This is a genomic window from Streptomyces sp. NBC_00289 (assembly GCF_041435115.1).
In the GTDB taxonomy this organism is placed as follows: Bacteria; Actinomycetota; Actinomycetes; order Streptomycetales; family Streptomycetaceae; genus Streptomyces.
Window position 1 is genome coordinate 1 of record NZ_CP108049.1, and the last position, 55,228, is coordinate 55,228.

General features: G+C 70.2%; 64 protein-coding genes (1 of these 64 cut by a window edge). 48 read left to right on the plus strand and 16 right to left on the minus strand.

Going from position 1 to position 55,228, the window contains the following annotated elements:
• Window positions 1–1,233: 1,233 nt before the first annotated feature.
• From OG985_RS50025 to OG985_RS50035, 3 genes are all read left to right on the plus strand, one after another.
• The gene (locus OG985_RS50025; RefSeq protein WP_371674800.1) at window positions 1,234–1,893 is read left to right on the plus strand and encodes a hypothetical protein; all 660 of its coding nucleotides are present in this window, start codon (window positions 1,234–1,236) and stop codon (window positions 1,891–1,893) included.
• The gene (locus tag OG985_RS50030; RefSeq protein WP_331720224.1) at window positions 1,890–2,366 is read left to right on the plus strand and encodes a hypothetical protein; all 477 of its coding nucleotides are present in this window, start codon (window positions 1,890–1,892) and stop codon (window positions 2,364–2,366) included. The genes OG985_RS50025 and OG985_RS50030 overlap by 4 nt, the downstream gene beginning before the upstream one ends.
• A 196-nt stretch (window positions 2,367–2,562) precedes the next feature.
• Window positions 2,563–2,994 (plus strand): hypothetical protein, encoded by a 432-nt coding sequence (locus tag OG985_RS50035; RefSeq protein WP_331720225.1) that lies wholly within the window; start codon window positions 2,563–2,565, stop codon window positions 2,992–2,994.
• A 997-nt stretch (window positions 2,995–3,991) separates the two neighbouring features.
• On the opposite strand, the gene OG985_RS50040 is transcribed toward OG985_RS50035, so the two are convergent.
• Complete coding sequence (locus OG985_RS50040) at window positions 3,992–4,537, minus strand: hypothetical protein (RefSeq protein ID WP_331720226.1); 546 nt, start codon at window positions 4,535–4,537, stop codon at window positions 3,992–3,994.
• A 222-nt stretch (window positions 4,538–4,759) separates the two neighbouring features.
• On the opposite strand from OG985_RS50040, the gene OG985_RS50045 reads away from it, so the two are divergent.
• Genes OG985_RS50045 through OG985_RS50055 form a run of 3 tightly spaced genes read left to right on the plus strand, consistent with a single transcriptional unit; the run spans window position 4,760 to window position 8,929 of the window.
• Window positions 4,760–5,848: a tyrosine-type recombinase/integrase gene (locus OG985_RS50045; protein ID WP_371674802.1), complete on the plus strand. Its 1,089-nt coding sequence runs from the start codon at window positions 4,760–4,762 to the stop codon at window positions 5,846–5,848.
• A complete protein-coding gene (locus OG985_RS50050; RefSeq protein WP_330315744.1) occupies window positions 5,845–8,355 on the plus strand; it encodes a tyrosine-type recombinase/integrase in 2,511 nt (836 codons plus the stop codon). The genes OG985_RS50045 and OG985_RS50050 overlap by 4 nt, the downstream gene beginning before the upstream one ends.
• Window positions 8,345–8,929, plus strand: a complete 585-nt coding sequence (locus OG985_RS50055; protein ID WP_330315743.1) for a DUF6262 family protein — start codon at window positions 8,345–8,347, stop codon at window positions 8,927–8,929. Before OG985_RS50050 ends, OG985_RS50055 begins: the two co-directional genes overlap by 11 nt.
• A 22-nt stretch (window positions 8,930–8,951) precedes the next feature.
• Here OG985_RS50055 and OG985_RS50060 read toward each other — a convergent pair whose 3' ends face one another.
• The 5 genes from OG985_RS50060 to OG985_RS50080 form a co-directional block, all read right to left on the minus strand.
• Window positions 8,952–9,476 (minus strand): AAA family ATPase, encoded by a 525-nt coding sequence (locus OG985_RS50060; protein WP_331720228.1) that lies wholly within the window; start codon window positions 9,474–9,476, stop codon window positions 8,952–8,954.
• 45 nt (window positions 9,477–9,521) lie between these two features.
• Window positions 9,522–9,821, minus strand: a complete 300-nt coding sequence (locus OG985_RS50065) for a hypothetical protein (protein ID WP_331720229.1) — start codon at window positions 9,819–9,821, stop codon at window positions 9,522–9,524.
• Complete coding sequence (locus OG985_RS50070) at window positions 9,821–10,054, minus strand: hypothetical protein (protein ID WP_327349080.1); 234 nt, start codon at window positions 10,052–10,054, stop codon at window positions 9,821–9,823. The genes OG985_RS50065 and OG985_RS50070 overlap by 1 nt, the downstream gene beginning before the upstream one ends.
• A gap of 730 nt (window positions 10,055–10,784) precedes the next feature.
• Window positions 10,785–11,546 carry a hypothetical protein gene (locus OG985_RS50075; RefSeq protein ID WP_331720230.1) on the minus strand — a complete coding sequence of 254 codons (762 nt, stop codon included), beginning with the start codon at window positions 11,544–11,546 and terminating at the stop codon, window positions 10,785–10,787.
• A gap of 102 nt (window positions 11,547–11,648) precedes the next feature.
• Window positions 11,649–12,242 carry a terminal protein gene (locus tag OG985_RS50080; RefSeq protein ID WP_331720231.1) on the minus strand — a complete coding sequence of 198 codons (594 nt, stop codon included), beginning with the start codon at window positions 12,240–12,242 and terminating at the stop codon, window positions 11,649–11,651.
• A gap of 130 nt (window positions 12,243–12,372) precedes the next feature.
• On the opposite strand from OG985_RS50080, the gene OG985_RS50085 reads away from it, so the two are divergent.
• The 4 genes from OG985_RS50085 (at window position 12,373) to OG985_RS50100 (ending at window position 14,684) form a co-directional block, all read left to right on the plus strand.
• Window positions 12,373–12,681 carry a DUF6300 family protein gene (locus tag OG985_RS50085; RefSeq protein WP_331720232.1) on the plus strand — a complete coding sequence of 103 codons (309 nt, stop codon included), beginning with the start codon at window positions 12,373–12,375 and terminating at the stop codon, window positions 12,679–12,681.
• Window positions 12,682–12,768: 87 nt separating this feature from the next.
• On the plus strand, window positions 12,769–13,128 hold the full coding sequence (locus OG985_RS50090; protein ID WP_331720233.1) for a nucleic acid-binding protein: 360 nt from the start codon (window positions 12,769–12,771) through the stop codon (window positions 13,126–13,128).
• A 2-nt stretch (window positions 13,129–13,130) separates the two neighbouring features.
• A complete protein-coding gene (locus OG985_RS50095; protein WP_331720234.1) occupies window positions 13,131–13,652 on the plus strand; it encodes a DUF6233 domain-containing protein in 522 nt (173 codons plus the stop codon).
• A gap of 879 nt (window positions 13,653–14,531) precedes the next feature.
• On the plus strand, window positions 14,532–14,684 hold the full coding sequence (locus OG985_RS50100; protein ID WP_331720235.1) for a hypothetical protein: 153 nt from the start codon (window positions 14,532–14,534) through the stop codon (window positions 14,682–14,684).
• Between the two features lie 85 nt (window positions 14,685–14,769).
• Here the strand turns inward: OG985_RS50100 and OG985_RS50105 are convergent, their stop codons facing one another.
• Both OG985_RS50105 and OG985_RS50110 read right to left on the minus strand, forming a co-directional pair.
• Window positions 14,770–15,327: an XRE family transcriptional regulator gene (locus OG985_RS50105; RefSeq protein WP_331720236.1), complete on the minus strand. Its 558-nt coding sequence runs from the start codon at window positions 15,325–15,327 to the stop codon at window positions 14,770–14,772.
• 12 nt (window positions 15,328–15,339) lie between these two features.
• Window positions 15,340–17,658 carry a helix-turn-helix transcriptional regulator gene (locus tag OG985_RS50110; protein ID WP_331720237.1) on the minus strand — a complete coding sequence of 773 codons (2,319 nt, stop codon included), beginning with the start codon at window positions 17,656–17,658 and terminating at the stop codon, window positions 15,340–15,342.
• Between the two features lie 143 nt (window positions 17,659–17,801).
• Between OG985_RS50110 and OG985_RS50115 the strand changes: the two genes are divergently transcribed.
• Window positions 17,802–18,107 (plus strand): hypothetical protein, encoded by a 306-nt coding sequence (locus tag OG985_RS50115; protein ID WP_371674803.1) that lies wholly within the window; start codon window positions 17,802–17,804, stop codon window positions 18,105–18,107.
• Window positions 18,108–18,138: 31 nt separating this feature from the next.
• On the opposite strand, the gene OG985_RS50120 is transcribed toward OG985_RS50115, so the two are convergent.
• From OG985_RS50120 to OG985_RS50150, 7 genes are all read right to left on the minus strand, one after another.
• Window positions 18,139–19,308, minus strand: a complete 1,170-nt coding sequence (locus OG985_RS50120) for a protein kinase (protein WP_371674804.1) — start codon at window positions 19,306–19,308, stop codon at window positions 18,139–18,141.
• A 109-nt stretch (window positions 19,309–19,417) separates the two neighbouring features.
• Entirely contained in the window at window positions 19,418–20,248 is an 831-nt protein-coding gene (locus tag OG985_RS50125; protein ID WP_331720240.1) for a DUF721 domain-containing protein, read from the minus strand.
• A complete protein-coding gene (locus OG985_RS50130) occupies window positions 20,245–22,512 on the minus strand; it encodes a hypothetical protein (RefSeq protein ID WP_371674805.1) in 2,268 nt (755 codons plus the stop codon). The genes OG985_RS50125 and OG985_RS50130 overlap by 4 nt, the downstream gene beginning before the upstream one ends.
• Window positions 22,513–23,467: 955 nt before the next feature.
• Window positions 23,468–24,697, minus strand: a complete 1,230-nt coding sequence (locus OG985_RS50135) for an XRE family transcriptional regulator (RefSeq protein WP_331720242.1) — start codon at window positions 24,695–24,697, stop codon at window positions 23,468–23,470.
• 365 nt (window positions 24,698–25,062) lie between these two features.
• Window positions 25,063–25,395, minus strand: coding sequence for a hypothetical protein (locus OG985_RS50140; RefSeq protein WP_331720243.1), 333 nt, complete (start codon window positions 25,393–25,395; stop codon window positions 25,063–25,065).
• A gap of 79 nt (window positions 25,396–25,474) precedes the next feature.
• Entirely contained in the window at window positions 25,475–26,035 is a 561-nt protein-coding gene (locus OG985_RS50145; protein WP_331720244.1) for a UTRA domain-containing protein, read from the minus strand.
• 84 nt (window positions 26,036–26,119) lie between these two features.
• Window positions 26,120–26,932 carry a GntR family transcriptional regulator gene (locus OG985_RS50150; RefSeq protein WP_371674807.1) on the minus strand — a complete coding sequence of 271 codons (813 nt, stop codon included), beginning with the start codon at window positions 26,930–26,932 and terminating at the stop codon, window positions 26,120–26,122.
• A 510-nt stretch (window positions 26,933–27,442) separates the two neighbouring features.
• On the opposite strand from OG985_RS50150, the gene OG985_RS50155 reads away from it, so the two are divergent.
• From OG985_RS50155 to OG985_RS50335, 37 genes are all read left to right on the plus strand, one after another.
• Window positions 27,443–28,054 carry a hypothetical protein gene (locus tag OG985_RS50155; protein WP_331720246.1) on the plus strand — a complete coding sequence of 204 codons (612 nt, stop codon included), beginning with the start codon at window positions 27,443–27,445 and terminating at the stop codon, window positions 28,052–28,054.
• 160 nt (window positions 28,055–28,214) lie between these two features.
• Window positions 28,215–28,397: a hypothetical protein gene (locus OG985_RS50160; protein ID WP_371674808.1), complete on the plus strand. Its 183-nt coding sequence runs from the start codon at window positions 28,215–28,217 to the stop codon at window positions 28,395–28,397.
• A gap of 82 nt (window positions 28,398–28,479) precedes the next feature.
• Window positions 28,480–28,668: a hypothetical protein gene (locus OG985_RS50165; RefSeq protein ID WP_331720248.1), complete on the plus strand. Its 189-nt coding sequence runs from the start codon at window positions 28,480–28,482 to the stop codon at window positions 28,666–28,668.
• A 169-nt stretch (window positions 28,669–28,837) separates the two neighbouring features.
• Window positions 28,838–29,161, plus strand: a complete 324-nt coding sequence (locus OG985_RS50170; RefSeq protein WP_319069328.1) for a WhiB family transcriptional regulator — start codon at window positions 28,838–28,840, stop codon at window positions 29,159–29,161.
• Between the two features lie 180 nt (window positions 29,162–29,341).
• The gene (locus OG985_RS50175; protein WP_331720310.1) at window positions 29,342–29,533 is read left to right on the plus strand and encodes a DUF5999 family protein; all 192 of its coding nucleotides are present in this window, start codon (window positions 29,342–29,344) and stop codon (window positions 29,531–29,533) included.
• Between the two features lie 317 nt (window positions 29,534–29,850).
• On the plus strand, window positions 29,851–31,572 hold the full coding sequence (locus OG985_RS50180) for a DUF2637 domain-containing protein (RefSeq protein WP_331720249.1): 1,722 nt from the start codon (window positions 29,851–29,853) through the stop codon (window positions 31,570–31,572).
• Window positions 31,573–31,713: 141 nt separating this feature from the next.
• Window positions 31,714–32,184 carry a hypothetical protein gene (locus tag OG985_RS50185; RefSeq protein ID WP_331720250.1) on the plus strand — a complete coding sequence of 157 codons (471 nt, stop codon included), beginning with the start codon at window positions 31,714–31,716 and terminating at the stop codon, window positions 32,182–32,184.
• On the plus strand, window positions 32,184–32,387 hold the full coding sequence (locus tag OG985_RS50190) for a hypothetical protein (protein ID WP_331720251.1): 204 nt from the start codon (window positions 32,184–32,186) through the stop codon (window positions 32,385–32,387). The genes OG985_RS50185 and OG985_RS50190 overlap by 1 nt, the downstream gene beginning before the upstream one ends.
• Before the next feature lie 121 nt (window positions 32,388–32,508).
• On the plus strand, window positions 32,509–34,488 hold the full coding sequence (locus tag OG985_RS50195) for a hypothetical protein (protein WP_331720252.1): 1,980 nt from the start codon (window positions 32,509–32,511) through the stop codon (window positions 34,486–34,488).
• 2 nt (window positions 34,489–34,490) lie between these two features.
• Window positions 34,491–35,027, plus strand: a complete 537-nt coding sequence (locus tag OG985_RS50200; protein ID WP_331720253.1) for a hypothetical protein — start codon at window positions 34,491–34,493, stop codon at window positions 35,025–35,027.
• A 77-nt stretch (window positions 35,028–35,104) separates the two neighbouring features.
• The gene (locus OG985_RS50205; protein WP_331720254.1) at window positions 35,105–35,965 is read left to right on the plus strand and encodes a hypothetical protein; all 861 of its coding nucleotides are present in this window, start codon (window positions 35,105–35,107) and stop codon (window positions 35,963–35,965) included.
• Complete coding sequence (locus tag OG985_RS50210; RefSeq protein WP_331720255.1) at window positions 35,962–37,395, plus strand: DNA/RNA helicase domain-containing protein; 1,434 nt, start codon at window positions 35,962–35,964, stop codon at window positions 37,393–37,395. The genes OG985_RS50205 and OG985_RS50210 overlap by 4 nt, the downstream gene beginning before the upstream one ends.
• Window positions 37,396–37,520: 125 nt before the next feature.
• On the plus strand, window positions 37,521–37,712 hold the full coding sequence (locus OG985_RS50215) for a hypothetical protein (protein WP_331720256.1): 192 nt from the start codon (window positions 37,521–37,523) through the stop codon (window positions 37,710–37,712).
• An 83-nt stretch (window positions 37,713–37,795) separates the two neighbouring features.
• On the plus strand, window positions 37,796–38,293 hold the full coding sequence (locus OG985_RS50220) for a hypothetical protein (RefSeq protein ID WP_371674809.1): 498 nt from the start codon (window positions 37,796–37,798) through the stop codon (window positions 38,291–38,293).
• 233 nt (window positions 38,294–38,526) lie between these two features.
• A complete protein-coding gene (locus tag OG985_RS50225) occupies window positions 38,527–39,285 on the plus strand; it encodes a hypothetical protein (protein ID WP_331720258.1) in 759 nt (252 codons plus the stop codon).
• Window positions 39,286–39,404: 119 nt separating this feature from the next.
• A complete protein-coding gene (locus tag OG985_RS50230; RefSeq protein WP_331720259.1) occupies window positions 39,405–39,617 on the plus strand; it encodes a hypothetical protein in 213 nt (70 codons plus the stop codon).
• A 26-nt stretch (window positions 39,618–39,643) separates the two neighbouring features.
• On the plus strand, window positions 39,644–40,288 hold the full coding sequence (locus OG985_RS50235) for a hypothetical protein (RefSeq protein WP_331720260.1): 645 nt from the start codon (window positions 39,644–39,646) through the stop codon (window positions 40,286–40,288).
• 263 nt (window positions 40,289–40,551) lie between these two features.
• Window positions 40,552–41,028, plus strand: a complete 477-nt coding sequence (locus OG985_RS50240) for an RRQRL motif-containing zinc-binding protein (RefSeq protein WP_331720261.1) — start codon at window positions 40,552–40,554, stop codon at window positions 41,026–41,028.
• A 120-nt stretch (window positions 41,029–41,148) separates the two neighbouring features.
• Window positions 41,149–41,901, plus strand: a complete 753-nt coding sequence (locus OG985_RS50245) for a hypothetical protein (RefSeq protein ID WP_331720262.1) — start codon at window positions 41,149–41,151, stop codon at window positions 41,899–41,901.
• A gap of 81 nt (window positions 41,902–41,982) precedes the next feature.
• Window positions 41,983–42,522 (plus strand): hypothetical protein, encoded by a 540-nt coding sequence (locus tag OG985_RS50250; RefSeq protein WP_331720263.1) that lies wholly within the window; start codon window positions 41,983–41,985, stop codon window positions 42,520–42,522.
• Window positions 42,523–42,525: 3 nt separating this feature from the next.
• Window positions 42,526–42,810 carry a hypothetical protein gene (locus OG985_RS50255; protein WP_371674810.1) on the plus strand — a complete coding sequence of 95 codons (285 nt, stop codon included), beginning with the start codon at window positions 42,526–42,528 and terminating at the stop codon, window positions 42,808–42,810.
• Between the two features lie 84 nt (window positions 42,811–42,894).
• The gene (locus OG985_RS50260) at window positions 42,895–43,359 is read left to right on the plus strand and encodes a Pycsar system effector family protein (protein ID WP_331720264.1); all 465 of its coding nucleotides are present in this window, start codon (window positions 42,895–42,897) and stop codon (window positions 43,357–43,359) included.
• Window positions 43,360–43,370: 11 nt separating this feature from the next.
• Window positions 43,371–43,712, plus strand: coding sequence for a hypothetical protein (locus tag OG985_RS50265; protein WP_331720311.1), 342 nt, complete (start codon window positions 43,371–43,373; stop codon window positions 43,710–43,712).
• Complete coding sequence (locus tag OG985_RS50270) at window positions 43,709–44,668, plus strand: ATP-binding protein (protein ID WP_331720265.1); 960 nt, start codon at window positions 43,709–43,711, stop codon at window positions 44,666–44,668. The genes OG985_RS50265 and OG985_RS50270 overlap by 4 nt, the downstream gene beginning before the upstream one ends.
• A gap of 48 nt (window positions 44,669–44,716) precedes the next feature.
• The gene (locus OG985_RS50275) at window positions 44,717–45,037 is read left to right on the plus strand and encodes a hypothetical protein (protein ID WP_331720266.1); all 321 of its coding nucleotides are present in this window, start codon (window positions 44,717–44,719) and stop codon (window positions 45,035–45,037) included.
• A 101-nt stretch (window positions 45,038–45,138) separates the two neighbouring features.
• The gene (locus OG985_RS50280) at window positions 45,139–45,441 is read left to right on the plus strand and encodes a hypothetical protein (protein WP_331720267.1); all 303 of its coding nucleotides are present in this window, start codon (window positions 45,139–45,141) and stop codon (window positions 45,439–45,441) included.
• Window positions 45,442–45,604: 163 nt separating this feature from the next.
• On the plus strand, window positions 45,605–46,225 hold the full coding sequence (locus OG985_RS50285; RefSeq protein ID WP_371674811.1) for a GGDEF domain-containing protein: 621 nt from the start codon (window positions 45,605–45,607) through the stop codon (window positions 46,223–46,225).
• Window positions 46,222–46,869 (plus strand): hypothetical protein, encoded by a 648-nt coding sequence (locus OG985_RS50290; protein WP_331720269.1) that lies wholly within the window; start codon window positions 46,222–46,224, stop codon window positions 46,867–46,869. The genes OG985_RS50285 and OG985_RS50290 overlap by 4 nt, the downstream gene beginning before the upstream one ends.
• Window positions 46,866–47,945, plus strand: coding sequence for a sigma-70 family RNA polymerase sigma factor (locus tag OG985_RS50295; RefSeq protein ID WP_331720270.1), 1,080 nt, complete (start codon window positions 46,866–46,868; stop codon window positions 47,943–47,945). The genes OG985_RS50290 and OG985_RS50295 overlap by 4 nt, the downstream gene beginning before the upstream one ends.
• On the plus strand, window positions 47,942–48,688 hold the full coding sequence (locus OG985_RS50300; protein WP_331720271.1) for a hypothetical protein: 747 nt from the start codon (window positions 47,942–47,944) through the stop codon (window positions 48,686–48,688). The genes OG985_RS50295 and OG985_RS50300 overlap by 4 nt, the downstream gene beginning before the upstream one ends.
• A 115-nt stretch (window positions 48,689–48,803) precedes the next feature.
• A complete protein-coding gene (gene dnaN / locus OG985_RS50305) occupies window positions 48,804–49,946 on the plus strand; it encodes a DNA polymerase III subunit beta (protein WP_331720272.1) in 1,143 nt (380 codons plus the stop codon).
• A 95-nt stretch (window positions 49,947–50,041) separates the two neighbouring features.
• Complete coding sequence (locus OG985_RS50310) at window positions 50,042–50,935, plus strand: hypothetical protein (protein ID WP_331720273.1); 894 nt, start codon at window positions 50,042–50,044, stop codon at window positions 50,933–50,935.
• Window positions 50,936–50,996: 61 nt separating this feature from the next.
• On the plus strand, window positions 50,997–51,779 hold the full coding sequence (locus tag OG985_RS50315) for an HIT domain-containing protein (protein ID WP_331720274.1): 783 nt from the start codon (window positions 50,997–50,999) through the stop codon (window positions 51,777–51,779).
• Window positions 51,776–52,465 carry a hypothetical protein gene (locus OG985_RS50320; protein WP_331720275.1) on the plus strand — a complete coding sequence of 230 codons (690 nt, stop codon included), beginning with the start codon at window positions 51,776–51,778 and terminating at the stop codon, window positions 52,463–52,465. Before OG985_RS50315 ends, OG985_RS50320 begins: the two co-directional genes overlap by 4 nt.
• Window positions 52,462–52,995 (plus strand): hypothetical protein, encoded by a 534-nt coding sequence (locus OG985_RS50325; RefSeq protein WP_331720276.1) that lies wholly within the window; start codon window positions 52,462–52,464, stop codon window positions 52,993–52,995. Before OG985_RS50320 ends, OG985_RS50325 begins: the two co-directional genes overlap by 4 nt.
• A gap of 284 nt (window positions 52,996–53,279) precedes the next feature.
• Window positions 53,280–54,137, plus strand: coding sequence for a ParA family protein (locus tag OG985_RS50330; RefSeq protein ID WP_371674812.1), 858 nt, complete (start codon window positions 53,280–53,282; stop codon window positions 54,135–54,137).
• Entirely contained in the window at window positions 54,134–55,051 is a 918-nt protein-coding gene (locus tag OG985_RS50335; RefSeq protein WP_331720278.1) for a hypothetical protein, read from the plus strand. The genes OG985_RS50330 and OG985_RS50335 overlap by 4 nt, the downstream gene beginning before the upstream one ends.
• Before the next feature lie 124 nt (window positions 55,052–55,175).
• Here OG985_RS50335 and OG985_RS50340 read toward each other — a convergent pair whose 3' ends face one another.
• Window positions 55,176–55,228 carry the 3' portion of a hypothetical protein gene (locus tag OG985_RS50340; RefSeq protein WP_331720279.1) on the minus strand. It continues 169 nt past the right edge of the window, so 53 of the gene's 222 nt are visible here — the last part of the coding sequence; its start codon lies beyond the right edge, outside the window — the gene reads right to left on this strand; the stop codon is at window positions 55,176–55,178.

Sequence of the window (55,228 nt, forward strand, 5' to 3'; positions counted from 1 at the left end):
TACCACATCGCTGCGCGATGTGCAAGGGAGGCGGTCGCTGCGCTCCCGCTGCCCACGCGATGCGCGTGGGCGGATCCCTTCGCTGCGCTCCGGGATCCGGTGGGGCCGGCCGCTGCGCGGCGCGGCGCGGCGCGCGGTGCGCGCTCGCCCGTTGAGGGTGTGTCAGGTGCGGCTAGTCGGGTGTGCGGTTGGGGAGTTGGGGAGTCCTGCGGACTCCTGGGCGGGTCCGCTGTGCTCCCCCGCCTGACGGTCCTTCCGGCTGCGCCTCCAGAACCTTGGGGCCCGCTGGCGCGGGCGGGCTGGCTACGAGGGGTGGGGGGTCGCTCGTTCGTGTGGGTTCCAGTGTAGCGCGTGCATCAGGTTGATGCAGCATGTACCGTTGGCGGAAACACGGGACACCCCCCAACCACCCGGGCGGGGCGCACCTTTTGCTGAATGGTCAGCGCCGGAATTCCGTTCACCCACTCACGCGAGGAACAACGAATTGGGGAGCTGCGGACCCGAGCCACAGAACTGGACCTCAGATATCGGAAAGGCCGAATTCCTGGGTGCGGAGGTACCGGAGCCGAACGGCCCCCGGGGCCGGGCGGCGGAACCGCCCACCGGCACCGGCCGCGCTTCCTTGCTTGTGAACGTCACGGTCGGCACCACCCGAGACTCAGAGCCGCTGCTGCTGTCCACTGCCCGCACCGAGCCGCAGAGCCGCACGCGAAGCGAGCTCAGCCACGGAGGCCGGCTCCCCCGATCCCGCTGGTCGGCTGCGGCGTCAGGCCCACCGCTGCCAGCTGCTTGCTTCCTAAGCACCGGCGGCGTGTCGGTGATTGATCAGAGCCGCAAGATCAGGTATCACGCGCGCACACGCTCTAGAGGGGGAGCGAGATTCCGCATCGCCCCAGGTCAGGGCGTTTTGGTGCCGTTCCGGGTATCACCCCGGGGTGATAAATCGAGGGGCCAGTTATCGCCCCGGGGTTATAAAACCACGTCGGTTTGTGCACCAGGGGGACAATCTGCGAACGGGTGGCGCGGTGACGGTCGGGCAGGTTGTGCACTGGGGGGACATTCGAGGTGGGTCGGTCGTCGCGGTCGCCTGCGGGTCGGCAGGGGGGAGAAATCACCCCCGGGTGATAACGACACGCCGAAAGTGCAGCTGGGGGACACGAAAGTGCACCAGGGGGACAATCGCGTATGCTGCCGTTGCCTGGCCCTACCGATCTTGAGGAGCGGACCCCCGCGATGACTGCACAGCCCCAGCAGCAGCCGCGCCGGAGGCCGGCCGCGCCCGGAGCCCCGCCGCCTCCGCCGCCCAGTGCGTTCCGGGCACCTGGGGCGCTTCGGCGCACCAACGTGGTCAACCTGCCGGACGGCTACCGGGCCAGTGTCGAGCCGCCCGTCACCAGCGATGGCTTCCTGGGCGAGGACTTCGTCATGGACAGCCAGGAGTTCCTGTGCTGGCTGTCGGACTACTACCGCGACGACATCGTGACGCTGCGGCTGATCATCCGGATGATGGGGATCCAGAAGCCCGGCGGGACTGTCGAGGCGACCCAGAGCAAGCTGGCCGGGCTGCTGAAGGTCAAGCAGTCGCAGATTTCACGGTCGCTCAAGGACACCGGGAACCTCGGAGTCACCGCCAAGGTCAAGGCCGGGCTCTACCAGTTGCACCCGCGGCTGTCGTTGCGCGGCGGCAAGGTGCCGGTGGAGCCGAAGCCGGGTATGCGGGCGCAGGGGACACTGAAGGTGGACCAGCTGTCGCTGCTGGACGCCATCGAGGACAATCCGGATCTGCCCGAGGTGTTCAGGGAACTGCGGCAGCTCCCGAAGCCGGCGGAGAAGCCGCTCCGGGAAGACAAGGCGCGCGCCCAGGCCCGCGCTGAGGAGGATGGGACGTCATGACGATCGCTGTGGAGCCCGCGGCCCCCGAGTACGTCTGGACGGCCAACAACGCCCTCGTGTTCGCTCCGCGCGGCATGCCGCCGGCCTCCTACCCGGTGCTGCTCCACCTCCTGGGCCGCCAGGAGCCCGGCGGGCGCTGCCTGGTCACCCATGGCACCCTCGCCGCCGAGATCGGCATCACCCGCCCCAAAGTGACCCGCGCGCTCCAGCACCTCGGCTTCGCACGGATGGTCTGGAAGGAAGGCAACGGCGCCTACCGCCTCAGCCCGCTGATCGCCGGATTCCGTACGCCCGCCGAACAGCTCCAGGCCATCGGCGCGATGGACGACGACGACCGCTTCGACCACCCCGACTTCCAAGAGCGCTACGAGCAGCAGATCGAGGCGTACGAGGAAGAGAAGCAAGCGAAGGCAGCCGAGAGGCAAAGGCGGCTGGAGCCTCCGATCGACCTGGCCGCCCGCCGGCGAACCTGACCTTCTGCCTCACTGAAGCGGCGTTGCACCTCACCGGTGCGGCGCCGCTTCTCGCGTGTGGGGCAGGTACGGCCGGAGCGATACATCGTTCCCCTCCAGGGGAAAGCCGCAGGCAGGACGGCCCGTACGAGCGTTCCCGGACGGTGGTGCCGCGCGTCGCCCGCCCGAGCGTCGGCCGACGCGGTACGAGTGGGGCGTGACCCACAACTTCGGCCTCCACTTCACCCAGGAGCTGGGCAACCACTTCGGCTTCCCCACCGACAGCTGGCCCGCGAGCGCGGAGCAGGTGACCCCGTTCTTCGCGATCGTCGTCAACGCACTGGGCATGGACGACGCGGCGCGGTGGTTCGAGGCGGCCCGCAAGGCGCACCAGCGTGTGGAGACCGCGGAGCGGGACCGGGCCCATCATTTCGGCTTCGCTCACCACCTGGACTTCGAGACCGAGGCCCACCGGAAGGTCACCCTCCCCGTCGTGGCGGCCTTCGAGGCGACGAAGGGGCTGTACGAGATCACCCGCCGGGACTCCAGCGTCGACGTCGACGTGTTCTTCGACTGCGCGCTGAGGGCGTGCTCGCGCGGCAGCGGCCGGCCCGACAGCACGCCGGTGGCAGCAGGCGCGAACGTGTAGCTGCCCCGGACGCAGCGGCCGACCGCTGCAGTCGAGCGAGGGTGCAGCCCCGGAGGAAGGGCGCGGTGATGCGGGGACTCCGGGCCGGTGCCGGACGGCGGGCAGCGGGCCGGGTGGTAGCACCAGGTAAACCGGTTTGTTCTGGAGCAGCAGAACAACCGACGGCTGCTCGGGGTGCGCACGCTGCATGCAGCAGCTGTGCATAGATCTCGCCGGAACATCGCAGATCTGCGATCTTATGCAGCCGCCGGGACGGGTCCGCAGCACTGCCGCTGGCCTTGGAGCAGCGGGCGCCGGCTGCATGCAGCGAGGCCGTGCAGCGAGCAGCTGCTACTCGGTTTGGCGGGCCTGCTGCACGTGCAGCACCCGTGTGCCGTCCGGGTCGTGCGAATACTGCGCCACACACCCGAACCCGAGCAGCAACCGGCGTTGCACCCTTCACCACCAGGAGCAGCAGCCGGTTGCGCAACGGGCGCTGCACAGTGCAGGCCGGAAAGGGTGCAACGGACTGCAACGTGCAGTCCGTTGCAGCAACGGCGGACTTCACCGGGAGCGCCGGCGCCCTACGAGGACGGGGCCGATCGACACCGGCGTTGCACCCCAATAGTGGTTAGTACAGATAGCGGTCCGGTGCAGGTAGTAGATCCCTCCCCCCTGAGAGCAGAGCTCGCTCCGGGGCAACCAGGAACCGCAGCGGGACGACGATGGCGGCGAGACGGTCGCGGAGCCATCCCCGAGGGGATCAGCGGCACCTTCGGTCCCTGGAGGCGCTGTACGGCACCGTGAGCGCCTCGGGCGGCCCTGATCGCCGCTCGGGAGCCCCGAGGGCGTCAAAACGCCGCAGGCGGCCGTACCGGGCCGGGAAGGATCATGTGCGCCGAACGCTGGCGGGCCGTCGTCACAGGTGAGGGCAGATGATCGGGTCCCGTTTCTGCGAGCTCTGCTCTCAGGGGGGAAGGATCTACAACCCGCACATAGGTACTACCTGTACTAACCACTATTGGGGTGCAAGACCGCCGTCGTGCCGCAGGCGCATGGCGAGCGTCTCGCAGTACGTGAGTGATGTTGTCGCCACCCCGAGGTCGCCCCGGGCGGCGGCTTTCCGAGCCACGTCCGTCATCACCAGCATGCTCTGGAGCGGGCTCTCCTCGCCGACGGCCGAAGCCTCTTCGACCCGGGCGACCAGCACGCGGTCGGCCTGGTCCAGGACGTCGGACCACACACCGCCGTACGCGGCTGGGTCGACGCCGGTCAGGGGCGTCAGCCACAGGTCGGCGTGCGACTGGAGGAGCTGTTCGCCGGAGCGGTAGTCGAGAACGGTTCCGCACGGCATCGTGCCGTTGTCGGCGTGGTCCGCGGCGCCGGGCCACCCGTCCAGGTCCACGACGTGCACGGGGCAGAGGTACGCGAGCCAGGCCGCGCCCGGACCGGAGTCCTGCGCCGGGCCTTCGCGGAGCACGGTGGCCTTGAAGGGGCACTCCACCACCGTGCGCAGCCCGCCGAGATCGCGGTGGCCGGAGAGCTCCTGGACGATGGACGGCACTGTGGCTCCTTCGCTGGTCAGATTTCGATGTACGCGACGACCACGACGGTTATCTGCGGTCCTGATCTGGCGCTTGTTGTGTGAGGCACATGGGCTCACCGGTTCGTGTGACTGTGGGATATCTGCTGGTTGTGAGGCACGTGCTGACGGTCAGTCATGGGTGTCATGAAGTTCCGTGCTGCATGTGCAGAGTCCCCCGTGGACGGGCGTCTGTTGTGGGTTGTGGTCGATGAGTCGTACGGGCTCCACCACGAGGCATGCCTGTTCGCGGCTTCGTTGCGGGACATGGGCCGGTCGTTCAACACCGAGAAGGCGTACAGCATCCGGGCCGCGCTGCTGTTGACCTGGTGCTCCGCGCGAGGGCTGGACTGGAAGCAGATCACGCTCCTGGACCTGGCCCGGTTCCTGCGGTGGCTGGCGGACGAGCCGCTGCCGCCACGCAGTCCGCGGGTCACGGCCCCGCCGCGGTTCCGGCTGGAGAAGTCGGCGAACCAGGTGATGACCGGCGTCTTCGAGTTCCTGCGGTTCTGCTCGCGCAACGAGTGGGTGGATGCGGAGCTGGTGGCCCGGCTGACGGAGACGAAGTACCTGAACTGGCTGCCGCCGGGCAAAGACGCGGGCGAGGACGGCCAGTTCCGCACCGTGAGAGCAAAGATCCTCAAGCTGCCCGAGCCTGTCGAAGAGGCCGTGGAGTATCTGTCCCCGGAGGAGGCCGACCAGCTGTTCCAGGTCGCCACCCGGGCCCGCGACCGGTTCCTCGTCGCCTTGCTCGGCTGCACGGGAGAGCGGATCAGCGAGGCCTTGGGACTGCGGCGCCAGGACATGCACCTGCTCAGCGACTCGCGGATGCTCGGCTGCCGGGTCGAAGGCCCGCACATCCACGTCCGGCGGCGGGCGAACAACGCCAACGGAGCCCTGGCCAAGTCCCGCATCGCCCGGGTCATCCCGGTCACCGAGGACATCGCCGGACTCTATGCGGACTACCAGCTCGAACGGGACGAGGTTCCTGAGGCGACCGGCTGCGACATGGTCTTCGTGAACCTCTTCCATGCCCCGCTGGGGCGGCCGATGCGCTACGGCACGGCGAAGGAGCTCTTCGACCGGCTGGCAAAGAAGACCCAGCTCACCGCGCGTCCGCACATGCTGCGGCACGGGGCGGCCACGGCCTGGGTCCGCGCCGGCGTCGACGAGGACGTGGTCCAGGACCTGATGGGGCACGTCTCCAGGTCCTCGCTGACGCCCTACCTGCACGCCAGTGAGGCGGACAAGCGGGCGGCGGTCGAGCTGGTGGCGGCAGGGAGGCGGTCGTGACCAGTCCCGCCCCGATCACAGCGGAGCCGCTCTCCGACGTCGTTCCGCTCGACCTGACAGCCTGGACGAACTGGCTGCGAGACCAGGTTGATCCCCTCTGGCGGCCAGGTGAATGGTCCCAGCAGGCTTGGTTCTTCGACGGCGACGTGGACAACCCGCGCACCTCGGCCTCGAAGTGCATCACCGCCTCGTGCTCGACCGTGATGCCCTCGCGGGGGCTGCTCTGCCGGCACTGCCTGGAAGCCCACAAGGCCAGCACACTGAGCCGGGAGGAGTTCGCCGCCACCTACGAACGGCCCCGCCGGATCCGCACCCAATGGGGGTCCGAGCGCGAGCCATGCGTCCTGGAACGTCCCTCCGGCAGATGCGAGCGGCCTGCCTACAGCGGCGGGCTCTGCCGCACCCACTACTCGCGTTGGCGACGACGCCCGGATCAGCAGGCCACGGTCGAGGATTGGCTGGCCACCACCACCGCGGAGCCGCTGGAAGCAAAGCCGACCTGCATCGTCCGGGGCTGCTTCAACCAGCGGGTGATCTCCGGACTCTGCACTCCGCACCTCCAGCAGTGGGACCGCGAGAAGCGGGTGGGCGCTACCCGCGACCCCGAGCGATGGGCCAGCCAGACCGCCAGCCGCCTGCTCACCAACCAGTTCACCCTGCGGGGCCTGGCCGAACCTGTCCGCTGGGAGTTCCTCTACGGCCTGCAGCAACGGGATGCCCGCGGCGGCGTCATCGAGCCGATGGCCACCCGCCAGCTGACCCGCCGGCTCGAGGGGGTCCCGAGCCTGCTGACCGTGGACGTCGAGTCCTTCGTCGAGGGGATCACCAACCACCACAACCTCGTGGCCTTGATCCGGGAGACCGTCCGGGGACTACGACGGGCCTCACTGTCGTTCCGGGGCCTGACGCCTACCGACGCCGACACCTGGGACCTGGGCTGGATGAACCTGCGGTCCACGGCACTGGGCGGGCGCCGCCACCGGCCGGGACAGGTCGACGCCTCTGCCATCCGTCAGCCGTGGCTCCGGGAAGTGATCAAGACATGGGCCACCGCCGTCAGCCTGGAAAGCGGCAGATTCAAGCGGGTGTTCGCCGCTTGCGTCGTCGCCTCCGACGCCTTGCACGCCCGGCCCGGCGGGGGCCAGGACTACACGAACCTGCGGTTCGCCGACATGCAGGCGGTCTTCACCGCGATGAGCCGCATCCGCCGCGCCGCCGATGACGAACTCGCCAGCCGGAGCCATCGCCAGCAGGCGTTCGGCAGCTTCATCGAGATCGTCGACTTCGGCCGCAAGACGGACATGCTGACCGGCATGCCTGGCAGCTTCGACCGGGACAAGACACTGGTCCTGCCGCCCGAGGAGACGAGCGAGGACGCCGCCGGCCGAGCCGTCCCCGAGCCCGTCATCGACCAGCTCGATGCCCACCTTGCCCTGATGGGCGTCGGCTTCTCCTACGGCGAGATGGAGCCGGCGGATATCGAGCTAATGATGCAGACGGCCTACCTGGTCCTGCGCGAGACCGGACGCCGCCCCGTCGAGATCGCCAGCCTGCGGCTGAAGTGCCTGGAGACCCGCAAGGGCGAGAACACCCTCATCTGGGACAACGTCAAGAAGCGCCGCTACGGCCGCAAGCTGCCCATCACCCGCGAGACCGCCGCAGTGATCAGAACCTGGCAGACCCGTCGACGACAGCTGGAGGTTCCCTCCCGCAGCCGGAAGTACCTGTTCCCGTCGATCACCAACCGCAGCGGGATCGCACACATGGGGTCCAGCCTGGCCAACGCGATGCGGGAATGGGTCGCGGCGATCCCGGTGCTGCTGAGCGACGAACTGGACGATCAGGGAAACAGGTTGCCGTTCGACCGCTCGCTGATCTTCCCCTACGCGTTCCGGCACGCCTATGCCCAGCGCCATGCCGACGCCGGCATCCCGGTTGACGTGCTGAAAGAGCTCATGGACCACCGGTCGATCGTCACCACGATGTCGTACTACCAGGTGTCCCTGAAGCGGAAACGCGAAGCCATCACCACCATGCGGAGGCACACCATCGACCGTTCCGGCCGTCCGGCACCGTTCACCAGCACCACCGACTACGAGGCCCAGTCGGTCGCCGTCCCGTTCGGCAACTGCCGCGAGCCCAGCAACGTCAAGGCCGGCGGCAAGGCATGCCCGATCCGCTTCCAGTGCGCCGGCTGCGGCTTCTACCGTCCCGACCCGTCCTACCTGCCCGCCATCGAACAGCATGTCAACGACCTGCGGGCCGACCTCGAGACCGCCAAGGCGATGGACGCCGACGACTTCGTCGTCCGCAACCTCACCGACCAGATCGCCGCGTTCACGAACGTCGGCGACACCATGCGCAACCGGCTCAGCAGCCTCCCCGAGGACGAACGCGAGGATATCGAGGAGGCCAGCGCGGTCCTGCGGAAGGTCCGCGCGAGCCGGGACCACAAGCTGCTGCCGCTGACCGTGATCCGCAAGGAACCCCGGGACGATGTCGGCTGAGACGTCCGAGAAGCCCTCCAGGACGCCCGCAGAGGTCCTGAAAGCCGCACGTCAGCGGGACAGCGCCGATAAACGCGGACGCGTCCTCAAGGCCATCCAGGACATGCTCCGCGACAACCGGCGCATCACCTTCGCCGCGGTCGCCCGCGAAGCGGACGTCTCCAGCTGGCTCGTCTATGCCCCCGGCCTGCGCGAACGCATCGACCAGGCACGAGCACGCCAGGCCGCCCAGGGCCACCAGGACCAGCAGAGCGGGCGGAAGGTCTCTACCGCCAGCGAGCAGACCGACCTGCTTCTCGCCCGCCAGGAGATCAAACGGCTCCGGACCGAGAACGGCCAGCTGCGGCAACAGGCCCGCGTTCACCTCGGGCAACAGGTCGAACAACTCGGCAACCACGACCTGGTTGACCGCATCAACGAGCTCACCGAGGAAAACCTCCGGCTGTCCACCGCGGAACGGCAGGCAACCACCCAGAACGCGGAACTGCAGCAGCGAATCGCCGAGCTTGAGGACGATCTCACAGCAGCCCGCACCAGCCTCCGCCGCATGATCCGCAACGAGAACCGTGCCTAGGGCCCTAGCCAGGGCCGGACGGTCACGCGAGTGACGGCCACCGATCGGTAGCCCACTCCAGCCAGCCTGACCACCCAGGAGGCGGACCTCCAACCCCATGGCCCTCGAGTTCCGCGGCATCGGGCTCCTCGAACAGCGTCCTCCAGTGCACGAGGTCCGTCTCGCTCATCGCGAAGGTCTGATGAGGGGTGGTCGACTGGCGATGGGCGACCCGAGCACGTTGGGTCTCATGGTCCACCGGCACATACACAAGCTGAAAGGACGCGCCCACAGACATCACCAACCAGCGGATCGCGGACCTCTCGTCACGAGACCAGCATCCGAAATCCAGGACCACGTTCGTTCCCAGCTTCAGCGCTTCCAGACCAAGCCAGAGCAGCCGTCCTTCCAGCACATCGCGCTTCCCCTCAGGCTGCGGATCGCCGAACAGCGGGCGCATCCACTCATCCGGCGTCAGCCTCAGAGCGCTGTGCTCCTTGGCCAGCTGCCGAGCTCTCGTGGTCTTTCCGGCCCCGGGCAGGCCGACCGTCAGGAACAACATCGTCACACCCAGATCTTGTCACGAAGGCCAAGAGCCCGTGCCTAACGTCCCTCACGCAGCTACATGGCGTTGACCTGCACTAACACCCTGGGAACCCCAGATAACGCCGGTGCGCAAAGCACTCACCCAGTACAAGAGGCGTACGCGCTCGACTTCGTCGGCGTACTGGCGCAGTTGGGGGCCGGCGGTGTCGCCGGGCAGAGGTTCGCCTATGTCCGGGTCCACGGAGATGACGACCAGGGCGCGGTCCAGGGCATGGATGTCCGCCTCGCTGGTGATGTTCTCCAGCTGCTTCGCGGCGGAGTCGGAGAAGGCGATACGGGCGCGGCGCGGGCCCTGCTGCGAGGGCATCAGGCGACGGCCGGGCGCTGGGCGGCGAGCCGGGCGAGGTGGGCCTCGCGCAGTTCCTCCCACGGCGTGCAGTCCTCCACCGAGGGCAGCCCGTTGGTGGCGATGTCCTCCAGGACGGCGGCGAACTGGTCGGCGTTGGCGCGGGTCTTGGCCGCGTACGCGCGCAACCCGTCGGCGGCCGCGGGCTCCAGCTGCTGACGGGCGTGGTCGGCGGGGGCCGGCTGTTCGCTCATCGAGGGCTCCAGGGGCAGAACTGTCGTCTGCTTCAACGGTATCGGCCGCCCCCGGCCCTGGGGACCACTCCGGACGAACCCGGCCGCATGAGGGTGCAGGATCCAGGGACCCAGGTGGACCCAGCAGCCGTTGCGGATCGTGTCCGCCAGCGAAAACACCGGTCCGAGGACCCAGGGACCCAGGTTCTGGGGCGGTTGCTGGGTCCAGCTGGGTCCGCCCGCGCGATGACACAGATCAGCTGATCAGTGACACAGATGAGCGTGCCCACCTGGGGAAACAGGGGGTTGATGACACAGATGACACAGGTCTGCCGGACTGTTCAGGCAGGGATGCCGGGCACGACCTGCCTGACTACGGTCCGTACTGCTCAGGAGTGCGCGCGCGAGGCATGATCAAAAGTGTCACGCTCCACCCCCGAATCCGCCCGGGAGAGGCCTCCAGGCCCCGGGAATAGGACATAAGGGAACATATTCGAGGTGGCGTGACACTTTTCCAGAGGGGCGTGACAGGTGGTGTCACGCTCACGCTCTGTCAGCGTGACATCTTTCGGAAGCGCGCGGCGCCCTGCGACCTCACAGGGTTACAGGTCGCCTCCCGGAAGCGCGTCTGCCTGAGGAAACGGCCTCACAGGCTCGCAGGCGAACAGGGTGAACAGGGCATTTCCGGCCCCGGACCTCGCAGGTCGGCCCGATGGGATCGGGGAGGCCTGTGACCTTGCGGAGAGTGAGATCAGCTCTGCCCGGGCCGGGCGCGGGCGAGGAACGCGGCGAGGTCGCCGGTGGCCTCGGGGTCGGCGGCGGCGAGCCGGGCCGCGAACGCCAGCTGGTCGACGTCGGCGCCCGGCGCGAGGTGCGCGAGTTCGGTGAGCAGCGCGGCGTGGGCGAGCAGCTGCGTCGGCAGCAGATCGGCTGCGGCCTGGCGGGCGGCCGGGTCCCGGTAGTGCCCGAGGTGCGCGGCCAGGGCGTGGGCGAGCCAGGCGTCGACGTCCTTCTGCATGTACGAGCCGGCCCGCCGGGTGAGTTCGTCCCGGGCGGCTTCGTCGCCCTCGCGGGGCTCGGTCTGCTCCAGCGTGCCGAGCTCGCGCAGCGCCTGGAGCTCATCGGCGCGGGCCGCGACCCGGGCGGCTTCGCGCAGCTCGGCTTCCCGGGCGGCGGCGGCCGCGGCGTCGGCGGCGAGCTCCGCCTGGACGACGTCGTCGGCGTCCGGGTCGTAGACGGTGTCCGGGGCCGCGTCGGCGAGCAGCTGCTCGATGCGTTCCCACTCCGCGAGCTCCGCCGGGCCGCGGACGTCGTCGGCCAGGTCCTCGTGCCGGGAGGCCTGCCGGGCGTCGAACCGCGCTTCCTCGAGGGCCGCCGCGACGGCGCCGGCGTCCATCCCCTTCGCCCGGCGCCGGACGACGCGGCGACCGATGCGGGCGGGGTCGACCGGCTCGCGGGACGCAGCGACGCGCGGGGCGAGCGGACGGCGGGCGGTGCGCCAGGGCGTGGTCATCGTCGGCCTCGTATTCGTGGTGCGGATTCGGAGCGGGCCGCCGCCAGAGCGTTGTCGGCGGCCCGCCGATACGTTTTATAGCAGGCTCTGAATTCCGCGTGTTCAGAACTGGAAATCTATCGACTGTACGTCCGTGAAATCTGCTCGGAGCCCGTCGGCGCGGCTGCCCCACTCCGTGAAATACGACTCGGTTATGGCCTCGGCGACGACCGGATGCAGGTCTTCCTCTGTCGCACCGGCCTCCTGTAGGCGGAGGATCTCCTTGACGTAGGTGGGCGAGATCGGCGTGGTGATGGTGCGCTCGCGGCCGTCGTCCGAGCTGCCTGTGCAGGTGAATCCGAAGTAGGCCGTCACCTCCACCATCATGCCGCCGGAGGTCGCCGCGCGCTCCCGCGCCTGTGCCCTGACCTGCGGTTGCCACTGAGATTCCGTCGCCTCCACCAGCGTGGCCTGCAGGCGCTTCTGAGGCTTCGTCTGCTGTCCGGCGCGGTAGCGCTGCACGGTGCGGGTCGAGACGCCCAGCTGTTGGGCCAGGGCCTTCGTGGACTGCTTCGTGCGCGTGTAGAGGAATTCCATCTGGGCCTTCGCGGATTTCGGCGCGGGCCGGGTGAACACCTTGCGCTCCGCCCGCTTGAGGGCGTCCAGGACCCTGTTGCGGCGCGGGGCCGGCGGCTGCGTGTCGTCGCTGTCGATCATTCCTCCAGCACACACCCGTTCCCCTGTGGACAGATTTCCGTGCCCGGGCGTCCCCCGTCGCAGGCGGGGTTGACGGAGTGGATCAGCGGGTCTTGGGTGGAGGGCCACGTCCAGAGCAAGGGGACTGGCCATGGATCTGCTCAGGCTTTCCGACCGGCTGCCGCAGTGTTCACGCTGCCGGGGCGACCTCATCATGAGCGGGGTGGCGCCACAGAACGACAAACACGGGCGGCCGATCCACCTGGAGCTGTGCCCGGTGTGCGACACCGGAGACGTGGACCGCCCGGCGGCCGGCCTTCTCGTGCAGTGGTTCGCCGACCGTGGCGGTCATGACGAGAGCCGCATCCAGGAGGGCTCACACCTGCTGATGGAGTGGACGAAGGAGTGCATGGCCACCCACGGCTGGTACTTGCACGACACCCCGCCCGACCAGCCCTGAGCCGTCATCAGCAGAAGCCGCCCGGGCGCACAGCGCCGCCGCGTCGTACGGGCAGTACGGCCGCCGGGTCGAACTACTGTTGGGGCCGTGGCGACAACGTACGACTACCCCGGCGACCTCATCGCAGCGCAGCAGGCACTCACCCAGGTGCGGGCCGACCTCACCGCCCTGTACAAGCGGCTGCCCTACTCCGTCGAACCGATGGAAGGCTGGCAGCGCCCCGAGGGCTACTGGCGCACCCCTCGCGCTTACCCGGACTCGCCCGGCTGGTCGGAGCAGGAGCAGCAGGACGTCGCCGCGCTGCGCAAGCGGGAACGCGACCTCACCGCCGCGATCGTCACGCACGCCTTCTGGAACGAGGTCCCCGGGCCTGAACGGCTCGATGCCCGCTCCCAACTCAAGCACGCTCTCGCACGCGAGGACCGCGAGGGCCAGGAGGCGGCGTAGCCGTGGCGGACACGCCACCCGAGCCGGAGCCGCCGCCCATCATCGTGGTTCTGCCCGACGGCCAGGAGGTCACCGGCCGCCTCCAGGAGCGACAGCAGGTCCCGGACGCCTGGCTGTACAAGGTGGCCGTCCCGGCCTGGCAGAACACGCCTTCCGGGCAGGTGGAGCCCGCCTGGTACGTGGTGTGGGTGCAGGCCCCCGACCACGTGAAGCCCGTGCCCGGCGTCTCGTACGACGACGTCCCCACGACCCGGCTGCCACCGCCGACAACAGAGCAGCAGATTCTCGGGGAGCGCCGGCCTTCGGGCTGGGTCCTGCAGAAGCTGGACGGCGGCCGCGGTCCCGGCCGGGGCGTCATCCACGCAGTCGACTGCGAGGAAGCACCCGCCGGAGCACCGGTGCTCAGCTTGGACAGGGCGCTGGACGCTGCGGAGCATCCCGGTACTCGGCTGTGTTCTTTGTGCGGCGCGGCGCAGGAGCTGGATCCCGTGCTCAAAGGGTTCGACCACAGCGACGGCGAATAGGCCCGCTCCTCTGGCAAGGGCCGAAGGCGACATGCGCCAGGGCCTCTTGCGCAACGCGGTTCGCTTCGGAGAGGTAAAAGGAGAGAGCTCCGTAGCGAAGACGAACCGTTTCGCAGTGCGCGGAGAAGCCGGAGACACGTCCTGCACGAAGTCGGATGCGCTGCTTGCGTTGAAACCGCCGACTCCGGCGAAGAGTTCTACCGACTCCGCAAAGAGAGCGACGATGTTTCGCTTCCCAACCTTGCCACGGACGGGTGTTTCAGTGGTTCAAGGCCTCAGTTTTCGCGCCTCAGAGAGGGCTCTGCAACGTGTTCCTGAGCGTTCTCAAGGCTTGTCGGCTCCGCTTCGGTATTAGCGGGCATCAGCTTTCACATTCGGCGACCTCACATCTCGGACGGCATCGCCGCAGGTGGGAGGCTTGCAATCTTCGGTGACTTGACAAGCGGCAGCGCCTAGCACATGTGCGGTGACTCCGCTGAGGTGCCTTCCCCGGGCTGAGTTGTCCTTCGATGCCGTACAGAGGCAGAGGGAAGGTCGGGCCGTGATGTGCGTAGGCTTCTGAGTCGACGGCAGCGGCAGTGCTTCCTGGGTTCTGCAGCCGCTCCAACGGTGCAGTCGTCAATGCGTAGTTCGACCGCTTCAACCGGAAGGAGACAAAGCAGTGGCCCCCTGCTCCAACAAGGGGCCACTCGCGTAGTCCGACAGCTCCACCCCGTACCAGAACGCATTCCAAGATGGGAGAAGAACCATCAGGTTCGAGCCCGAGCCTACGGGGCGCCGTGTGCTGCCGTCGAGTCAAGGCAGTCCCGGCACGCCCGCAGGCATAGCCGCACAAGCCCGTCACCACACCTCCTGTATGAACAGGGAGAGGCGGGCTTCGTGAACAACGACCAGATCAGCGTGCGCACGGTGGTGCTGTTGCTGGTGGGCGCGTTAACCGTCGTCGTCGCTCTCCAAAAGCCGGCGCTCGGAGCGGCGATCGGCGTCGGCGTCGTTGTTGTCGCCCTGCTCAACGAGCTGATGGGCAGATAGCCGGCGACCATCCCACCCTCGCGGATACGCGAGCGAGCCCCGGACCACATCGGTCCGGGGCTCGCGGGCTGTTCGGGGCACGTTGCTACAGGTCGAACTCGAGGTGCTCGATGTCCGTGAACCGGACCTCTTCCAGGCTTCCGGCGCGGCGGCCGCCGTCCTGGAAGTAGACCTCCTTGAGCGCTTCGGCGGCGATCTCCTTCAGCTGCTGGTCGGTGGCGCCGGCTTCCTGGGCGTCGAAGAGTCGGGCGGCGTAGCGCGGCGGCAGGGCGACGGTGAGGTGGCGGATGCGGTCCTGGTCCGTCGATCCGATGGGTGCGGTGTAGCCGAGCCTGGCGCGGGTGTCGACGACGATGCCGCCGGTGGTCGCCGCCTTCGCGCGGGCCTTCGCCCGGATCTGCGGCTGCCACCGCTTCTTCACCTCGCGCTCCAGGCGCACGGCAAGGTCGGCGCGCGGCTTCTTGATCTGGTCCTTCACGTACCGCTCCACGGTGCGCTGCGAGATGCGCAGCATCTGGGCGACCGCCTTGGTGCCGCCCAACTGCTTGACCAGGTAGCGCATCTGCGGGCCCGCGTTCTTGGGTGCCGGGCGGGTGAATGCCTTCTGCACCGCGGCGTCCAGGCCGTCCCCGAACAGGCTCATCGTCGCCTTCTCCTACTCTCCGTTGTCGACGTCGGTGACGGTGCCGTCCTTGATGTACCGCGCGAGGTTGAGCTGCGGTGCGTTGAACCGCTCGCGGACCTCTTCGCCCCACAGGACTTCCTGGGTGCCCTCGTGCTTGACCAGGCCCGGGTTGATGCCGAGCTTGAAGCCGCCGGGCAGCGGCTTGCCCTCCTTGTAGGGCAGGAAGTCCAGCGGGCTCTCGCCGTTGGCGGCGTAGACGACGCAGTCGGACAGGACCGCGATCGGGTACTGCCCGGTGAAACTGGCGTGCTTGACGATCTTGCGGTGCAGGTTGATCCGGGTGCGGGAGATGACAGCCGCGCGGATGTCCGGACGCCAGGTCGGGCGGGACAGCGCGCGCCACGGCTCGCCCGGACGCCAGCCCTCACCCCGGGGCCGCTCGCGCAGCTTGCCCAGGCCGCCCTTCACCGTCGCCTTGACCGCGGAGACGACGATCGCCAGCTCCGGGTCACGGCCGCGGTATCCGTCCATCGCCGCCAGGAAGTCGGCCGGCTCCAGGTCGGCATCGACACCCAGGTCGGCCATCGTGGCGAGGAAGGCGTCGCGCAGCCGGTTGTACCAGCCGTCCAGGTAGCGGCCGTTCTCGTAGCGGACGTACGCCTCGATCGGCGTGACCTCGTAGCCGAGCTCCACCGCGTACGCCACGGTCGGCGTCGCGTACCAGGCCGGGCCTTCGGGGCGCTCGCCCTTGGGCGTGAACGGGCTGGGCAGCAGACTCGCGTCCAGGTCCGCCCACTTGTCCTTGCCGACCTTCACCCGCGACAGGTCCACATGGGAGAGGTCGACCAGCCAGGAGCCGGGCAGCTTTGGGTCGAACACCGGTGCCTTGACGTGGGTGGGCGCACCGATGCCGACGGTCAGGCCGTTGGCACCGGCGGCAAAGGCCATGTTCACGTCGATGCCGACCAGGTGGCGCAGGGTGCACTCGGCATCGGTCATCGGCCGCGCCCAGTCGTACGCCTCCTCGAACAACTTCTCCGCAGGGCCGCGGACGTGGAAACGCGGCAGGTCCTTGAGGAGCGGGTGCCCGTCGGGGGCCTCGCACGGCGCGCAGTCCACCGGCTCCTTGCCCAGCGAGCCGGGGTTGTGCTCGGAGTGCCGCTTACCGTCGGCGTCCGGCTCGGAGGCCCGGGTCGGCGGGTGTAGCGCGGTCATCAGCTCCAGGCCCGTCACGGCGGTCGATCCGCGCGGCGTCATCACCCGCGACGCGTACACGCCCAGCACGCGCGCGAGTTCCGCCGGCGGAAGCTGCCCGGCCTCGCCCCAGTGCCGGGTGTCCAGCGCGTTCCACGACGGGATGCACAGCTGCACGCAGGCCCGCTCCGAACCCTGCGCGGGACGGTAGATCCGCGCCCACGGCCCGAACCCGCGCTTGGTCAGCTTCCACTCCGCGCGGACCAGCTGCTTGATGACCTTGTGGCCCTCCGGGATCCGCCCGGCGAGGCGCTCCTCATCCGTGAGGGCGACCGGCAGGCCGTAGCGCTCCAGCACGGACGGGGTGAGGACGATCAGCGGGTCGGCGTCCTTGCCCGGGCCGGACAGCTTCGGCTGCCCGAGTTTCGCCTCGCGCAGCGTCCAGTCGACCAGGGACGGGATCGACTTGGCGGGCACGTCCAGGACCAGGCCGCCGGTGCAGTACGCGAGGACCTGGCCGTCGGCGTCGACGTCGATGACCGCGAGCGGTCCGTTCTCGAACCGTGGGTCGGTGCCGCCTGCCGGGGTTCCGGCCGGGGCCGCCTTCTTCGCGCCCGGTCGGCGCGACGTCGACGACGGCCTGGTGGTGCGCGCCGGACTCGTCGCGGCGCCCGGAGCAGCGGCGGCAGGCGCTTCCGCCGGGTCGGCGGAGCCCGCCGGGGCCGCCTCCTGCGCCCCAGGACGGCGCGACGTCGGCGTGACCCTGGTGGTGCGGCGGGTCGGGTAAAGGGCTTCGACCATGTCGTCGATCGCAGCGTCCGGAACCTCTGGCATTTCGCCTGTCGGGTCGGGCGCGCCGGTGAACGTGGCCGACACCGCGGCGTCCTTGACGGGTGCGGCCACGTCGGCCGGAGTGGCGGGGTAGAGCTCCGCGAGTTTGTCCAGCAGCCGGGCGTAGGCGTCGCGCTCCGGCGGGCGGGGCTCGGTCTTGCCGGACTCCCAGCCGGACACCGTGGCCCGGCGCACCTTCAGCGCGGTGGCCACCTCATCGATCGTCAGGCCGTGTGCGGCACGCAGCCGCTTGCGCTCTGCCGGTGGGGGGAGTGTGGCGCGGGACGCGAGCAGGGCATCGACCGCGTCGAACAACTCGGACATGGGTTACCTCCTGACCAACATCCTACCCCATGAAACGTACGAAACGCGTACGTTTCCCGTACGAAGTGCGTACGAAGGTCTGTTCGGGGGGTGAGGTGCCGTTTCGCGCTCGGCAGCCGGGCGTGCTCGGTACGGTGGCGACCGTGGCGGAACACGGCGAGACGCAGGGCGGAGCGGAGCGGGCACGGCTGGGTGGCGCTGTCGAGCCGCTGCCGGGTGCGCCTCCCGGCACGGTGCGAGTCGTCACCGGCACGGCAGCCCGGCAGGTGAACGACCAGGAGGCGCACGACTTCGGCATCTCCACCGAACGGATCTGCCTGGAGATCGAGCACGTCTTCTACGACGCCGACGACGACGTCCTGCGGCACACGGTCACCGTCGACTACAGCGGCCACCCGTACGTGACCCGCTACCAGCCCACCCCCGAGGACCTGGCGCGCCGCGAATAGCCGGCCATCTGCCCTTGCTCTTCCTGCTGAATCAGTCAGTGACGTGCACGGTGACGTACAGGTCTCCGGGCGCTCCGCCGTGCTTACCCGGCGCGCCGAATTCCTTGAGCCGGATCTTCTGCCCGTTCCGGACACCGGCGGGAATGCGGATCTTGAAGGTGCGCCGCTTGCTGGCGACCCTGCCCTCGCCTCTGCAGACGGTGCAGTCCAACACCCTCGTCTCGTCTCCTGTGGTGGCGCAGGCAGGGCAGTTCTCGCTGGCGGTCATGCGTATGGGGATGACCGCACCACCGGCGGCTTCGTCCGGGCGGAGGTGGACCTCGGACGTGACGTCGGCCCCGCGGCTGGGGATGGGCGAAGTGTCGCCGAAGTAGCGGTCGTTGATCTTTTCCAGGAGGTCGTAGACCTCTTCGGCGTTGTCCGGGCGCTGGGCCGGGTTCTTGGCCAGGAGTTGGCTGACCAGTTGTTCCAGTTCCACGGGAGCGTCCGGACGCAGGGTGCGCAGCAGGGCGGGAGGCTCTTTGAGGTGCTGGTTGATCAGCTGCCAGGACGTGCCGGTGAAGGGCCGGCGGCCGGTGACCGCCTCGAAGAGCACGCATCCGAGCGAGTACAGGTCGGAGCGGTGGTCGAAGGAGCCGGACAGCGCTTCGGGCGCCATGTAGGCCGGGGTGCCGATCAGGACGCCGGTGGTGGTGATGTCGTGCCGTGCGTCGTTCCCCTTGGTGATGCCGAAGTCCACGACCGTCGCCTGGCCGTCATTCCGGACCATGATGTTGGACGGCTTGATGTCCCGGTGGGTGAGGCCCGCCTCGTGCGCGGCGTCCAGGGCGTCGGCGACACAGGATGCCGCGTACAGGGCCATCGGCAGGGGCAGCGGGCCGGCCTCGAGGACGGAGCTGAGGGATTTGCCGGGGAGCAGCTGCATCACCAGGTAGGCGTACGGCCGCCCGCTGTGCATCGCGGAGCCGAAGTCGTGCACGGTGACGATGCGCGGATGAGCGAGGCCGCCGGCGACCGCGGCCTCACGGGCGAACCGGGCCACCTGCCGGTCGTGGTCCGCGTCGCCGTCCCCGGTGAGGACCTTGACCGCCACCAGCCGGTCGACCTTCGGATCGTGGGCCTTCCAGACCTGCCCGAACCCGCCCGCCCCGACTGGCTCGATCAGCCGATAGCGGCCGTCCAGCACAGTCCCTGCCCGCACGACTCCCCCTTCTGGGTGCGCAACGCGACGCACGATCTACCAGACGTGTACTCGTCACGCTACGCCGGGACAACCACCAGTAACAGGGGGTGCTGATCTATGAGTTGGCTCAGGCTGTGGTCCGCAGGGCAGCCGGCTCGGGGTCTGCGGCCGCCGTACCGGACGTCCGGGCGGCGCGCTCTTGTCGGGCCCGGCGTAGCGCGGCGGCCTCGGTCGCCGCGGCCTGGCGGCGGCGCTGCGCGCGGGCCTGCTCGATCGGGGCGGGCGTATCGTCCGGCATCGTCTCGGGGTCGGGGAACGCGCGGCGGCTGAGCTCGCGCATCGCACGGGTCTGCCGCTCCACCGCCTCCGCGATTCCGGGATCCACCCGGGACGGCGGCGCGGACTCACGGTGCGCGGCGAGGGCGCGGTGGTAGCCGTCGCACGCGGCCTCGCTGGTCTTCGCCGGGCCTGTCGGCGCGTCCGAGCTGGTCGGTGCGGTGTCGTCCGGCTCGGGCGCGGGGACGGAGCCGGGCGCCAGGATTCGCAAGGCGCGCACGACCGTCCGGCCTGCTGCCTTGTTGGCGGCGTCGACGATGCGGGTCTGCTCCAGGCGTGTCTTCGTCGCCCAGGCCGCCGACTCGGGGCACACGGTGAGCTGGCCGGAGTCGGCGTTGTACCCCACGGCCGCGACGTGCCCCGCGAGTTCGGGGGCGATGGCCGCCCACCGCTGGCGCAGCGTGGCGCCGGCGGCCGGGAGCTCCCAGGCCCGCTCGGTGACCAGCGCGCCGATCGCCGCTCCAAGGCCCATCGGCTCGCGACCGTCCCGGCGCCCCGTACGGACCACGCGCGGCGGCTTCTGCTTCGTCCTCTGGCCGCCGCCGTTCTTCCGGGCCTGCTCCATCGCGGCCCGCAGCGCGACCCGGGCCAGGTCGACGCCGGACACCTCGCCGCCGCTCATGCCTGCCCCCAGGTGGTGTGCCCGAGGACCAGGTGGCGGATGCCGGACAGGCGCTGTGTCTGGTCGACCAGCTGGTTGCTGAACAGGCGCCTCGCGGACGTCTCGCCGTACTGGTCGATGTGGTCGAAGACGACCTGGTGGTCCTTCATCGCCTTCACCCGCCAGTCGCGGACCTGCTCGCGGGTCAGGTCCTCGAGGACCAGCTCCTGGTCGCCGTCGACGTCAGCGGTCTCCGGCTCCGGGGCGGGGACGACGGTGGCCGGACGCGGTGCGGGCAGCACGACCGGGGCCACCGGAGCGGCCGGGACGCCGGGGGCCGGCCGCGAGGCCGCTGCTTCGGCGCGGGCCTGAGCTGCGGCGGCCTTCCGGGCGCGGTACTGCTCCCACTCGCGGGCCTTCGCCCACGCCCTGGCCGTCACGGTCTCGTGCAGCTGCTGTTCGGCGGCCGTACGGCGCTCAGCCTCGGAGGCTCCGGGCATCGCGGCGTCGACGGCGGCCGCCACCGCCTGACGCTGGGCATGGCTGCTGGCCTGCCGGTCCTCGCAGCGCGGGCAGTCCCGGCCGGAGTCGAGCAGCATGCGGTCGTCGCACAACTTGTCGCCGCACTCCTGCCGCTGGGGCAGGCCCTTCCCGATCAGCCAGCCCACCGGGTTCTTGATCGGCCCGCCCAGCCGCAGCTGGTCGTCCAGGCGCCGGGCGAGCCGGTCGGCGAGGACCTGCGGGCCGTCCATGGGGCCGACGAACCCGTTCACCGTGGCCAGCTCGGCACGCGCGGCGGACTCCACCAGGCGGCGGGTGGCCGGACGCTCCAGACGCGCCCACAGCAGCCGGACCGGCTCGAAGATCACCCGCAGGTTCTCCGGCGGCAGGACCCCCCTCCCCTGCTGCTGCCTGCCCTGACCCGTACCGTCCACGACCCGCACCGGGGCGCCGGCCACCGGCCCGCAGTTGCCGTTCTCGCTGATCGACGACGGGGACTTCTTCGGCTGTTCCCCGCGGAGCGGGCCGTCCTCGCCGTCGACCAGGCGCAGCCCGGCGACAGCGTCAGCGTCCATGGCCTGGTCCTCGCGCTCGCACGCGCGGTCCGGCAGATCACCGCACCCACCACGGCCTTCGCCGGAAAAGCCACCGGAGAGCGAGAGAGAACCACCAGCAGTAACCACAGGAGCGTGAGAGGCGTGAAGGTGTGCAGCAACGGCGAGGTCTGCGGAACCGGCCTCCCCGCCCTCCTTGGCGCCCTTCACCCCAGTAACCACACGGGTCCCAGGACCCCCGGCCGTCTCATGATCTCCGGATGCACTACCGGCGAGGTCTGAAAACACGGAGGCAGCGGCCTCGCGGGCCTCCCGGACGAGCACACCGTGGGCCCGGGCAACCGGGAGCAGCCGCACCCGGCTGCGCGCGTTCAGTCCGGACGCCGTCTCGCGGCGGTCCACCGTCAGCACGTCCTGCTTCTGGAGCCGCGACAGGACCTTTGCTCCAGCGGCCGGCGAGCAGCCCAGCAGCCGCCCGGCCGTCGCTGCCGGGCGGCCCCGCTCGGTGTCCACGCTGCCGGAGCACAGCTGCAGCCAGCCCTTGGCGTTCGAGGACAGCACCATCAGCAGCAGCCCGAGCCGGTCCGTCGCCGCCCCGCGCCCCGTACGGTCCGCGAGCATCCCGTCCCGGGTGATGCGCCCGTCCTTGCCCGTCCAGCCCGGCGCGAACAGCGCCTCGATCAGCTTCAGCAGGACGGCCAGCTCCACCCGCTCCAGCGCCAGGACGTGCCGCCGGTCCCCGCCGTGCTGCGCCCGGTACATCGGGATCACCCAGCACTCCAGGCCCGTCATCCGCCCGGCCGCACTGGTCTTCTCGATCGACCCGACCACGCCGCGCCCACGCAGTTCCGGCAGCACCTTGTGCGCGATCCGGGACGTCTTCAGCCCCACCCACCGACCCAGCTCCTTGGCGGTGATCCGGGTGCTGTAGTCGGCCGCGACCTTCGCCTTCGCCATCAGCACCACCGCCGCGAGCCGCGCGGGGTCACCAGCACCCTTCAGCGCCGGGTCCGACACCAGCGCGCGCACCGCAGCGAGCAACCGGGCCCGCATCGTCTTGGTCAGCTGGAGCGGGTTGCCCAGCTCCAGCGGGACGGCCGGACCGGCCTGCGCCGGCACCGACCGCAGCCAACGCGGCGAGCGCCCGGCCGGAGCCCAGCCGACAGAGTCGTCGATGGGTGCCCACAGGGGGTGGTCGAGCGTGGCGGCCGACGCCGCTCCCGCGCTCACAGGAACATTCCCGAGGTCGGGTGGCCCGCCGAACCGGCGTCATCCGTGTGACAGCGAGGGGGTGTGATGTACGTCACAATCCCGCCAGGCGGGACACCGCAACCTGCGGTAATCCCCCCAGAGGGGGTACTGGCCTGGTCGTGGTCGACCTGACAAGTCGACTGACGCTCGTGCACTATGGCGATACCGACCTTCCATATGGATCAACGCAGTGGGGCCCCTTGGCCGGGGCCGATCTCGATGGCTCGTGTGGCGGGACAGGTGAGCCCCCTCCGTGAGGAGCGGGCGACAGTGCGAAGGCCAGAGGCGGATTTCCTTTCCGTGGACGGTTTTGGTGCTGGTGTTCCGAAAGCCCTTGGCGGGGCCTCGGAACGAACCGCGAAGCCCCTTGGCGGGGGCCCGCGGGTACTGCATGGCCCTGATGAGGGGCCGGATCGATATGAGCGGCTTGATAAGCCGCGGCTCAGGACCGGTTACAGCCGGGATCTGAGCGGACCGCTCTGGTGGCTATTTCCAGGCGGTAGACGGGCCGCGCGAGGCCGAAGGGGATGGCTAGTCCACCTTTTCTTGGCGCGCGCGGCCGATGGCCACTAGGTCATCCCAACCCCCTGAATCTGGAGGCTGGCGTCAGCATGCGCGCGTACAGCCCGGATGGCGTGATCGCGGTTGAGGAACGGCGTAGCTGCGCGTGTGGTTCCACGCGTACGGGTAGCCTTCATCCCGCGAGCACCTCCCATCAAGGTGTGTCGCCCAACGGAGCATCGCCCCGTTCGAGAGCCCCCAGTGGACCAGGCCCGGTCCCGGGGGTTCTCGCCGTTATGGATCACGTCTGCGAACAGCCTAACCGCACGAACGGACAGAACTGCGAGGCGAATTCGCACAACGCCCGAGGTGCCCGGAATGCCGCGCCCGCCGGACGGGAAGCGCGCAGTAAATTGCCCGCCACACGGGAAAGTCACTGGCCGCCCCGCAGTTCGCGAAGATGGGTGACGAACTCCTGCGCCTCGGAGGCGTGCCCGTAGTGAGTCTGGAGGGCCTGCCCGAGGTCGGCGGCCACCATGGCGAGTGACGGCAAGGACTTCCGCTCCCCCGTCAGGGCCCGTTCCCCGTAAGCGAGTGCGGTGTCCAGGTCGCCTTCGCGCGCAGCGACCACGCCAAGCGTGACGCGGGCCTCCGCGATCCGCATGGGTGACCGCTCCGTCCCGTCGAAATCCGTGCCCGCCCGGATGACCTCATTGGCCAGCTGCTCAGCGAGTCGGTTTTCGCCGGACTTCCTGAGCGCGTCCATGCGGTAGAAGTCATATTTCGCGGGGTCGACGACGAAATGGTTCTCGATGTTCTCCGGATAAGGCTGCCGCTCCAGGATCTGACGGCCCTGATCGAGCGCGACTTCGGTCTGCGATCGGTCTCCCAGCCGGGCCCACGCCTTGGCTTTCTGCGCGTACAGCTGCGCCGCGACACTCTCATTCGGCGCCACGGCGATGCCGGCCTCTGCGGCGGCGATGACGCCGCGGTAGTCGCCCCGCGTCAGCGCGAACCACGCCCGCATCTCGTGTGCCCAGCCCTGCACGCTCAGCTCCCCCGACTCCTGACCGAGCATCAGCGCGGCCTGCCGGGTGGCTTCAGCGTCACGGGGACGACCGGAGTCGTACTCGACACAGCCCACCAGGAGCGACAACTTCCCGGCGAGCGCGATGATCTCGCGATGCTGAGCCAGGCTGACCCGCTGATGCTGGAGGCCGACGACGCGGGCCAACCATGCTTTGCCTTCCAGGAGCAGCTGGTCGGCGGGCAGGTACGCGTACTCGCAGCACAGCCGATCCGCCGTAATCCGCAGCGCGTCCAGCGTCGCGACGTCGACGTCACTCGCGCGCAGCCGGGCGATGATGTCCACGGTGTCCATGCCGCTGACCTGCAAGATTTCCGCCCTACCGTCACGGCGGCTGCGCTCAGGGAAGAAGGCGCCGGTCGTCGTTCCAAAGGTGCTGGCGATGGCCGACCTGTATTTCGTGGGCTGCGCGTCGCCCCGTTCCCACCTTTTCCACTGGCGGAGAAGATCCTGCTCGCTGACGTCCTGGTCCTCGGGGAGCCGGACCATCAGCGCGCGGACCGCATCGGCCTGCGACCATTCGCGCGCCACACGCTCTTCGACCATCCGGCGTGCCCAGTCGGGACGTTCATCCATCGCCGGTCTCCTTCCCCGTACGGTCCTGCGGCGCAGCCTGTGCCCGGACAGGGTGATGCCCGCGAAGCGGAGGCTGGCCCTTCTGCGGCCGAGCATGGCACGGCACCTTGATCGCGCGGAGGTGACAAGTGCTGGTGACATTCGAGATGTCACCAGCCGTCGTCACTTTCCGCAGCGGCTCATGGGGCGCACGGTGTGTGCGATCCACACGAGTTGATCCGCGACCCAGCGGGAGGCGAACCGAGCATGCTGAGCCACTTACGACGTCACCAGCGAACTCGCGAAGGGCTGAGCACAGAGGGTGCTTCACGACTCCTCCTTCGCGACGGCTGCAAGATCCAGGACAAGCGGGACGGCCAAGCGCCTTACGTGACGTTTCCTTCGGAGGCCGCGCGCTGGGCTTGGAGGACGTACGCATACGCCGCCCCAAGGTGTCCGTACTGGTCACTGGCGTCTGCGGTGAGAGCCGAAGCCGCCGATTCTGCTGCGCGCTCGAGTTGGCGGGCGACGGCGGCCGGGATGGTGGGGGCTGTCGCGAACTTCTGCAGCAGGTCGGCCACTTCCGCGAGCCCGGCGTCGTCAGACAAGCCAGCCGGCCCCGCCGGACGCGAGAGTGCGGGGATCCACCCGTCGGTCACGTCCAGGGAGCTGCGGAGCTCTTCCACAAGCTCAGGGGTGGTGAGGCGCTTCTCGTTCATGCGGGGATCGGTCTCCAGAAGTCCAGAGGGGCCAGCTGCGGAGGCGCCCCGGCGAGGCCGGGGCGCCCAGGGCGGTTCTTCAGGCGAGCGGGGCGGCGTACCGCAGCTTCCAGCCCTTGCCCAGAACGTGCTGGGTGACCTCGACTACGCGCCCGTCGGCCGTCGCGCCGATGTGGTTGATGGTCACGACCTCCGCGCCGTCGGGCAGGCCAAGAGTGGCGGACTCCTCCGAGGTCGCGGTGCGGAGCTCGATGTCTTCGACGGCGGTGTCGCCCTGGTCGTACCCGGCTTCCTTCATGCGGCTGATGATGCCGCCGACACCGGTGTCGACCTGCTCGATTCCCGCAGCCTCAGCGACGTCGACGGGGATGTACGTGGTGGCGATCTGGATGACGCGGTCGCCATCGAACATCTGCCGAGCTCGTACGACGACGTCGCCTTCGACGCCCAGGAGCTCAGCGACGTCGGCCGGCGCCGCGGCCCGGCTGACGGTGACCTCGGTACGCGGGCTGCGGCCGGATCGGCGCAGCTCAGCGTCGAACGCCCCGTGCGCACCGTTTTCTTCGCGCTGCCCGGTGGTGTACCGAGTGCGAGCGTCGCGCAGGATCACGCCGTTGTCGTCGATTCGGTTGCTAGCCATGTACTGAATGCTCCTTGCTGGTGTGGATATGGGTACTTGTTCCGTTCGGATGCTCGCGGTGTCAGCGCGGGCACTTTCTGCCGGTCAGCCGGAGTCGGTCGCGTCGATGACCCACTCGTATGCCAGCCTCCATTTGGAACGCGGCAGGACGTGCAAGCCGATCTCGACGACGCGACCTTCAGCGGTCAGCCCCTTGTGCGTGATCTCCATGACGGCCTGCTCAACCGGGATGCCGAGCGCCGCCGCTTCCTCTGCGGTCGGGGATCTGACCTCGATCTCCTCTCGCAACCGGACCTGCTTGAATCCGGCTTCCGCCATGCGGGACTTGCTCCCCCCTGTACCCGTGTTCTTCTCAGCGAGTACAGGGCAGGCGTCTGCAACGTCCGGCGGGAACCACGAAGTGGCGACCTGAACGACCTCTTCGGCTTCATCGTTGCCGGGCAGACCCACGGGCATGATCCGTTCCCGCTTGAGGGTCTTTGCGCGGTGGTGCATCCCGAAGATCTCGGCGACCTTCCTGGGCGGCACATCTCTGGCGATGGTGAGAGTCGCTGGCCGTGTCTCGAACCCCATCGCTCGCATCTCAGCCTCGAAGGCGCCGACCGCTCCGCCGGCCTCCCTCAACTTCGGGAGGTAGCGCTGATTTCGCTCAGACACGATCTTGCCGAGCACCAGCGAGACGAAGGTGCCCTTCCCCTGCCGAGAGAACAGCAGGCCTTCGCTCTCCAGGAGGCCGTAGATGTCACGGGCCGTCTGGTACGCGATGCCGTGCTCTTTCTGAAGCTGAGGCACGCCGGGCAGTCGCGACCCAGGCGCAAGCACGCCCCGCGCGATCTTGTCCCGGATCTCAGACGAGATCCGTTCGACCTTCCCTGGTTCCTTCTGCTTAGCGGCCACTGCTCCCCCTCTCGTGCGCATCGTGTCGCTAGCGGATCTCGCTACCCGACGCGCACAGCATCGCATGTCTAGTTGTTTCCCGAAAGCCGAGACTCGCTGACGTTTAATAACGGCAAGAAACTAGCAGGTCAGAGCGGGTGTCAGAAACTACTTAGCTAGACAGGTTGACCCTGGGGGGATAGCAGGGTTCTAATCGAGATGCGCCAGCAAGCGGTGAGTAGCCGGATGCAGGGCGTAGCCGGTGCTGTACCTGCACGTTTCGGGTACCTCGCCGGTCGCAAGACCGCAGTAGTCGTCCGCCCTCCGGGGCGGCCGGAGTAGTCCTCGGGTAACTGAGGGCGCGAGAGCACCATCGAACTCCTCCGGAGCCTGACGGCCGCGACAACTGCGTGCACGTCGCAGCGCTGTGCGCTGTCTGTCCTACGGGACGCCGGCCTCGTGCCGTGCGGCCCGGAGGGCAGAGAGAGCATCGCGACGCGCTCCCCGCCACTCCGTCCATGAGGAGTTCAGATGTCTGCTTCGACCCTTGAGCGCACCGCCCGCCCCCGCCGGAGCCGGACCCGCTCCCGCACCGTCAACGCCCGCCCGGCACTCGTCATCTCCACCCTCAAGCCCCACCAGTACGACCTGCGCCCGGCCTGCGCGTCGCTGATCTGCCCCGACTGCGAGACCTGGGTGCCGATCACCGGCCTCCAGACCCAGAAGCCCAAGGTCGTGCCGCACGACACCGGCCGCGCAGGCAAGGACGCGGCCGTGCGCTGCCGCCTGGGCAGCAACCGCCTGGTCACCGTCGACATGACGGTCAAGAAGTGGCAGGAGCGCCTGGAGGACGGCAACTCGGAGACCGTTCACCGCCGCCCGACCACCGTCCTGCGCAAGCCGAAGGTCGCGCCCGCCCTGGCCGTCAGCCAGATCGCCGCGAAGAAGCAGACGGCGACGACGGATGACGAGCCCAGCGACGGCCGGCCCCTGTGGCTCCTGCGCGAGATGAAGTGGGCGTCGACCGCGTCCGCGGTCAGCGACGCCGACACCCGGCGCGCGCAGCTGCCCGACGGTGAAGCGCCGCTGGGCGCGCCGCCGGTGCCGCTCACGACGCTGCACCCCGAGCGCCGCGCGAGCTGACCCGCTCCGGACGAACAACCACGGCCCCGACCGCCCCCGCATCAAGGGGGCGGCCGGGGCCGTGGCTGCTCGTACGACCAGCCAAAACGACGACAGCCCCGGCGACTTGAGACCCCCGGGGCTGTCCAGGACCTGACTGGAGGACCTGATGCACCACAGCATGACACGCCCCGGAAGCCAGCCGGGCGCCACCCGCCCGCTGGTGGCGCGGGAGGACGACCCGCTGTTCGACGCGGATCACTCGCGTTGCCCGTCGGGTACCGAGCGCCGCGCGTCGATCACGGTCGCCGATGTCGAGGAGATCGCACGCAGGGCCGACGCGGCGGCGGGGGTGAGGGCGTGATCACCAGCCTGACCGACGCGGAGCGCGCGGAGCTCTCGCGGAAGAACGCGGAGCAGAACAAGAGGTCGGAGAACAACCGCCGATGAGTGCCCGACCGACCGACGACCTGTTCGTCCGCTACATGAAGGCGTTCGAGGACTCCACCGAGCACACCGCCGACTGCCCGGCCTGCCAGGGCGAGACGCCGTGTGCGGAGGGGATGCCGATCCACGAGCGGTTCGCGCGTCTCCAGGACGCCTACACCGCGCGCCAGAAGCAGCAGCGCCGCTGATCTCCGGCATTGCCCGTCGTCTCCGCCCCTCGCCGGGCGGGGCCGGCGGAGAGCGTCGGGATGTCACCCCGCTCCGGCCGTCCGGCCGCCGCTAGAACGCACACAGCCCCAGGGTGGCCGCCCTGGGGCTGTCTCGTACACCACGCAACGGACCTTCTGGGAGGCCCTGATGAACCGCTCCTCCATCGTACGCACCGCCCAGTCCCCCTCCGCCGACCTGCCGGTCAACAGCAACTGGCGGGTCCTGGGCGCTTGTGCCCAGGAGGACCCCGAGCTGTTCTTCCCCATCGGCAACACCGGCCCGGCGCTGCTCCAGATTGATGAGGCCAAAGCGGTCTGCCGCAGGTGCCCGGTGTTGGAGACGTGCGCGGCCTGGACGCTGGAGACCGGTCAGACGCACGGCGTGTCGGGTGGCATGAGCGAGAACGAGCGCCGCCGCATCAAGCGCCGCGAGGCCCGCGACCGCCAGCGCGCCCGCAACGCCTCCGCCTGATCCGTTCTGGCGGCTGCCTGATCCGCCCGCACCGACCGCTGCACCCTGGCGGCCGGGACGGGCGGTGACGGGGAGCCGGACAGCCCGGACCGACAGCCCAGGGAGGCCCTGATGGGCACGACGACCCTCCAGCTCGACACCGCGACGACCGACGCCGGCACCACGCTGTTGCCGGACTCGCTGTGCACGCACACGCCGCACTGCCCGTCGGCCTCCAGCCCGGCGGCGGAGGCCGCCCGCGTCGTGGCGAGTCACCCGGAGCAGGGATGGAGCCTGCTGTGCAACGCCGTGGTGGTCTTCGACGACACCGGCGAGCTGCTCCCCGACGGCCGGGTCATCGACCCGCACCGTCCCCTCGCGATCACGGCCTGACGGCTGCCTGATCCGCTCGCGCCGGCCGCCGCACCACGGCGCCGGTTTCGGGCGGTGACGGGGAGTCGGACAGTCCCTTTCGCTCCCGCCCGGCGGGAGCCACGGACAGTTTCGAGCCCGCCCCTCAGCACTCCCCCGGACCCGCCGCCCGCACCACGGGCGGCCGGCCTTTCAGCACGGCCCGCTCCGGGAAGGCAACGGCCCCTTGGGGCCGATTTCGGCTCCGCCGACCGCCGTTTCGGGAGCAGCCGCCCGCGTTTCGGGAGCGGCCCCCACTGCTTCGCCCACACCCGGAATGACCCCCTCTGGAGGCCCTCATGACGATCACCGACATGCCGCAGAACGCGGCACCCGACACCCCTGTTTCGCGGACGCCGACCGCCGTTTCGGATGCACCCGAGTTCGTTTCGGGAGCGGCCGGGGGCGTTTCGGAGACACGGAAGCGGAAGCCGATCAAGCCCAAGCGGGACCGCTTCACGGCCGCCCTGCCGTACGTCGCAGCGGTCTTCGGCACGCTGGTCGGCGCCATCGGCTTCGCCATGTCGTACGACACCCTCGCCAAAGTTGCTTTGAGCTGGGGATTCAGCGAGGGCCTCGCGCCCTGGTTCCCGATCGGCGTGGACGCTTCGATCCTGGCGTTCCTGGCCCTGGACCTCTACCTGATCCTCAAGGGCATCCCGTGGCCGGTGCTGCGGATGGCCGCGCACGGCATGACCGGCGCCACCGTGTGGTTCAACGCGTCCTCGCAGGGCGAGATCGGCCACGACCCGGTCCAGTCCGCCTCGCACGGCGTCATGCCGGTCCTCTTCGTGATCGGTGTGGAGGCGGCACGGCGGCTGTTCATCAAGAAGGCGCAGCTCGAAGCGGGTACGCACGCCGACCGCATCCCGCTGCACCGCTGGATCCTCGCCCCGCTGGCGACCCCGAAGTTCTACCGCCGGATGAGGCTGTACGGGGTCACCTCCTACCCGGAGATGATCCGGCGTCAGCAGGACCTCACCGCCTACGAGCAGTGGCTCAAGCGCAAGTACAAGGGCGACCTGAGCAAGGCGTCCGAGGATGAGCGGCTGCCGATGAAGATGGCCGCCTACGGCTACACCGTCGCGCAGGCCCTCGCGATGCCTGAGCAGCAGGAACGCCAGGCTGAGGAGCGGGCGGAGGAAGCCGAGCGCCGGCACCTGGACGCGGAGACGCGGCGGGAGGTCGCGCAGAAGAAGGCCGAAGCCGACCGGCTGGAGGCAGGCGGCGAACTCGAGGCCGTCCGCGCCCGGGTGGAAGGCACGACCGCTCAGGCCCGCGCCCACGCCCGAGCCCAGGCCAGCGCCGCAGAGCGGGCCGCTGAGCTGGAGGAGAAGGCGCTGGAGACGGCCCTGGTCGCCGAAGCCCGCGCCCGAGAGGCGGAGGCGGAGCGCAAGGAAGCCCAGGAGCGCCGCACGGCGGCTGCCACCGACCTGGAGACGGCCGAACTGGAGCGGCGCGCGGCGGAGAAGCGGAAGGCAGCGGCGGAGGCCGATCGGGTCGCCGCGGCGGAGGCACAGGCGATCGAGACGGCGGAGATCGCTGAGGCTCGCGAGCGTGCTGCCGAAGCCGATCGGCGCGCTGCCGAAACGGAGATGGTCGCTGCCGAAACGCGCCGCCGCGCTGCCGAAGCCGACCGGCTGGCGGCGCAGGAGAACGACCGCAAGGCGACTGCTGACGCCAACGTCCAGGCCGCCCGGCTGCGCGAGGCCGAAACGGAGATGGCTGCTGCCGAAACGCGGCTCGCCGTCGCCGAAGTCGAGCGGCGTGCGGTCGAAATGGAAGACGAGGCGAAGCTCACCTCGCGTGAGCGGGCGGTCCGCAAGGTCGCGCGCATGGCGCTCGCGGCCGGCCTGGTGACGGTCGGCCTGGGCGCCGACGAAATCCACCCCGCGCTGTCCCGGGTGGTCTCGATCGCCGACGTCCAGCGCGAGACGGCGGTGTCCTCCACGGACACGGCCTCGAAGTACCGCCAGGAGGCGGCCGAACTGCTCGCTGGCGGCTACCGCCCCGGGCAGTGACCTGCACGAACCGCTGTTTCGACGGTTCCACCGGCCCCCGAGCTGCTGCTGACAACTCGGGGACGCGGTGAAGGCGCCGAAACGCCGCCCCAAGCCTCCCCCGATCCGGATCGCACCACCCAGTAAAGGAGCAAAACCCTGATGAGCGAGACGAGGAAGCCCAACAAAGGCGTGTGGACGCCTGACCTGCTTGCGGAAGGCCCGGAGAAGCGACGCGTGTTCATCGAGCAGCGTCGGCAGTACCTCGCCCCCCTGCTCGCAGAGTCGAAGGCCCTGCTCGCCGAGATCGAGGCCGACCTGAAAGAGGCCGACAAGCTGCCCGGTGACCTGCCGTTTCAGGCGAAACTGCGGGCGCACCACACGGTCCGTCCGCTCGAGAAGGTCGTCGCGGACCTTGAGGACGTGATCGTCCAGCTCACCACGTACAGCGCGCGGTACCGGCGCAGCTACGAGGAACTGCCCGAGAAGCGGGCCGAGAAGGAAGCTGAGCGGCAGCGCCTGAAGGAGCTGAAGGCCGGCGGCGGGCAGCCGCAGATCAGCGCGCCCGAGCCGAAAGCGGAACCCGCTGAGGACCCGCACCCGTTCTTCGCGCACCTCAACAAGGGCGCGTGATGCCGGGCAAGGACCCCGCGCGGACGAAGCGCCTCACCTTCGAGCTGTGGTCGCCCCGGATCAACGGGGCGGCCACAGCTCGCGACCGGGTCGTCGTCCTCCTCGACGCGGCCCGGGCGCACCTTCCCGACGACGATCCGATGTGGGAGGCGATGGCCGACCAGCTCGGCAAGTACCTGAAGGAGAAGGGCTTCGGCTCGTAACGCTCCGCGTTCAAAATCAACGTTCAAATCAAGGAATCTGCCGCACCAGCCGGTCGCCAGACGCGCGCGTCACGCGCGCGCGTACGCGAGGCGGGCGGTTACGTCAAGTGAGGACGAAAAGATGACCGACGACGGTCGGGGCGCGGACGTCATCACGCTCCCCATGCTCAACCTGGCGCCCCCTGGCGGCGCTCCCGATGACGGGGTTCCGCCCCCGCCTGAAGCCGGTGACCTGGCCCCGCCGCCCGGGTTCTCCCTGCCGTTCCCGACCCCCGGTGACGACGACGATTCGAGCACCGTCGACCCCGACGACGTCGCCCCGCAGATGGTCGCCAACGCCTCAAGCGGAACCGGAACACCGGCCCGCGCGACAGCCTCGATGGCGATGGTCACGATGGCAGCGATCGCCGTCGCGGCGCTGCGCGGCACGTGGTCGATGGCGAACTACCTGAAGGCGCGGCGCGAGCATCACGACGCCGTCGCCGACAAGGCGCGCGAGGCGGCCGACAAGCAGAAGGTCGCGAACGCGGCGGCCGGAGCGAAGAAGGGCGTGCAGTCCGGGCCCGAGTTCGGACGCGGCGCGACCGGCAAGGGCGGCGGCGGTCGCTCGGGCGGGTCCGGCACCGGCGGCGGCTCGGGGCGGGGCGCCTTCGGGCAGCAGCAGAAGCCCGCATCGAAGGCCGGCGGCCGGGGCAGCTCAGCCAACGGCGCGACCGGCGCCAGCGGCCGCGGTACGGGCGCGGGCGCGGGACCGAAGGGGTCGAAGAACGGACCTACCAGCGGCTCGCGCACCCCGGGGCCGGGCTCATCGGGCAAGGGCTCGAAGGGCGCGGCCGGAGGCGGCACCGGATCGTCAGGCCCGGGCTCGGGATCGAGTAAGGGCTCAGCGAGCGGGGCGAAGAAGGGCCCGGGCACGCTCGGGAAGCTCGCGACCGGCCGACAGCAGCGCAAGAACGACGAAGCGAAGGCCGGGCGCCAGGCTGCGGCCGATGAGCGCAAGGCCGACCTGGCCGACCGCGCGGCGGCCAGGAAGGAAGCGGCAGCCGCGGCCGCCGACCGGCGCAAGCGGAAGGCAGAGAAGCGGAAGGCGAAGCGCGAGCGCGAGAAGGCCGGCGCCACCGACCCGAAGGCCACCAAGGACCCGAAGGAGACCGGCAAGGGCAAGCCCGACGAGAAGGTCGACCTGACCAAGAAGCCCAAGCCCGGTGACGGCACCGGGGCGAAGAAGGACACCGAGAAGGTCGACCTGACCAAGAAGCCCAAGCCCGGTGACGGCACCGGGGCGAAGAAGGACACCGAGAAGGTCGACCTCACCAAGAAGCCCGGCAGCTCGAAGGGCAGGACCAAGAAGACGCCGAAGCCGCCCCGGAAGAAGAGGCCGCACAGCTGGCGCCGGAAGCCGAAGGGAGGCACGACGGGACCGAAGACGGGTCGACGGCGCAGGAAGGGCCGCACTACGAGCGACCCCGGGCCGATGCCCGGCGGCGACGGCGAGTGGCTGCGCCCCCCGCCCGGCTGGGACGTCACCTACAAGGTCGACGTCGAGGTCATCCGGCCCGAACCGCGGCGACGCCAGCCCGCTGGCATCACCACAGGTCGCAGGGAGCTGCCCGCCGGATCATCCGGTCAGGTCAAGCCCACCCGATCCGTACCGAAAGAGAGCCCGATCGTCATGGGTACAGCCGTTGCAGTCGGCGAGGTCGGCGACACCCAGTTCGTCGACGCCGACCTGACCGTGTACGACCTGATCGAGTCCGACGAAGAGATGGGCGAGCAGATCCTTCAGGGCGTCGATCACATGAACCTCGTTGCCGCGAAGTGCGAGGGCCTGAAGTCCGGGCTCGAATCGCTGTACGCGATGTGCATCGAGAAGAAGGTCCCCGGCGTCCTCGTGATGTGGTGCATCCGCCTCATGGAGCGGGCCGGGAGCGTGCAGGACAAGGCCGAAGCGCTGCGCGACTCCCTGCCGCGCGCGTCCGAGGCGATCCTGTCGGCGCGCGACACCGCCATCGAGGCCGACAAGCTGCGCGCCGACCGGGTGAAGGAAGCCGGCCACGTGGCACCGGCTGAGCGTGAGTACCACGACCGAAGTGGGGCCTGATCATGAGCACTGAATCCGAAAGCGGCGGTGCGATCGAGCCGACGAACGTCCAGAGCAGCGCGGAGGTCACCGCGTCCGGTGCGTCCAACCTGCCCGCCCCCGGCGAGGGGATGGACGCTGCGGCCGATCTGCCCGCTGAGCGCAGCGGCCGCATCGTCGACGTCATCGCGGACGCATTGACGTTCATGCTCGTCATCGCGCGCCTTGGGATCGCGGCGGTGGCGATGCGGATGCTGTCGCAGGCCGTGAAGGGCGCGTACTCGTATGTCGAGGACTGCGCACAGACCGTCGACGGGCTCGCCGACGTCGCCGCGTCGTTGGCCGTCGACGACTCGGTCACCTCCGCGCACCATGACGCGGCAGCCACGATGCGTGCGTCCCTCGCGCTCGCCGACGCGCTCGCCTCTGAAGCGGCGGAGATGTCGACCGAGTTCGACAACGCGGCCCGTGACCACGAGAGCGACTACGGCGACGTGAACGAGGCGATGCAGTCCGGCACCGCCGCCGTCGCCGAACGTGAGTGGTACAGCAACCGCTAACCCGAATCCGCCCTGAAGGCGCCCGGCCCCGCACGAGGGGCCGGGCGCCTTCCGCATACCTGAAAGGAGTGCCGGCGATGCCGCTGCGCACGTACATCCAGACCACCCGCCGCGCGGGTTCGGCCGCAATCAGCGGCGTCGGCCGGCTCGCGACCATCGCGGGCGGCGGCGCCATGACGGCGGGGCTGTTCACCGACGCCGGCACCCTGCCCGCGATCCTCACCACGATCGCGGCCGGGCTGGGCGGGGCGTTCCTGTCGCCCCGGCTTCAGCTCGCCCACCCGATGAAGAAGCCGATCGTGTTCACGGTCTACCTGGCGCCGCACTCCGTGCTGGTCTCGAACCTCGTCACCGAGCTGGTGTGGGACGCGACCGAGGGCCGCTTGGTCCAGGGCGGCGTCGCCGTGCTGTGGACGGCCGGAGTGTGGTGGCTGCGCCCCGGGCGGCTCGCCAAGCGGGTCGCGAAGTGGCCCGAGCCCGTCATCGAGACCGACGGCACCGAGGCCGACCAGGACGCCGCAGGCGCTGAACTCGAGGTCGCCATCGAGATTCCCGACGATCCGGCGGGCCGGTGGTGGGCCCTGAACGCGGCGAAGAAGGACGGCGTCGCTGAGGGCACGCGCGTGATCGCTGTTCGGGCGATCGAGGACCGGCGCCGCGTCGCCGTCGCGCTCGCCGCGATCGAGAAGGGCGAGCCCGTACCCGACATCAAGATCAGGCGCCTGTCGGCCCTGATGAACGTGCCCGAGGAACTGCTGGAGGTAGAGGCGATCCCCGGGCACGGTGCCGGAGTTGCGATGCTGCTGATCGGTCCCAAGCCCGAGGCCGGCCCGACGCCCGACGTGGACGTGTGGACCGAGATCGGCCGGTCCGCGCTGCCCGGCGTGACTCTCACCGAGATCAACGAGTACGACATGTCGAAGGAGGTCAACCCGTGACGCCGGCAGCCCTCGCGAAGAAGCACGTTGAGGCAAAGCAGGAGGTGATGCGCGAGTACATGCTGCGCACCAGGCCGGGCGGCGTGAAGGGCGCCGACCATGACGCCCTGTGCGACCTCCTGGAGGTCGACGACCCCTCGCGCGTGATTTTCGAGCAGGGGCGGGGCCGCCAGGCGGTCGTCCGTGTCTTCCCGGTGAACCCGCTCGCGAAGATGCGTGCGATCACCCTCGAAGACCTCCAGCTGGATGAGAACGGCTGTATCCGTATCGGCTCGTACTACGACGGCGAGCCGCTGCGGATGCGGGTGCACGACCCCGAGACCGGCAACGCGCAGCGCATCATCATCTTCGGCACGACTGGCGCCGGTAAGAGCCGTGCTCTTCAGGCGTTCCTCGCCGCGTGCAAGCGCGCCGGGATCGTCGTGCACCTGGCCGACCTGAAGGGCGGGCAGTCCGTACCCGAGGCGAAGGACAACGTCGCCACGCACGTGCGGACGCTGGAAAAGGCGATGGGCCTGCTGCGGGCCGCCGTCGTGAAGGCCGAAGCGCGGTTCAACGAGTACGCCGACATGGGCCGCTCGGGCTTCCTGATCAACAACCCGGACCCGCTCGAATACGTCGTCATCGATGAAGCCAACCGCCTGCTGGAGAAGGGCAGCCCGTTCCGGGCTGAGGCGGCTCGGCTGATCAAGGAGATCGGTCGGACCGGGCGCAGCGTCGGCATCGGCATCGTCCTCGCGGCGCAGGCCGGGCACCTTGACGAGCTCGGTGGCAGCGACACCCTGCGGGCCATGCTGAAGGAAGGCGAGGTCATCCTCCTTCGGTGGAGCTCGCAGATGATGGCCTCGCTCGTTGGCGACGGCCTGCTGCCGACCGGCGAAAACCTTCAGCCCATCCCGAAGATTCTCGGTGCCGCCCGTCGTATCCAGCGATGGGGCCAGCCCGTCGACCGCAGCAAGGAGAAGCCGAACAGCCAGGGCATGTGCTACCACCTGACGTCGGCCCGGCCGACCTCGATGGCGCGCTTCTTCCTGGTCGGCTCGCTCTCGCCGCACGAGGGGTACGACCCGGTGATCCGGCAGCTCTACGGCTCCGCGCCGCCCCCGGGCGAGCCCCTGAAGCTGATCTTCCCGCCGCCCAAGGAGGGCAAGGGAGGCCAGGCGGCCGGCGACGCCGACGACTGGGAGTACGGCGAGGGCGACGAAGGCGAGAACGAATCGCTGCCGCCGATGCCCAGGACGCTGAAGGAGAGGATCCTCGCGGCACTTGAGTCCGGCCCCCTGTCCGAGGCAGACCTTCGGGCGGCCCTCGATGAGGACGGCGGGAAGGACGCCAAGCTCGGTTCCGTGCGCACCACGATCAGCACCCTGCGCGGCGAGGAAAAGCTCGCCCCGAGGGACGCTTCCGGCCTGATCAGCCTGCCCATGTGATCAAGGGGCGCCCGAGACCGACCAGGGCGTCCCAGCCCCCTGCGCCCTCCCCGCCACCACGGCCGGGGAGGGCGCCCCCCGTATCGCCGTCATCTACGCCGACCTTCCCGAAGGAGCTCTCCACCGTGGCGCTGACCGTCTCCCTGGTCGTCCTCGCCGGAATCGCCGTGCTGATCCTGGTCCGCACCGGCTACCTGCGTATCTGGCCCGGCCTCGCCGCCGCCCTGTTCGGCTTCACTCTCGCCTCCACCGGCATCGCCCCCGCCATCACCAGCGGCATCAGCAGCCTCGCCGGAATGCTCAGCAGCATCGGCTGAACCGCCCCACTCCCCCGCCCCTGCGCCCTCCCCGCCACCCCGGCAGGGAGGGCGCCCCCGCATCTGCCCGGATGGAGAACACCGTGGACTTCGAGCACCTCACCCGCCCGCTGACCGACGCCGAAGCCAAGGCCGAAGCCCAGCGGATCATCGAAGAGAACTTCCGCCCCGAGGTGCCCGTCGTGCGGCACATGCCGACGTCGTTCCGCGACGACAGCCCGCTGCCCCCGTACGGCGACACCCCGCCCGTCCATCAGGACGACAAGCGGATCGTGCCCGCCTGGGCAGCAGGGATCGCCGTCGCGAGCATCGGCGTCGGCGCCGGCGTCACCGGCATCGGCTGCGGCGCCTGGCTGGTCCTCCAGGGCCTGGCCTCCGTCACGCTCTACGGCGTCCTCATGGTGACCCTCCCCTTCGCGGGCGTCGCCATGGTCGCCACCGCGATCGGCGGCGCGATCAACAAGGCCCGCAACGCGGTCACCAAGAACGTGTTCGAGGGCCCCGTCGTGCAGAACACGCAGATCAACAACACCAGCAACCAGCGCGGGATGTTCTCCCGCACCCGCAACGACGTCCGCTGAACTCCGGACGCCCTGCCTCGCAGCCGACACCCCGCCGCATCGGCCGGGCTTCGGGTGCGGGACAGGCCCTCCGGCCTCACGGCCAGTCGCAGCCGATCCCGACGCCGCCCAGGTCACCGACCTCGGCATCCCGGATCTGCCCGCCGACCGCAGCCGTCGCCTCCGGGCCCGCCGCTCACAGCCTGGCCCACTCGCACGCCCCGAACAGCCCATCGACACCCTGGAGTTGCCCCGTGCAGTCCCACGACCACACCCCCGGCCCCAACCGCCAGGAGCTCACCTACCTCCCGGTGCCCTTCCCGAAGGCGCCGCCCAAGGAGCCGCGGTTCGCCGCGCTGCGCACCTGGTGGAACGAGGCCTGGGAAGACAACGGCGTCCTGCACCAGATGTGGGAAGACGTGCTCAGCGTCCCCGAGACCGGCTTCCGGCACATGGCCCCGTGGCTCCGCGCCGTCCTGATGGTGGCCGGAGTCTCCTTCGCCGTGCTGATGGCCAAGGCCGCCGGCGACGTCGTCCTCGAGGCGCTGCACCAGCTGCTCACCGCCGTGCCCAAGGTGCAGGTCGGCGTCGACACATCCAGCGGCGTGGCCGCCGTCGTCGACCAGCCGGTCCGCACGTACATCGCGCAGCACGCCGCCGGCCTCCCGGTCGAAGGCTCCACCGTCTACACGCTGTGGCTGCTCACCGGCATCGTCGGCCTGGTCCTCGGCTACCTCTCCCGGAACAACGGAGTGCGCGCGATGTGGACGGCACACGGCGCGGCCACCGTGTGGATGGTCTGGACGGCCACCCCCGACACCAGCCGCACCGTCGCGGTCGCCCTCGCCGTCCTCGCCTGGACGTTCCTCTCCGCGTTCGCGATGCGCGGCCTGACCCTGCGCCGCCCCGCCGCCCGCCCGGTGGAGGTCACCGTCCGGCCCGAGATCCACATCCCGGTGCCGCCCCCGGCCGCGCCCGCCGACCAGCACAACGGCTGCCCCTTCCGGGAGTGACCTCCGGACGCTCCGCCTGGTCCTCGCCCACCCGCTCCGGCGCGGTGGGCGAGGACCGGACAGGCCGTCCGGCCTCACGCACCACCGCCCCTGTCCCCCGCCGCGCAAGGAGATTCGTCATGCCGCAGAACACCCAGACCCCGAAGCCGGTGTACGGCTGGTTCATCCCCGCGCAGACCACCGCCCCGGCCAAGCCGAAGCTGTCGCTGCTGAAGCGTCTCGCGCTGGCCGCCGCGGCCGTCCTCGCGATCGTGCTCGGCTCCCACACCAGCGCGGACGGTCAGCCCGCCACCCCCTCCCCGGGCCCGTCGGCCACGACGACCGGGCGGTGACCTCCGTGGACATCAAACTCCCGTGGATGAGCCGCTCCGACCGGCGCAGCTGGCGGTCCGCCCGGACCATCGGCGACCTCGGTGAGCTGATGGCCCTCTGGCTGGAGGGGAAGATCGCTTCCCGTCCCGGCTACCAGCCGCGCCACGGGCCCGACGATGAGACCGCGCACCTGGTGCCCACACTCGCCGCCCTGTGTCGGGCCGGATACGTCACCACTCAGTCCCAGCCCGGGTTCGCCGGCACCGGTGCGGCCGGCCTGTGGTGGGAACAGCGAGCCGCAGTCGAGCTGGTGGTCACCGACCCGACGCTGTTCCACCGTCTGGTCGACGCCGCGTACGCCGCCGGGATGACCGTCCGGATCAACGACTACCGCCCCAACGGTGGCGTCCAGGAGCAGCCCGTCGTCGCCACCACCTGCGACGGCGAGGCCATGACCGCGTTCGGCGGACGAATCAGCCGCGCGGACATGGCCATTCAGTGGCCCGGACTGGACCGCGACCTCTACGGCGAGGTCAGCACCGGCACGTACGTCTCGATCATCGCCCCCGAGTACGGCTTGGCCGGCGAACGGCTGTGGGTCGCGCTCGACTTCCTCACCGGCCTGCGCCAGCACGACCCCGACAACCCGTGGAACAGCCCGGCCCCGGGCGAGCCCGCCCGGGAACGCTGACACACCTCCGGTCGCTCCGCCCGGTGCTCGCCCGCCGCTCACGGTGGGCGAGCACCGGACAGGCCGACCGGCCGCCAGCACCGCCCTGCGTCCCGCCGACGAACACCGTCGGCGGGACGCACTGCTTCTGCCCACCGACGCCTGGAGGACCCGCCCGTGCTCATCCCCAGACCACGCCGCCGGATCGGCCGACCCCGCCCCTTTCGCCCCGGACCCCGCTACCCGCAGCAGCCCCGTCAACTCCCCGGCGCCTGGAGGCCGTGATGGACCGCCCAGACGAAGACGACCTGGTCGACGTCGACCTCTACGACGACGGCAGCTTCCCGGAGTACGGCTTTCGACAAGCCCCAGGTGCCGCCGCAGTGTTCGCAGCGTTACGCGGGACCGGGCCCGTACCCGAGACGGGACTCGTGACCCGCCGCCAGCTACGCGCGCTGGGCTTGAGCCCCGGCGGCCAGAAGCCCGTGGCGGGACTCACGTGGCGCAACGGGCTGCGAAAGGCCTGGTTCTACCGCATCGAACTGGCGGCACCGAAGCGGATTCCCACTCTGGCTCAGGAGATGGCGCTGGATCGGGCGATGGCCGCGAGGCAGACCTGCCCCACCTGCCGAATTCGGTACTACGCGTGCCTGCCGCTGCGTACCCAAGGCCAGTGCGAACCGTGTGACAAGGGCTACCAGCCCAGTCCCGACACCGTCATGACATACCCGGCCCCGGCCACACACCGACTCGCCGCCTGACCCGGCAGCGCCCCGAGCGCTGACGGCTGCCTGATCCGCCCGTCCCGCCGCCCGGTGGTCCGGGCGGTGAAGGGGAGCCGGAACACCCCGGTCACCCCACACCATCAAGGGGGAAAGCCCGTGATCAGCATCATCCGCCAGTCCACCCGCCGCACGTACGAGGAAGCGGTGGAGACCGCGAAGCGTGTCCCTGGCCTGGAAGGCGAACTCGCCCAGGAACGCGGCAGGGCAGACGACTTCGAGCAGAAGAACTTCAACCTGGAGCAGCTCCTGGAGGAGCGCGACGGGACGATCGAGAAGCTCCGCACCAAGCTCGACAGCCTTCGCAGGGCCAGTGACGAGATCGCCGCGCTGATGGCCACCGGCCTCTCGCCCGCGGCCGCCGGCTACCACGCCGCCCGCGTCCTGCTCGCCCACGCCGACCAGTTCCGCCTCGCCGACACGGCCGAAGGTCGCGCCGGGCTGGAAGCGATGCGCGAGCTGACCGAGCCGCAAAAGGTGACCCTCCTCTACCGCTACCGCCGACTGCAGTCGGCCCACGCCACCGAGGCAGCAGCCAAGGCGGAGGCCGAACGGCAGGGTGCTCCTGCTGGTGGCTGGGGGCCCGTCACCACGTACACCGAGCGCTGTGACCCTGGCGTGCTCGATCATCCCTGGACCTTCGCCACTCTCCGAGTGGACGCCGCCGCACCTTGGAGCACCCCATGGGACTTCGGCATCGTGTACGTCCTGATGAACGGCGGAGTGCCGTACGCCGCGTTCAGCGACCCGGACGACGCGATCCGTGAGCAGGACCGCCTGGGCATCCCGCGCACCGCCGACAGCCTGATCCGCATGGAACTGGCGACGGACGACGCCACGGCCGCCGCGTAACCCGCGCCCGCCTCATCGCCCGATCCTCCGGCACCTGACGGCTGCCTGACCTACCGAGACTCCCGAAAGAGAAGCCACCTCATGAGTTCTGGCCTGCTCAACCGCCGACCCACCGCGCCCGCCCCGGAGACGTGGACGCCCGAAGGCACGATCGTCCTCCAGCGCTATCGCAACGCCCTCGGACCGGCGGAGGGCGCGATCGTCCTCGTCTACACCGCCGATACCCTCCGCTCCCGCTACGCCGTCGCCTGCCTCGGCTGCAGCTACCGCGAGGCCGGCACCGGCTCGGGATGGTTCACGGAGAACGACGCCGGCCGCGACGCCAACGCCCACGCCACCCACTGCCGGGCGCTGAACCGCGGCGTGCCCGAGCGGCCCGATGCCGACACGGCAGAGGCCCTGATCCGCGCCCAGGTGGAGAACACGCGAGATCCCGTCAAGGCCGGCCCGGTGCACCTGGGCGACTTCCACGGTCTGCGCGTCGACCTCCAGCGCACCACCGACTGGATCAAGCACGCCCTGTTCCGCATCGCGCAGTCCCAGCCGGACCTCCTCACCGCCACACCCGCGAGCCCCGGCGGCGGCACCCGCTTCGATGTCCAGCCCTACTCGGTCGCCTGAGCCGTGCGCGCCCGAACTGCTCTGCTACTCGCGGCCGTCGTACCGCTCACGGTCACGGCGGGCGCCGTCGCGCTCAAGGCCGGCGCCTGGAGACTGAACATCTCCCGGCACGTCATCCGTCTCCACCCCAGGCCCCGACCGGGCTGCCCGGACTGCCGGGGCGAGGGCGGCTGGTGGTCCGAGGGCCCGTACCCGGGCGGCGAGCTGTGCTGGTGCTGGGACCGCCCCGTGCGCACCTTCCGGCTCCTGCCGGTCCGGGACCCCTGGCCGGACGAACCGCCGTTCTGACACCCCGACGCACCGAAGCCACCCTGGGCGGCCCGCTCACCACGCGGGCCGCCCCCTTCACGTTCCGCAAGGAGGACCCCGCCCATGACGACCATCACGGTCCCCACCTCCGTGACCGACAAGAACCTGGACTCCGCCTGTGCCGCCGTCGTCAACGAGATCGGACGCACGGACGGCAAGTCGTCCTTACTGCTCGCCTTCAACGGTGCCGTCCTCGCCGGCCTCGCATCCGTCGCCGACAAGGACCTGCCGACCGCGGCCAAGGTCTTCGGCGCTCTCGCCGTCCTCGCCCTGGGCGCGGCCGCCGTGCTGCTGCTCCTGGTCGTGAGGCCCCGTTTGCGCGGCGACGACAAAGCGTCCTTCCCCTACTGGGCACGCCTGGACGAAGACGAGATCCGCGCCTGCATGGACAGGGACACCCGGGCCGCCCGCCTCCGGGTCCTGTCCACCCTCGCCGTACGGAAGTTCACCCACCTGCGGCGCGCGGTCGACCTGTCGCTCGCCGCCCTGGTCCTGCTCGCGCTGGCCGCCGCCGGCCTCGCGCTGTGACGGCGGCCTTGGTGACCCGCACACGTCTGGAACGCGTCCGTGCCTCGGTCGGAATTGCCTCCCTGGCCCTTCAACAGATCCAGGACGACCTCACCGCCGACGACGTCGACCAGGAGGAGCTCGCCGCGATCCTGCGCGAGCTCATCGAGGACACCGACCCGCCCGGCGGATTCATGGCCGCCGTCGCGCAGCTGCTCACCGCCGCCGCGAAGCGAGCCGAGCAGATCGAGCCCGACCGCGACGGCGACGCCTCGTGCCCGCTGCACGAGGCCGCCGCCCTCGTCACCGACGACGCCGGGCAGCGACTCATCTGGGCTGCCAACTCCCTCCACCCGCAAGGAGACTTCGAATGACCGCGCCGATGCCGCAGTACCCGGAGCTGCCGGACAACGCCCTGATCGTGCTGATCGGCGCGTCCGGAGCGGGGAAGACGACGCTGGCTGGCACCTGGCCCGTCTCCCAGGTCCTCTCGCTCGATGGCCTGCGCGGCGTGATCAGCGACGACCCGGGCTGCCAGGACGCCACGCACGACGCCGCCGACGTCCTCAAGCTCATCCTGGAACGCAGGATGGCCCGGAAGCTGAACACGGTGATCGACGCGACCAATCTCGAACAGCCGGTACGGGTCGAACTGGTCATGGCCGCGAAGCGGCACGGGATGCCGACCATCGCGGTCATCGTCGCGACGCCGCTCTCGCTCTGCCTCGCCCGGCAGGACGGCCGCCCGGACAACCGGCGCGTGCCCGAGGACACCGTCCGCACCCAGCACAAGGCCATGACCTACTCCCACCAGGGCCTGGCCACCGAGGGGTTCAACACCATCGTGTTCGCCGAATCCCTGTACCGGCTGGAGCCGCACCTGCGCCGCCTGAGCGAGGCCCGCAGCGCCGACCTCGGACTGGACGGCGGCGACGGCCTGGGCGATCTGCTCCTGCCCCGCCGCATCTTCGGCCCGGAGATCCTGCCCATGTGGCGGTGGAAGGACGGCTCCGACGTCGCGGCCGGCGACCGGGTCGCGGAGATCCGCCTCGGTCAGCAGTACCTCACCCTCGCCCTGCGCACGGACGTCGACGGTGAAGGCGACATCGGGTTCGACGTCATGGTGCCCTGCCCGTTCGACCCCGAGTGCGGCGGCTACGCGTGGGCGCCGGCCTTCAGCATCAACTGCCTCCACCGTGCGCTCACCGGCGAGCTGGACAGCCACGAGGACGTCGTCTGCACCGCCCACGGTGGCTGGGACGACGTCGACCAGGAGGCCGACGACCACGCACGGGAGGCACTCCGCGAAGCAGCCGAGAGCCTGGGATGACCTTCCGGCGGCCCATCACCATCCGGTTCGACTTCTGAGGAGGTCCTCGTGACCGCTCCCGCCCAGCACATCACCGTCAAGGTCGACATGTTCTCCGCGCTGACCATGTGCTTCACCGCGGACCTCGCCGCGATCCTCGGTGAGGAACCGCCACGCTGCATCACCGCGACCGGCTTCATCGACATGGTGGAGCGCGCCATGCACGTCTTCGGCGCAGCGAACCGCGACCACCTGCAGCGCGCCAGCGAGGAACTGGACTACGCGGTCGGCCATCTCACCGAGGCGCTGACCCTCACCGGCAGCGACAAGCGCGATCGGCTGGCGAGGGCGCGCACGCATCTGCGGTACGCCATCGAAACAACCCGCTGAATCCCCGTGTGCTGAGCGCACTCTGTGCCGCCCCGGACCCCGCAACCGCTGGGGCCGGGGCGGTCGCAGTGGCCCCTCAACCACGAGAGGAGTTGGACGTCATGCCCCTGCCCTTCTTCGAGGTCGACGTCCCGATCAAGAGCACCGACCAGCCCGACCGGCGCGGTGTGCACGTCTTCACCGGACCCGCCGACAGCCGCTCTTCAGCCGTCCGGATCGCGCACGAGGTCTACGACGCGGCACGCGCCGCGCAGGAGGCCGGACTCGAGATTCCCGGCAAGCGGCCGGACGGCTGGGGAGCACGCGGCTACCGGCCCGGCTGGGAGCCCGACTGGCTCTCCGCCACGGCTGGCCGCTGGAACGACCCGTACAGCTGGCTCCGCGTCAGCGACTTCGACCTGTAGCTCCGCCCCGGGACAGCCGCTCTGCTTGGCGGCTTCGACGGCTGCCCCGGGCCCAACCCAACCCGTACGAGACGAGAGGGAGATCCTCATTATGGGCTCAGCCCTGCGCGTGCAGGCCTTGTTTGGGCAGCGCGCACTCTTACTGACCACCGCCGCGGTTCCGTTGACCGGATGGACCGTGCACGCCATCGCGTTGCACCGGCGTCTGGCGTCGGCCCGCCGTGACCCGCTCACCGGTCTGCACGCCCGTCCCGGCTACGTCCAGCACGCGACCCGTCGCCTGAACCGCCACGGCGACAAGGCGATGCTCGTGTTCCTGGACATGGTGGGCTTCAAGGCCGTCAACGATCGCCTTGGGCACGACACCGGCAACGCGCTGATCGTTGCCGTCGCTGAACGACTGGAGCAGTGGGTCGGCGACGACGGGATCGCCGCGCGCCTGCACGGTGACGAGCTCGCCGCCGTCCTCACCTGCCCCGCGGCCGACCGCGCTCAGCGCCTGGAGCAGCTGCACTACCTGCTCCACCAGCCCGTTGACATCGACGGCCAGGCGGTCGACGTCGCGGTTTCCATCGGCGCGTCCAGCCCCAGCGACCTCCACTCCCGTGACTACACCTACGTGCTCCGCGGAGCCGAGGGCGCGATGTACGAGCACAAGCGGGAGCGCACCGGCCTGTACCGCATCGCCACCCCGAAGCACGCCGACGAGCCGACCGTCAACGGTCGGCGCCTCGGGCGTACGGGCACCACCGCCCACCCCCTCGCTGCGGAGGACTCGCGATGACCCTCTCCCCCGTCGTGGACACCGCCCTGCTGGCCCGGCTGTCCCGCGAGGCCGTCCCCACCGGCGAGTACTTCCGCACCCGCACCCCGGTCGGGTCGCTGCCGCTGACCCCCCAGCAGCAGCGCACCAACTTCGAGGTGCTCGCCACGGTCTCCAGCCGTCCCCAGACCGCGCCGGATCACGACCTCACCCCGATCCGGTGCCTGACGGTCCGGCCGCCCTGGTCGGACCTGATCGCCCTCGAGGACGACCAGGTCGCCAAGCGCATCGAGAACAGGGTGTGGAGCACCCGGTGGCGCGGCACCCTGCTCATCCACGCCGGATCCGAGGTCGACCTTCGGGCCCTGGCCTTGGACGCCGTCCGGGAGACGCTGGACGGCGCCTACGAGCTGGTGCGCGGTGCGGTGGTCGCCGTCGCCGACCTCGCGGGCATCCACGCCGACGACGGCGAGTGCACGCGCTGGTCCCAACAGGGCTGCTTCCACTGGGAGCTGGCCCGGGTGCAGCGGCTGACCACACCCGTTCCGGCCCGCGGCTCCCAGCGTCTGTGGAAGCCAACGCCGAATCTGCTGCGGCGGATCACCGATGCGAACCCGCACCTGAGCGGTCGGCTCGCCGACACGAACGCGGGGGCCGGCGCATGACTGCCACAGACACGACGACACGGAAGACCTCCGAGGCGGAGGAGCCGGTGACCGCCATCGTCGATCGGGCCCGCGGCGGCGACCGCGAGGCGTTCGGTGTCCTGTACGTCCGCTACCGGCCGCAGATCTACACCTACCTGCTGCGTCGCACCCACGACCAGCAGCTGAGTGAGGACCTCACCAGTGACGTGTTCGTCCGGGCCCTGGCCCGGATCGGCGCGTTCACCTGGCGCGGCAGCGACTTCGGGGCCTGGCTGGCCACGATCGCCCGCAACCGGCTGCTCGATCACTACAAGAGCGCCCGGCACCGACGGGAAGTCCCCACGGGCGACATGTACGACCAGGACCTGGCCGTCGGCGACATCGGCGAACAGGTCAGCGAGTACCTGGCCCGGACCGACGTCCTCACCGAACTCCGCAAGGCCCTGGCCGGGCTGACCCCCGACCAGTGGGAGTGCCTGTGGCTGCGCTACTGGCACGACCTGCCGTTCAGCGAGATCGGCGAGCACATGGACCGCAGCGTGCAAGCGGCCAAGATGCTCAAGGAACGCGCGCTGCAGAACCTGAGCGCCCCGGAGATCAAAGCCGCGCTGCTTCACGCCGCCTCCAGCTCCCGCACCAGCTCCCCCTCGAAGGCATGCGCCGCCCCGCAGACCTCCCCGCGTGTCCCGTCGCCGCGACGGCCCACGCCCTCCGACCATCTGGACTCTGGAAGGACCCGCCCCATGGCGACCGACGCCATGCCCGCCACGCTCACCCCGCTCACGGCCAGCCAGGCCGTGGCGCTGGTCCTGCTGCGCGAGGGCTACCGCGAACGCAGCATCACCCAGCGCACCGACATCGCCGACGACACCCTGTACCGGCTCGCCGCCGCCCACGGCATCACCGCCCCGCACGGCACGGTCGAAGGCCACCGCTGCCACGAGGCCGCCGGCACCGAGCCGTGCGACGGATGCAGCCTCGCCGACGCCCGCGAACAGGCCCGCACACGAGCCCGGCACCGCAGGTCCGTCAGCTCCCTGCCGCGTGCACTGCGCCGCCAGGCCACCGGACGCAGGAGGAGGGCGACACGATGATGGAGCGCATACCGTTCGCCCTCACCGGCTACCTCGACACCGACGCCGTGCCCGGCGACGCCGTCGGCACCGCCTCCTGGCGGCTGATCTCCTCCCCCGCCGACTGCGCGGCGGAGGAGGAGGCGGTCATCCCCTGCACCACCAGCCGACCGGACCTCGCGCACACGCTGCTCACCGAGTGCCAGCCCAGCGACCTGCTGCGCGTCACCGGCCAGCTCGCCCTCCCCGACACCGCCGACGGCCGTCTCCGGCTGGACGTCGACACCGTCGAAGTCATGTGGGAGGCACCGCTGCAGGAAACGCCAGAGGGGCCGGCTGACGACCACAGCGCCCGCGACCGGGCGATCCAGGCTCTGGCCGAAGCCCTCGCGGGACTTGCCTACGAGCCCGCTGCGGGCGAGCAGCCGGACATCCGCATCAACATCGGGCCCGTCGGCCTGCACGGCCTGGACGTCGCCCACTGTCACAGCATCGACGTCACCACGGCCAGCACGCACACACTCGCCGACGCCGTCGACGCCATGCTCGCGACGCTGAGCAGCCTGCCCCCGCAGGCCGGTATCGGCCTGGATCCGCTGACCATCGCCGAACTCACCGACTACTTCGACGAACTGGACCTCACCGAGCTCACCCGGGACGTCCTGGACGCGACCCGGCCCGAGGACCGCCTCGCGGTCACCCGCGCCCTGGATGACCTGTTCGGCGACATCCCCGTCACCGGCATCGACGACGGCGACCAGTAGGCCGCCACCGCGCGGCCCCACACCTGCATCGACCGGGCCCGGGCGGGCCGCCTACACCTCGAGGCGGCCCGCCCGGGCCCTTTCACGCTCCAGCAGCCACGACGAAAAGGCCCTGATGAAACTCACCATCGACACCGACAAGCTCGCCGACGCCGCCCAGTGGGCGCTGCGTGCCGTCCCCGGCAACCCGCCCGCCCCGGTCCTGGCCGGCCTGCGCCTCGAAGCCGCCAGCGACAACACCCTGACCCTGGCCGGGTTCGACTACTACCGCTCCGCCCGCGCCCGCGAGGACTGCGAGGTGTCCGAGCCCGGCACGCTCCTGGTGCCCGGCCGCGTCTTCACCGACATCGTCAAGGCCTTCCCCAAGGGCAAACCGACCACGCTGGCCCTGGACGGCACCGACCTCGCCCTGTCCTGCGGCACCGCGCACATCCTCCTGCCGACCCTGCCGCTGGACGACTACCCGACCCTGCCGACGATCTCCGGCGCGAGCGGCACGGTCGACGGCGCCGCACTGGCCGCAGCCGGCGCCCGGGTCGCAGTGGCCGCCGCCACCGACGACACCATCCCGACGTTGACCGGCGTCCAGTTCGACCTCACCGACACCACGCTCACGCTGTCGGCGACCGACCGCTACGGCTTCCACGTCGCCGATGTGCCCTGGACCCCCAACCAGGCCCCCAAGGGCAAGGGGAAGAACAGGCCCCGCGTCGCGGGCAGCGCGCTCGTACCGGCCGACGCCGTGCGCGACGCCGCCCGCATCCTCGCCGACGCCGACAAGGCAGAACTCACCATCACCGAGTCCCAGTTCGCCATCAGCGTCCCCGGCCGGTGGGCCACCGGCAGCCTCATCGAGGGCGCACTCCCCGACTACACCCACTTGTTCCCCACCGAGTTCACGTCCGTCGCCACCACCGGCGCCGAGGCTCTGACCGACGCCATCAAGCACATTCAGCCGCTGCTGGGCAAGGCCGACCCGATGGTCCTCGAAGTCACCGACGGCCAGATCACCGTGCGCGCCGGTACCGACGACAAGGGTCGCGGCCGCGACCAGGTCCACGCCGACATCGAAGGCGACCCGTTGACCATCGCCTTCAACCCCGGCCTGCTGCTCAAGACGCTCCAGCAGATCGACGGGCCCGTCGCGCAGTTCAACTTCACCACCGCGACCAAGCCCGCCCTCGTGCACGGCGTCGACCAGGCAGACGTCTTCCGAGGCCTGGTCATGCCGATCCGCCTCACCAGCATCAGCGGCTGAACGACTCGCCCCGCCGACACCAGCCACACAACCCGGAGCGCCGCCCCCGCCACCCTGCGGGCGCGGCGCTCCCCCTTTTCACGAAGGAGCCACACATGCCCACCACCCCACCGACACCCGAGCGAGCCCAGCAACTGCTGGCGCAGCTGGAGCGGTACGGGTCCCGCGAGAACGGGCAGCTCGCCGTCGGCCGGCGCCTCTTGCAGGAGCACCCCGACCTGCCGCTGACCGGCTTCGCGATCTCCAGCAGCATGTGCCCCGAGCCGGGCCGTCCCCTGCACAGCCTGATCCTGCGCGTCGGTGAACACGACACCGACGGCATCACGGCGTGGGCGCGCGCTCTGGGCACCGAGCCGGCCATCGACGGCGCCCGCTACCGGCTCGACACTGTCCTGGACGGCATCGGGATCTGGGGGTCGGCGACGATCTCCGAGGCCGACTACGACATGGACCAGGCGGTGTTCGTCCCGTCCGGCGACGACGTCAGCTTCACCCTGCGGGGTCTGCTCGTGACCGAGTTCGGGGAGGACGGCGACCTGCTCTTCAGCGGCCACCCGCCCGCGCGGGAAGTCCTGGCCGCCACGAGCGCCTACTACCGCCACATCTGCGGGCAGCGCCTGCGCCCGTTCGACGGGCGCGACCTCGCCGACAGCATCACCCGCGGCTGGTGCCGGTTCGTCGCCTACCCCACCCGCACCGACTGGCGGATCCGCAGCGCATCACAGGACACCCCCGGCGCCCTCCCCGTCACCTGGATGTACGCCCAGGAGGGCGACACCCAGGACCTCAGCGACCCCGTCCACTGCCCGTCCTGCGGGCGCCCCAGCCGCGGACTCGACTACGACCACGTGACCGGCCAGCGCGTACACCTCTGTCCCTCACCCGACTGCCGGCACCAGTGGCCCGTCGACGACTCCCCGACACCCGCGCCGGACCCCGAGGTCACCGAACACCGCCAGGACCAGCGCGCCGCCCTCGCCGCCCGCTGACCCCGCCTCACCCCGGAGCGGCGGCCCGGAGCCCCTCCTTCGTACGAGCCTGGAGACCCCCGTGTACGACGTGTTCATCGACTCCTTCGGCGCCCGCTGGCAGGACCCGCCACCGCCCCGCTACCGAGCCGCCGTCCTCGCCATCAACCTCACCAACCAGTTACTGAACCCGCCGGACGACCCGGCCCTCGCCGACACCGTCGCCCGCCAGACCGGACAGGACGCCGACGTACGCGACTACGTCCTCGCGACGCTGGGCGCGGCCCGCATCATCGACGACGCCGTGCACGAACTCACCGCCCTGCGCGCCGCCACCGACGCCTACCACCCGGTCCAGCTCCTGGTGAACTGCTGGTACGGCCGCCACCGGGCACCCGCCATCGCCGACGCGATCGGACGGCGCATGCAGGAGGCCGGCGCCACCGTCGCGGTCACCCACCACCACATCAACCGCCCGCCGGTACCCCGCAAACACCCGCGCCCCGACTGCCCGTTCTGCCGGATCATCCACGACGGCGCCCCGGCGACGATCGTCCGGGAGTGGGCCGACGCCCTCGCGATCAGGCCCCGCAGCGGCGGCTGCACCGACGGCCACCTCCTGGTCCTGCCGCACGGCCACGTCGCGGACTTCACGACCGACCCGGTCGTCTCCGCCACCGTCCAGCTGCGCGCCGCCGAACTCGCCCAGGAGCTGGGCGGCCAGTGGAACTACCTCACCTCCTGCGGCCCGGACGCGACACAGACCGTGCTCCACCTGCACGGCCACCTCGTTCCCCGCGCCGCCGACGACGGCCTCGCCCTCCCCTGGATCAACCCCACCCGCGAACAGGAGCCCGCCCGATGAAGCGCCCCTCCCTCTTCCGCCGCTGCGGCAACGCCCCCGGAGCCCTCGCCCCCGAGGACCAGGCCACCGTCGACCAGTTCCGCGCCATGCTCACCGCCCTGCGTAACCCGGAGCCCTGGACGCCCGGCCACTGCCAGGACGTCGCGGTGCGGGTCGGCGGGCTCCTCGAGCGCGCCCACACCCGGCCCGGCGACGACCACGGCCGCGACCTCATCGCCGTCGCCCTGGTCCACCCCGACACCCCGCACGCGTCGGCCTACCTCCGCGGCCACCAGCTCGGCTACACCGACAAGGGCTGGCTCCGATGCCCGACCAACACGATCATCGGCGTCTGGCAGCCCGTCTACGCGATGCTCACCCACGCCGCGGCCGGGCTCGATCTCCCCGCCGACGTCGGCATGGCACCCGCCACGTACGGCCTCCACGTCCAAGCCCGGAAGCCGGACTGCACCGGCTACACGCTGCTCCGCATCGGTCCGTACACCCAGACCTGGCTCGCCAGTCGCGACGCCAGCCGCCTCAACAGCGAGCTGGACGGCCGGGCGGCCACCGTCCTCCCCGGGTACACCCTCATCGCGAAGGACGTGCCGTTCGACGTCAGCGACCACAAGCTCTACACCGACCCGTACGACACCGACGTCGTCGCACTCCTGGAGACCGCCATCGAGGGGGCGAGCGCGGAATGACCGCCGCCACGACCCTCTACACGATCGAGACCAGCGAGGACGACGACGGCACGACTGTCCCCGCCGAAGGCATCTGGACCCCCGGCAGTGAGGATGCGGCCGACGCCGGGTTCATCGCCTACGGCGAGCTGTACGTCGCTGGCATCGGAACTCCGAACGACGACGGCCTTTACCCGGACAGGTTCGTCGTCCTCGGTCACCACCGGTGGGCAGACATCATTGGGTCCGCCACCGCGTACATGGACCGAGTCCACGGCTTGCGGAACTTGCACCTGTACCCCGGCGATGACCCCTCGGTGCTCATCCCCCGCATTCCGCGAGCCGTTCACGCTTTCGGGGTGTTCCTGAAGCATCCGCACCCGGACTATCCCTGCGGCTGCGAGTGGGAAAACACCTGGCGCATCGTCTGGGCGCCGCCCACCGAGCCCGGCGCCATCCCGATCACCGCCATGCGGCACCCCGCAGCACCGGCGACCGCTGCCGGACTCCCCGATCCCGACCGGGGAGCACCCGCCACCTGGGCGCGCTGAAAGGCGGCCGCTGCTGCCGATCGGACCTCGGTCGGCTGAACCGCCCCACCGCACACGAGGCCCTGGCCCCGGCGATCAACTCGCCTGGGGGCAGGGCCTTTTTGCGTTTACGGGGGCCGCCGCAGTCCCGGCCAGTGCCTCGCGCGGGGCATTGGCGCCCGCTTCCCCTCACTCACGACCAAGATCATTCTTCTACAATTGTGGAAGAATGATCTTGGTCGGGGAGTGGGTGGATGTGGGCGCGCTGGGCAGAGAAGGGCGGCGCCCTGGATATCGTCCCTGCCATGACCGAAACCACGTCGGGCCCGCTCGCCGGTGCCCACGGGCTTCCCGCGCCTCGCGTCGGCAGGCCCGAGCAGACCCGCATCATCGCCATGTGCAACCAGAAGGGTGGCGTCGGCAAGACGACCACCACCATCAACCTCGCCGGAGCGCTCGCAGAACACGGACGACGCGTCCTGCTCTGCGACTGCGACCCTCAGGGCAACGCCACGAGCTCCTTCAAGGTCCCCATGCTGGACGACGACAAGGGGCCCACGCAGGCCACCGTCGTCATCGACATGTCCGACCCTCACAAGCTGGTCGCCAAGACCAAGGTGGAGAACATCGACGTCCTGCCCGCCAGCATGGACATGGCCTTCCTGCCTTCCCGGCTGCGGGAGACGGGGTCGGCCAACCAGTTCTACGCCCGGATGCTGGAGCACTTCCAGGGCGAGTACGACGACATCCTGCTCGACATGCGTCCCGCTCTGGACACGGACACCGACTCGCAGACCGCCGCCGCGACGGCCGCGATCATCATGGTCGACGTCGACGAGTGGGCGATGAAGGCCGTCAAGATGCAGGTAGCCCAGCACAAGAAGATCATGACCGCTATGGGGCGCCCGTCTGACGACCTGGACATCCTCGGCATGGTCATCGGCCGCGTCATGAAGCCCATGGGCGACTTCGACGCCGCCGTCTACAAGCAGCTCCGCAACCACCCGCGCATCCCGCTCCTGGGAGAGATCCCCGTCCGGTCCGCCGACCTCAAGGAATCCCGCAACAAGGGACTGCCTGTCGTGTTCTACCGGCCCAAGACAGACACCGCCGGCTTCTTCCGCACGATCGTCTCCAACGCCAAGCTGGTGACCGCCGCGTGAGCGACAAAGACTTCGAGCTGGACGGCTGGGACGACGACGATGCGTCCACGGACGCCGCCACCAGCCTGACCAAGACCGCTGAGCGCGTCGAAGAAGAGCGCCAGGCACTGACCGAGCAAGCCCTCGCCGAACGGATCACCGCGGCCGTCACCGCCGCCCGGCCCGGACTCGACAAGATCCCCGATCCCGTCGACCCGGCAGGCGCCGGTGACCTCACCACGGACGAGCAGGAACGCCTCGCCGCCTGCGTGGCCGGCATCGAGCTGCTCTCCACGGCGACGTGGGTCGCGGGCAAGTCCCTCGACACAGTCGCCACCGGCCGCCTGTTCCGGAAGATCCCGCACAAGCTGGAGCCCGAGCGCTGCTACAAGACCATCGAAGAATGGTCGGAGACCGAGCACGGGATCAGCCGCTCCCGGTGCAGCCAGCTCCGTGACGGCTGGGAGCTCGGTGAAGTGCTCGCCGTCCGCGGCCACAAAGCCCCCGAGGGGCAAGTACGCGAGCTCGTACCGTTCTTCAAGCAGCACGGCCTCAAGGCCGCCGTCGGCGTGTACGAGATGGTCGCCCAGGCCGTCGGCGCGAACAAGATCACGGCCAAGCGGCTACGTGAGACTGTGAAGCTGTTCCCCGGAGACCTCGCACTCAGCGATGAGGACGACGTCAACGTCATCGCCCAGTCCCTCGCCGGAGTCATAGAGGGAGCTACGCCGCCGGCCCCCAAGCCGTCGACGGGGCTGGACGTCGAACTCAAGCGGGACGTCGACCGGCGCTCCCTGGCTCTCGCAGACAGGCTTGACCGTCCACGCATCCCTCGGAACGAGGTCCTGACCCACATCCTGGCCGCCTTCGTCGACGACAAGGACTCACGGGTCTTCGATGTCGTCTGCGAGAGGATGAAGACCAGCAACAGCTGAAGTCCAAACACGATGGGGCGCCCGACCAAGAGTGGTGGCCGGGCGCCCCATCGCGTCTACAAGCGCACCCTACTCGCCGACAGGCTGCAAGATCCCGTGAGTTGAGGAACGTCGTACCGGACAGCTAGTTCTGGAACTCCGTGCTGTTCACGCCGAAGAACGACGGCTTGGCGGGGC

Bases quoted from the DNA above. Each gene is read 5' to 3' on its own strand.
- OG985_RS50025 (WP_371674800.1), top strand. From the start codon at position 1,234: ATGACTGCACAGCCCCAGCAGCAGCCGCGCCGGAGGCCGGCCGCGCCC.
- OG985_RS50030 (WP_331720224.1), top strand. From the start codon at position 1,890: ATGACGATCGCTGTGGAGCCCGCGGCCCCCGAGTACGTCTGGACGGCC.
- OG985_RS50055 (WP_330315743.1), top strand. From the start codon at position 8,345: ATGTCGGCTGAGACGTCCGAGAAGCCCTCCAGGACGCCCGCAGAGGTC.
- OG985_RS50065 (WP_331720229.1), bottom strand. From the start codon at position 9,821: ATGCCCTCGCAGCAGGGCCCGCGCCGCGCCCGTATCGCCTTCTCCGAC.
- OG985_RS50070 (WP_327349080.1), bottom strand. From the start codon at position 10,054: ATGAGCGAACAGCCGGCCCCCGCCGACCACGCCCGTCAGCAGCTGGAG.
- OG985_RS50075 (WP_331720230.1), bottom strand. From the start codon at position 11,546: ATGACCACGCCCTGGCGCACCGCCCGCCGTCCGCTCGCCCCGCGCGTC.
- OG985_RS50080 (WP_331720231.1), bottom strand. From the start codon at position 12,242: ATGATCGACAGCGACGACACGCAGCCGCCGGCCCCGCGCCGCAACAGG.
- OG985_RS50085 (WP_331720232.1), top strand. From the start codon at position 12,373: ATGGATCTGCTCAGGCTTTCCGACCGGCTGCCGCAGTGTTCACGCTGC.
- OG985_RS50105 (WP_331720236.1), bottom strand. From the start codon at position 15,327: ATGAGCCTGTTCGGGGACGGCCTGGACGCCGCGGTGCAGAAGGCATTC.
- OG985_RS50110 (WP_331720237.1), bottom strand. From the start codon at position 17,658: ATGTCCGAGTTGTTCGACGCGGTCGATGCCCTGCTCGCGTCCCGCGCC.
- OG985_RS50125 (WP_331720240.1), bottom strand. From the start codon at position 20,248: ATGAGCGGCGGCGAGGTGTCCGGCGTCGACCTGGCCCGGGTCGCGCTG.
- OG985_RS50135 (WP_331720242.1), bottom strand. From the start codon at position 24,697: ATGGATGAACGTCCCGACTGGGCACGCCGGATGGTCGAAGAGCGTGTG.
- OG985_RS50140 (WP_331720243.1), bottom strand. From the start codon at position 25,395: ATGAACGAGAAGCGCCTCACCACCCCTGAGCTTGTGGAAGAGCTCCGC.
- OG985_RS50145 (WP_331720244.1), bottom strand. From the start codon at position 26,035: ATGGCTAGCAACCGAATCGACGACAACGGCGTGATCCTGCGCGACGCT.
- OG985_RS50155 (WP_331720246.1), top strand. From the start codon at position 27,443: ATGTCTGCTTCGACCCTTGAGCGCACCGCCCGCCCCCGCCGGAGCCGG.
- OG985_RS50160 (WP_371674808.1), top strand. From the start codon at position 28,215: ATGACACGCCCCGGAAGCCAGCCGGGCGCCACCCGCCCGCTGGTGGCG.
- OG985_RS50165 (WP_331720248.1), top strand. From the start codon at position 28,480: ATGAGTGCCCGACCGACCGACGACCTGTTCGTCCGCTACATGAAGGCG.
- OG985_RS50170 (WP_319069328.1), top strand. From the start codon at position 28,838: ATGAACCGCTCCTCCATCGTACGCACCGCCCAGTCCCCCTCCGCCGAC.
- OG985_RS50180 (WP_331720249.1), top strand. From the start codon at position 29,851: ATGACGATCACCGACATGCCGCAGAACGCGGCACCCGACACCCCTGTT.
- OG985_RS50185 (WP_331720250.1), top strand. From the start codon at position 31,714: ATGAGCGAGACGAGGAAGCCCAACAAAGGCGTGTGGACGCCTGACCTG.
- OG985_RS50190 (WP_331720251.1), top strand. From the start codon at position 32,184: ATGCCGGGCAAGGACCCCGCGCGGACGAAGCGCCTCACCTTCGAGCTG.
- OG985_RS50195 (WP_331720252.1), top strand. From the start codon at position 32,509: ATGACCGACGACGGTCGGGGCGCGGACGTCATCACGCTCCCCATGCTC.
- OG985_RS50200 (WP_331720253.1), top strand. From the start codon at position 34,491: ATGAGCACTGAATCCGAAAGCGGCGGTGCGATCGAGCCGACGAACGTC.
- OG985_RS50205 (WP_331720254.1), top strand. From the start codon at position 35,105: ATGCCGCTGCGCACGTACATCCAGACCACCCGCCGCGCGGGTTCGGCC.
- OG985_RS50230 (WP_331720259.1), top strand. From the start codon at position 39,405: ATGCCGCAGAACACCCAGACCCCGAAGCCGGTGTACGGCTGGTTCATC.
- OG985_RS50235 (WP_331720260.1), top strand. From the start codon at position 39,644: ATGAGCCGCTCCGACCGGCGCAGCTGGCGGTCCGCCCGGACCATCGGC.
- OG985_RS50240 (WP_331720261.1), top strand. From the start codon at position 40,552: ATGGACCGCCCAGACGAAGACGACCTGGTCGACGTCGACCTCTACGAC.
- OG985_RS50250 (WP_331720263.1), top strand. From the start codon at position 41,983: ATGAGTTCTGGCCTGCTCAACCGCCGACCCACCGCGCCCGCCCCGGAG.
- OG985_RS50260 (WP_331720264.1), top strand. From the start codon at position 42,895: ATGACGACCATCACGGTCCCCACCTCCGTGACCGACAAGAACCTGGAC.
- OG985_RS50270 (WP_331720265.1), top strand. From the start codon at position 43,709: ATGACCGCGCCGATGCCGCAGTACCCGGAGCTGCCGGACAACGCCCTG.
- OG985_RS50280 (WP_331720267.1), top strand. From the start codon at position 45,139: ATGCCCCTGCCCTTCTTCGAGGTCGACGTCCCGATCAAGAGCACCGAC.
- OG985_RS50290 (WP_331720269.1), top strand. From the start codon at position 46,222: ATGACCCTCTCCCCCGTCGTGGACACCGCCCTGCTGGCCCGGCTGTCC.
- OG985_RS50295 (WP_331720270.1), top strand. From the start codon at position 46,866: ATGACTGCCACAGACACGACGACACGGAAGACCTCCGAGGCGGAGGAG.
- OG985_RS50300 (WP_331720271.1), top strand. From the start codon at position 47,942: ATGATGGAGCGCATACCGTTCGCCCTCACCGGCTACCTCGACACCGAC.
- dnaN (WP_331720272.1), top strand. From the start codon at position 48,804: ATGAAACTCACCATCGACACCGACAAGCTCGCCGACGCCGCCCAGTGG.
- OG985_RS50310 (WP_331720273.1), top strand. From the start codon at position 50,042: ATGCCCACCACCCCACCGACACCCGAGCGAGCCCAGCAACTGCTGGCG.
- OG985_RS50320 (WP_331720275.1), top strand. From the start codon at position 51,776: ATGAAGCGCCCCTCCCTCTTCCGCCGCTGCGGCAACGCCCCCGGAGCC.
- OG985_RS50325 (WP_331720276.1), top strand. From the start codon at position 52,462: ATGACCGCCGCCACGACCCTCTACACGATCGAGACCAGCGAGGACGAC.
- OG985_RS50330 (WP_371674812.1), top strand. From the start codon at position 53,280: ATGACCGAAACCACGTCGGGCCCGCTCGCCGGTGCCCACGGGCTTCCC.